Genomic DNA, 57497 nt, shown 5'->3' with positions numbered 1-57497 from the left:
CGGCGCGATCAGGTTGATCGAGCCCGCGCGGTTTTGCAGGCCCTGGCCGTGCACTGTCAATTGACCGTTCGCGTCGCGGGTGTTCAAGGCTTGCAGCTTGCCGTCATTGAGTTCGGGTCGGCCCACTACCAGGTTGGCGTTCGGGGTGTTGATGAAACTGCCGCCATTCACCGAAATACCGTTGGGGTTGGCCAACACATAATCGGCGGCCTTGCCGAAAATCTCTTGGGCGCCGTTTAAGGTCGAGGCGTTGCGGCTGATCACTTCGTTGAGGATCACGCTCGCCGCCTGGCCCTGGAACTGCGGGTTCGCCGCCAGTTGCCCGGCGAGTTGCGATTGGCCGGCCTGCAGGGCGTTGTTCAGCACCACGCCCTGGCGGTCGACGTTGTAGTCCAGGAACTGGTTATGGGACAGGCCGCCGGCATTCGGCGCGACGATATTGACGATGGGTACGCCTTGCTGGTTTTGCAATTGCGGCATACCACCAGGCCCTTCGACCACGGTGATACCGGCGGCCAGTACCAGCTGCGGCAGCAGGAACAGGCTGGCGATGGCCCAGCGCAGTTTGCCCTGGGGTGAAAGGTGAAACGTGTGGGTGTCAGTCGGCATAAGTAAGTTCGCTCTGTGTTGGCTGAGCCGCCTCGTGCGTTGTTCGTTGCAACGCTACTGGGGTGGTCAGGTACGGCGGTTGTTTCAGGCTAATCGGGTGTTGGTTTAAATCTGCAAGCTAAGACGTGTCAGCCAGACCTCCGGCTCCTGGCCAAAGCCTGTTGGTGTGTGCACATTGCGTTGGTAATCGACGTCGAGCTGCACGTTCTTCCAGCTCAGGTTGAGCCCGGCACTCGCGCCGCTCAGGCGTTGGCCTGGGGCGCCGTGTTCGCGCTTGACCCAGCCATTGTCCAGGCCCAGGCGCGGGGTGATTTTTACCGGCAGGTCGCTGTTGAGCGGCAGGCGCAAGGTGTTGCGCCACACCGCGCCGATGGCGCCCGAGGCACTGTTTTCGCGGTAACCACGCACAGCCGAATCGTCGGTGCCCAGCAGTTGTTCGATGGCGGGCAAGCGGTCCGGGCTGTATTGCGCAGACAGCTGGCTCTGCCACTGCCAGGGTTGCGTGCGCCATTGGCCGTTGCGCCATTGAGTGAGGTTGGCGCGGTACTTGTGGAACTGCGCCTGGGGCAGGTTTTTCTGCACTTGGTCAGCATCGCGATCAGCGCCAAACCAGGTCAGGCCCTGGGCGTAATTGACGTCCAGGTTCCACACCGCGCTGTTGAGCCAGAACAGATTCAAACCGGCCTCGGCCACGCTCAGCGTTGGGCTCTGGATGCCCAAGCGGACCTTTTGCAGGTAGCTGTCGACGTCCTTGTAGGCCAGTTGCAGGTTGGCGCTGAGTTGATGGCCCTGGTCGCGCCACAGCACGCGGTCGGTGCGCAGGCTGACCTGATCGGTACGGCCGCTGTTGTACAGCGTGGTGCTGCTGACCTTGAGCGGTGAGCGGTATTCGGCATGGCTGGCGAACAGGCTGTAGGTCCAATAGCCGTAGGGAATCGAATAAAACAGGCTGTTGCTGCGGCTGTAACGCGGGCCATGGTTGAGCGTGTCGCTGAAGCTCAGGTTGAGTGAATCGTTGAGTTGCAGCGGGCTGTCCAGGCTCAGGCTGATGGCGTTGCGATCACGGCCGGTGCCGGCGCTGCCAAGGTTATCCACACCCAGGCCCAGCCCCCAACGTGAGGCGGTACTGCGCGAACGCAGGATGATGCGCGAGGCGCCGGGTTCACTGCCGGGGGCGATATCGGCAGTAAGGTCCACCGATCGCAGGCGGTTGAGCTGGTCCAGGCCTTGCTCCAGGTCGCGCAGGTTCAGTGGCTTGCCGAGCAGCCCGGGGAAGGCGCCGGCCAGCGATACGGGCAGGCTTTGGTCGGCCAGTTCGATGGCTTCGAGGTAGCCTTCTTCGACGTGAATATCCAGCGGTTGCCCGGCCGCCGGGGTGCTGATCAGGTATGGGCGGCTGGCGATATAACCGGCCTCGACGTACAGGCGGGTGATCTCGGCCAGCAGGCGGTTGATCTGGGTGACGCCCATGCACGGGGCGACATAGGGCTCGATGTGTTTATTCAACTCGGCCCTGCTGAACAGCGTGACACCGGCCAGGCGTGTGCCGCTTAGCGGCCAGCAGCGTGCATCTTTGACGTTGTCTGCCGGCACAGAGGGGGCGGCCGTTGGTGTGCCGAAGCTGCCTTTCTGCAGTTGGCGCTGGCGTTGCTCCAACTGGATTTGCTGCAGGTCGCGCTGCTGTTGTTGCTGCAAGCGCAGGGCTTCCTGGCCTGGCTGTAAGCCGTCGGCGGCGGCTGCGGGCAGCGCGCACACGCAGAGCAGGGCGATGCCCAATTGGTGGAGATGGCACAAGCGTTTGAGTGAGGGCAGGTTCGGCACTCGACATCCTTAACGTAGAAATACACACGATTCATGCCCCTGAGCCAAACCGTGAGCTCGGGGACTTGCCGCTCTTGAGTCATGTTTAAACGGATTGTTACATCGTCTGTAGGATTTATTGCATAAACGTGATGAATTGCTCGTAATTCAGCAAATAAATGCACAAAATTAGTGCGTCAAAGGGTTTTTAGGCCTTGAAACCGTGTTTTATGGGGAAGTGGAGCGCTGATGTGGTTTTGATTGTTACAGCGCAAACGCTTAATCAACGCGTTTAGAGAGGGTGCGATCTTGGGTATGCCGTGCGGTTAAGGCATTTACGGTCAAAGGTGGGAGCGCACTGTGACGAATGAAACCGGGCAGTCACGATCAGGTTAAAAAGTCATAAAAGGACACGGCAAATCAGGCAAAGTCCTTGAAAATCCTGAGATTGTCCGACAATCCAATGCATGAAAAAACCTTCATAAACGCCCCGCTCGAACGTTGGTAGTTTCCCCAGCGCTGCCCAATAATTCGAGTCCTAATAATGAATAACAAAACTCTTAAAAGCGCCTTGGCGCTCTCCATTTCGCTCGCCTCCACACAGCTGTTTGCCGGTGGCTTCGCCCTCAACGAGCAAAGTGTCAGCTCAATGGGTACAGGCTACGCCGGGCGTTCTTCCTCGGCGGATGACGCCAGCACGGTGTTCGGTAACCCGGCCGGCATGTCGCGCATCAAGCACAATGAAGTCAGCATCGGCGCGACCTACCTGGATGCCAAAACCAACATCAAGGACGCCAGCTCCTCTCAAGGCGGTGTCGACAACCCTGGCACCAACAAAGGCGATATGGTCCCTGGCATTGCCGTGCCGATGGGTTACCTGGTGACGCCGATTGATGAGCACTGGGCCTTTGGCTTGGGGATCTACGCGCCGTTTGGCTTGGTGACCGACTATGAACACGGTTTCCAGGGCAATGGCTTTGGTAACAAGAGCAAGATTCAGGTCATCACCGCGCAGCCGACGGTCAGCTATGCGTTCAACGACAAGGTCTCGGTGGGTTTCGGCCCGACCTTCAACAAAATCAGCGGCGAGCTGGACTCCAAAGTCCCGGCGTTCGGCCTCGGCACCGAAGCGGTGAAGATCAAGGGCGACGACACCGCGATGGGCTTCAACGCCGGTATCCTGGTGCAGGCGCTGGACAGCACCCGCATCGGCGTCACCTACCATTCGCAAGTGGTGTATCACCTGAGCGGCCATACCCAAGCCTCGGGCGTGCTGTCCGATCTGTTGGACGGCGGGGCGCAGAAGTATGACGCCAAGCTGAACGTCACCACGCCTTCTTCCGTGGACTTCTCGGTCACTCACCAGTTGACCGATGCCTTGACCCTCTACGTGGGCAGCACCTACACGCGCTGGAGCCAGTTGAAGAAAATCACGGTGAACAACGCCGGCGTGTCGGATATTACGGCTGAGCTGGCAGGCCTGGGCTCCATCACCGAAGAGCAGCACTGGCACGACACGTGGTCCCATGCCATCGGCCTGTCGTACCAGCTCAACAAGCAGTTGGTGCTGCGTACTGGCTTCTCGGTGGACCAGACGCCGACCAACAACACCGACCGTTCTGTACGTATTCCTACGGGCGACCGTACCGTATTCAGCGTGGGTGCCGGCTGGACGCCTGTGGATAACCTGACCTTTGACGTGGCCTATTCCTACCTGAAGGAAGAACCGATCAAGGTTCGCGACAACAACCCTCAGTTAGCGCTGAACTACGACGCCAAGTATGAAAACAGCGCGAATGGGTTTGGTGGTTCGGTGACTTACCGCTTCTGATCGATGCAATCCGGCGAAGAGCCAGTTTTTTGGCATGGCTCTTTGCCAGTTTTGTTGACATCAATGCTGTCATTTACGGCGCGTGTTGGTTAGATTGAAAGCTACTCAGCTTTTAAGACATGGACTGTCATGACTACGTTAACGCCTGTTATCGCGACCAATCCCCTTATTGTTCGGGCTGCGACCACCGCGCCTCCCGCCACCCTGGCGAACACTGTCGACGTCTCACCGACGCGGCCTTCCGCAGTGGTCAGCCTTGGCAATCCGGCAGCCGATGTCGTCGATACCTATTCTCGAAACGGCTTGTTGCCCGGCCAGGAAAGCGTGCGGACCTGGGAAAACAACAGCGATGATTCGATCACCTGGGTCATCAACTCCAACTTCCACTCGGTCACTACGGCCAGCCGCTACAGTGGGCTGGGCGCTGCGTTGGTGGACCAATTCGCCAAAGGTGGCGGTGCCGCTATTTCCCAGTCGCTGCTCAACACCACCGCTGACCGCGCCGGCGACACCGATGCAATCAAGGCGGACCAGACGCTGCTGCACAGCAAGGCCGACAACCAAGTCAGCCTCAGCATCAAGACTGCCAGCGGCAAGACGGTGACGTTCAGCCTGTCCAGCCAGAAAGATGGCCTGGGCGTACAGGCCACTGTAGAAGGCGGGGAGTTGACCGCCGATGAACTCAAGGCCGTCGGCCAGTTGGGCAGCGCATTCCAGGCCTCGGTCGACGGGCTGACCGCCGTGCCGCCGAAACTCGACTTGAGCAAGCTGACTCAGTTCGACGCCAAGCTGCTGTCGTCGGTGGACCTCAATGCCAAGGTGAAGGCCTCGAACGGTGAGGACATTACTCTGGCCTTTCATGCCGACAGCGAGAGCCGTACCACGCGCATGAGTGGCCCGGCGGGTCAGATTGACCTCACGGTGGACCTGAGAAACGCGGCGATCCTCGGCAATGCCAAGCAGCAGGCCAAGGCGCTGCAAACCTACCTGGCCCAGTTCGACCGGGTGGAAAAACGCGGCAGTGCAAATGCGGACTTCATGGCCATGTTCAAGGACGCCTTCAGCGCCATGAACAGCAACTACCCACCCAGCGCCACCGCATCGAATGCCTTGACCCAGAACCCGACTGACAAAGGCTTGTTGACTGGCCTGGCGGACTTCAAGGCCTCGATCAAGCAGGCCGTCGACGCCTCCAACCCGATGCGCCCTTCAGAGGTCGACAGCTTTTCCTACAACGTGTCACAGAAAACCCAGGTCAATGGCCGCAGCACAGCGGACCGTAGCGTCACCCAGCATCAGCAGTCGCTGCTGTCGGCGAACTTTCACAAAGGCCTCGACGGCGGCAAACCGCCGATCTTCGACGGCAGCCGTGAATCGCAGAATTATCTGTATGTGCAAGTCCTGGACAAGGCCAGCAGCACCGCGAGCTTTGCCTATAAAGACGGCCAGTTGACCCATGCCTCGGTCACCCAGTCGGCGTCCCAGAACACCCACACGCAGAAATATGTGATGGCCAACCTGGTGGAAGACAGCGTGGTGCCCAAGGAAGGTTCATCCAAGCGCGATTACCTGGCGCTGCTTGAGCACGCGGCCAAGGAAAGCAGAAAGTCCAAGGATGCGCTGGAGCAGTCGACGTTGAAAAATGCCCTGACGAAGATGCAAGACGCGGTCATGTTGCAGGACGACCCGGATGTGTTGATGCGCTGACACTCGTCGTGATCAAAACGGGAAGACTCAGTGATGAGCCTTCCCGTTTTTTTTTGCCCGCTCGGCGTACCGCGCAATCCCAGATTAGGCTTTTGAATCGATACGATATTCTGTAGCCTTGCGCAGCTTTACCCGTGCTTGATGAACACAATCACTTCGTCCGGCGGCGCCCGAAGGGCTCCAAAGCCGGTGGTACACTCGACTTTCGCGCTTACTGCGCTTGCAGGTCTTGCGAACATGACGCAAATTTCCGAATGCCTACTGGTTCAAGCCCACCTCGACGCCAAGCAGCCCAAGGCGCTGAGTGCCGATGAAGAGGCGAGCCTGCGCAGCGCCATCGCCGCCGAGCTCAAGGCTCAGGACGCGGTGCTGGTTGCGCACTTCTATTGCGACCCGGTGATTCAGGCCCTGGCCGAAGAAACCGGTGGCTGCGTGTCCGACTCCCTGGAAATGGCCCGCTTCGGTGCGGCCCACCCGGCCAAGACGGTATTGGTCGCCGGTGTACGTTTCATGGGCGAGACCGCCAAAATCCTCACCCCCGAAAAACGCATCCTCATGCCCACCCTGGAAGCCACCTGCTCCCTGGATCTTGGCTGCCCGGTGGATGAGTTCTCGGCGTTCTGCGACCAGCACCCCGAGCGCACGGTGGTGGTGTACGCCAACACCTCGGCGGCGGTCAAAGCCCGGGCCGACTGGGTGGTGACCTCCAGCTGTGCGCTGGAAATCGTCGAAAGCCTGATGGACAACGGCGAGACGATTATCTGGGGCCCGGACAAGCACCTGGGTACTTACATTCAGCGCCAGACCGGCGCAGACATGTTGCTGTGGGACGGCGCGTGCATCGTCCATGAAGAGTTCAAGTCAAAGCAACTTGAAGACATGAAGGCGCTGTACCCGGACGCTGCGATCCTGGTGCACCCGGAATCGCCGACGGCGGTGATCGAGCTGGCGGACGCGGTGGGTTCCACCAGCCAACTGATTGCCGCAGCCCAGCGCTTGCCGAACAAGACCTTCATCGTGGCCACCGACCGCGGCATCTTCTACAAGATGCAGCAGTTGTGCCCGGATAAAGTCTTCGTTGAGGCACCGACCGCCGGCAACGGCGCGGCCTGTCGCAGTTGCGCGCATTGCCCGTGGATGGCGATGAATACGCTGGAGCGCACGCTGCAATGTTTGCGTGAGGGCAGTAATGAGATCTTCGTCGAGCCCTCGGTGATCCCCCACGCCGTGCGCCCGCTCAAGCGCATGCTGGACTTTACCCAGGCTGCGCGCTTGAAACTGGCGGGTAACGCCTGACCTGAAGTTGAACACATAACACAATGTGGGAGCTGGCTTGCCTGCGATAGCGGTCATTCAGTCACAGCAATATTGACTGATAGGCCGCCATCGCAGGCAAGCCAGCTCCCACACTTGATCTCTAGTGTTCTTGGGTTACTTTTTCTGCTTGGGGACTCGCACCAATTGCGTATCCGAGTAGATGTCATGCCAACTGCGCTTGCGCTTATCAAACACCGACCAGACAAACCCCAGCCCCACGCATAACCACGACGCAATCGCCACCACAAACCGCAGCAGCGCCTGCCACAGGCTGATGCGCGAGCCGTCGGCGTTCTGCACGCGTACGCCCCATACCTGCATGCCCAATGTCTGCCCGGAATGGGTCCAGAACTTGGCGAAGAAACCAAACAGCACAAAAAACAGAATCGTTGACAGCAGCGGGTCACCGTCCAGCGCGCCGGACTCGGTGAGCGTGCGCATCCTGGCTTCGCCGATAAACGCCATCCACACCAGCTTGTAGATAAACGCGGTGACGATCAGCAGGGCAGTGCACAACAGGAAGTCATAGAACATCGCTGCCAGACGACGGCCCAGGCCAACGGCGGGGAATTCGCCTTGGGGGCTCAACAAAGGTTTGGGCATGGCCGTCTCTCTTGAGAAAAAAGCCATTTTACGAGCAAACGCACATAAAAAAGCCCCTGATGTCACCATCAGGGGCTTTTTGTCGCAGTAAGGATCAGCCTTCTGCTTGTACTTCGTCAGCCTGCATGCCTTTCTGGCCTTGCACGGCAACGAAGGTGACTTTCTGGCCTTCTTTCAGGCTCTTGAAGCCGTTGCCTTGAATAGCGCGGAAATGCACGAACAGATCCGGACCGCTTTCTGGAGTGATAAAACCAAACCCTTTCTCGTCGTTAAACCACTTGACGGTACCGCTCTGACGATCAGCCATTTTCTTCTTTCCTTTGACGCTAAAAATTAATGACAGCCCCTTTCACATGAAAGAGTACTGGGCTGGGTTGCAGGAAAGTAAGAGACGTCGAACGGGTTGTAGCAAACTTATGGCTACTGCCCAGGTCCAGGTTCCAAGCGACCCATGCAAACACAGTGGCTAAACTCTACGTCAACTAATAAGGAAAAAACAAGCCCCGCAGAACCCCCAGGTTTTGCTCGGCCATATGACACTTCGTTGACTAAAAGTGGATCCCGCATATTCGATAGCGTAACTCACTTGTTATAGGTCGGTGTCTATAAAAATGACTATCGTCAATGCACTCTTTTATGGCGGTTGCGTTACAAATTAGTGCGCATTAACGCAACCGCGTTACTTATAGGAACAGTCAATCAGCCACGGTAGTAACGTTGCGGTACAAATGGCATTTTACTTACACGTAGTGGCACCTTTTTCCCACGTACCAACGCAGACACTTCGGTGTCCAGTGCGATAAATGCGCTGTCCAGGTAACCCATGGCCAGCGGCCCGCCCAAGGTTGGACCAAAGCCGCCGCTGCACACGCTGCCGATCACCGTGCCGTGTTCGTCGACGATTTCCGCACCTTCACGCACCGGGGTCCGTTCCTGTGGCAGCAGGCCCACGCGCTTGCGGCTTACACCGGCTTGCTGCTGGGTGAAGATGCGGTCGGCGCCGGGGAAGCCACCGGCACGTGCGCCATCGGCGCGACGGGCCTTGGAGATCGCCCACAGCAAGCTGGCTTCAATCGGCGTGGTCTCGGTGTTCATGTCATGCCCGTAGAGGCACAGGCCGGCTTCCAGGCGCAGGGAATCGCGGGCGCCCAGGCCGATGGCTTGAACTTCGGTTTCGGCCAGCAGGCTGCGCGCCAGGCTCTCGGCATTGGCCGCCGGTACGGAAATCTCAAAACCGTCTTCACCGGTGTAGCCTGAGCGGCTCACGTAGCAGTCCACGCCCAGCAGGCGCAGGGTGGCGAACTGCATGAAGGTCATCTTGGTCACTTCCGGCGCCAGGCGCGCCAGCACTTTCACTGCCGCCGGGCCTTGCAGGGCCAGCAGGGCGCGCTCTTCGAACAGCGGTTCGATGCTGCACTGCTCGCCAATGTGTTTGCGCAGGTGGGCCAGGTCCTGATCCTTGCAGGCCGCGTTGACCACCAGGAACAGTTCGTCGTTGCCCAGGTTGGCCACCATCAGGTCGTCAAGGATGCCGCCCTGGTCATTGGTGAACATGGCGTAGCGCTGCATGCCCACGGGCAGGTCGGTGATGTCGACCGGCACCAGGGTTTCCAGGGCCTTGGCGGCGTTGGCGCCGGTCAGGCGGATCTGGCCCATGTGGGACACGTCGAACAACCCGGCTTGATCACGGGTGTGCAGGTGTTCCTTCATCACGCCCAGCGGGTATTGCACCGGCATGTCGTAGCCGGCGAAGGGCACCATGCGCGCGCCCAACTCGATGTGCAGGGCGTGCAATGGGGTTTTCAACAGGGTTTCGGTGGACATGTTCAGCTCCTGAAAAACGTGCGGACGCGCGGGTGGGCGTCAGCACTCGATAATGTTGACGGCCAAACCGCCACGGGCGGTTTCCTTGTATTTGCTTTTCATATCGGCGCCGGTCTGGCGCATGGTGCGGATGACCTTGTCGAGCGAGACGAAGTGCTGCCCGTCGCCACGCAAAGCCATGCGCACCGCATTGATCGCCTTGACCGAGCCCATGGCATTGCGCTCGATGCACGGCACCTGCACCAGCCCGCCAATCGGGTCGCAGGTCAGGCCGAGGTTGTGTTCCATGCCGATCTCGGCGGCGTTTTCCACTTGGGACACGCTGCCGCCCAGCACTTCGCACAAAGCACCGGCAGCCATGGAACAGGCCACGCCGACTTCGCCCTGGCAGCCGACTTCGGCGCCGGAAATCGAGGCGTTTTCCTTGTACAAAATCCCGATGGCGGCGGCGGTGAGCAGAAAGCGCACCACGCCGTCCTCGTTCGCACCGGGGATAAAGCGCATGTAGTAATGCAACACCGCCGGCACAATCCCGGCCGCACCGTTGGTGGGCGCGGTGACGACGCGCCCGCCGTTGGCGTTTTCTTCGTTGACCGCCAGCGCATACAGGTTGACCCAGTCGAGCACCGACAACGGGTCGCGCAGCGCCGATTCCGGGTTCTTGCACAGCTGCCGATGCAGCGCCGCCGCACGGCGCTTGACCTTCAAGCCGCCGGGCAAGATACCTTCGTTGCGACACCCGGCATCTACGCAGTCCTGCATCACCTGCCAGATGTTCAGCAAACCGGCGCGGGTTTCCGCCTCCGGGCGCCAGGCGCTTTCATTGGTCAGCATCACCTGGCTGATGGGCAGCCCGTAGGTGGCGCAATGGCCGAGCAAGTCCTTGGCGTGCTTGAAAGGGAAGGTCAGCGGCGTGGTGTCTTCGACGATCCGGTCAGCGCCGGCGGCGTCTTCATCCACCACAAACCCGCCACCGACCGAGTAATACTCGCGGCTGCGGATCTGGATCCCGGCGGCGTCGAAGGCGCGAAAAATCATGCCATTGGGGTGGTAGGCGAGAGGCTTGCGAATCATCGCCAGGTGTTCTTTCTCGTTGAACGCAATGCTGTGTTCGCCGAGCAGGTTCAAGCGACCGTCACTGCGCATTTGCGCAAGGCGTGCGGCGACGGTTTCGGTATTCACGGTGTCCGGGTGTTCGCCTTCCAGGCCCAGCAACACGGCCTTGTCGCTGCCGTGGCCTTTGCCGGTGGCGCCCAGTGAGCCATAGAGTTCCACCTTGATGCCGCGGGTGGTGTTCAGCAGGTTGTCACGTTTGAGGCCTTCGACGAATCGAGCCGCCGCACGCATCGGGCCGACGGTATGGGAGCTGGAGGGGCCGATGCCAATCTTGAACAGGTCGAACACGCTAAGGGACATGGTTGTTCTCCGGTTTCTTATTATTTTTGAAGACTGGCTCGGTCAATGTAGCAACCGGGCTTGTGTGGGAGCTGGCTTGCCTGCGATAGCATCACCCTGGTCTACCTGATAGACCGAGGTGCCTGCATCGCAGGCAAGCCAGCTCCCACAAAAGCCAGCTCCCACATTGACCGTGTTCAGTCTGTCAGGTTACGCGTAGCTCTCGATCGACGGGCACGCACACACCAGGTTACGGTCGCCAAACACGTTGTCGACCCGGCCAACCGGCGGCCAGTATTTGCCTTCGATCAAGGACGCCACCGGGTACACCGCCTGTTCACGGCTGTACGGGTGGCTCCATTCACCGACGATTTCAGCCGCCGTGTGCGGGGCGTTTTTCAGTGGGTTGTCGTCCTTGTCCAAGGTGCCGTTTTCCACTGCGCGAATTTCCTCGCGAATGGCAATCATGGCGTCACAGAAGCGGTCCAGTTCTTCCTTGGATTCGCTCTCGGTCGGCTCGATCATCAAGGTGCCCGCCACCGGGAACGACATCGTTGGCGCATGGAAACCAAAGTCGATCAGGCGCTTGGCCACGTCATCTACGCTTATGCCGCTGCTGTCTTTCAATGGGCGCAGGTCGAGGATGCATTCGTGCGCCACCAGGCCGTTGCTGCCGGTGTAGAGCACGGGGTAATGCTCTTCGAGGCGACGGGAAATGTAGTTGGCGTTCAGGATCGCCAGTTGCGAGGCGCGCTTGAGGCCCGCGCCACCCATCATGCTGATGTACATCCAGGTGATCGGCAGGATGCTCGCGCTGCCAAATGGCGCCGCGCACACGGCGCCTTCCTTGCGCTCCATGGCCGCGTGGCCTGGCAGGAATGGCGTGAGGTGGGATTTAACCCCAATCGGGCCAACGCCCGGGCCGCCACCGCCGTGCGGGATGCAGAAGGTTTTGTGCAGGTTAAGGTGGGACACGTCGCCACCGAACTTGCCCGGTGCGCACAGGCCGACCATCGCGTTCATGTTGGCGCCGTCGATGTACACCTGGCCGCCGTTGTCATGAATGATCCCGCAGATTTCGCGGATGCCTTCTTCGAACACGCCGTGGGTGGACGGGTAGGTGATCATCAGCGCGGCGAGGTGTTCGCGGTGCTCGATGGCCTTGGCGCGCAAGTCTTCGATGTCGACGTTGCCGCGTGCATCGCAGGCGGTGACTACCACGCGCATACCGGCCATGTTGGCGGTCGCAGGGTTGGTGCCGTGGGCCGACGATGGGATCAGGCAGATGTCGCGGCGTTCTTCGCCACGGCTCTGGTGGTAAGCACGAATGGCCAGCAGGCCTGCGTATTCACCTTGGGAACCGGCGTTCGGTTGCAAGGAAATCGCGTCATAACCGGTGGCCGCGCAGAGCATGGCTTCCAGATCGGAAGTCAGCTCCAGGTAGCCGGCGCTCTGTGCGGCCGGGGCGAACGGGTGCAGGGCACCGAATTCAGCCCAGGTGACCGGGATCATTTCGCTGGCGGCGTTGAGTTTCATGGTGCACGAGCCCAGCGGGATCATGGTGCGGTCCAGCGCCAGGTCTTTGTCGGCCAGCTTGCGCAGGTAGCGCATCAGCTCGGTTTCGGAGTGGTAACGGTTGAACACCGGGTGGCTGAGGATCGGCGACTGGCGCAGCAGCGCGGCGGGCAAGGTGCTTTCAGTCGCAGCAAAGGCGGGCAGCGCCTTGCCGTCGGCGAAGATTGCCCACAAGGCTTCGATATCGGCCTGGGTGGTGGTTTCGTCAACCGACAGGCCAACGCGCTCGGCATCGACTACACGCAGGTTGATGCGCTGTGCACGAGCCTTGTCGTGCAGGGCGGCGGTGTTGGCGCCGGTGTTGAGGGTGATCGTGTCGAAGAAGTTTGCCTGCTCAACCTTAAGGCCCAGGGCGGTCAAGCCTTTGGCCAGGATCGCGGTCAGCTGGTGAATGCGCTGGGCGATCCGGGTCAGGCCTTTAGGGCCGTGGTACACGGCGTACATGCTGGCGATGTTGGCCAACAGTACCTGAGCGGTGCAGATGTTGCTGGTGGCTTTCTCGCGACGGATATGTTGCTCGCGGGTCTGCATGGCCAGGCGCAGGGCCGGTTTGCCGAAACGGTCGACCGACACACCGACCAGACGGCCCGGCATATCACGCTTGAACGCATCCTTGGTGGAGAAGTACGCCGCGTGCGGGCCACCAAAGCCCAGCGGCACGCCGAAGCGTTGCGCGCTGCCGATGGCCACGTCGGCGCCGAACTCACCCGGCGGGGTCAGCAGGGTCAGGGCCAGCAGGTCGGCGGCGACCGCGACCAAGGCATTGGCAGCGTGGAAACGCTCGGTCAGTTCGCGGTAATCAAATACATCACCGTTACTGGCCGGGTATTGCAGCAGGGCGCCGAAGAACGCGCTGACGTCGGTCAGCTCGCGTTCATCGCCCACCACCACGTCGATACCCAACGGCTCGGCACGGGTGCGCAGCACGTCGAGGGTCTGTGGGTGGCTATGCACGGAGGCGAAGAAAGCGTTGCTGCCCTTGTTCTTGCTCAGGCGCTTGCAGAAGGTCATGGCTTCGGCGGCGGCGGTGGCTTCGTCGAGCAAGGACGCGTTGGCAATCGGCAGGCCGGTGAGGTCGCTGATCAGAGTCTGGAAGTTCAGCAGCGCTTCCAGGCGGCCTTGGGAGATCTCGGGTTGATACGGGGTGTAGGCGGTGTACCAGGCCGGGTTTTCCAGCAGATTGCGCAGGATCGGTGACGGCGTGTGGCAGTTGTAGTAGCCCTGGCCGATGTAAGTCTTGAACAGCTGGTTCTTGCCGGCGATGGCCTTGATCTTGGCCAGGGCCTGGGCTTCGCTCAGGCCGTCTTCCAGGCCGAGCACGCTGGTGCCCTTGATGCTTTCCGGGATCACGCTGGCGCTGAGGGCTTCGAGGGAATCAAAGCCCAGGCTTGCGAGCATCTGCTGCTCATCTTCCTGGCGCGGGCCGATATGGCGGGCGATGAATTCGTTGGCGGTGCTGAGATTGATGGTCATGGCGCGCTCCTCAGGCTTCAGCGTTGGCTTTGATCAGGCGGTCGTACGCATCCTGATCCAACAGCTTAGCCACTGCATCAGCATCGGCGGGTTTAAAGCGGAAGAACCAGCCTTCGCCCATCGGGTCTTCGTTAACCAGTTCGGGGCTGTCGCTCAGTGCGTCGTTTACTTCCAGCACTTCACCGGTCAGCGGCATGTACACGCCGCTGGCGGCTTTCACCGATTCCACGGTGGAGGCTTCGGCGCCCTTGTCGTAAGCCTGCAACTCCGGCAGTTGCACGAAAACCACATCACCCAGCGCGTTCTGCGCGAAAGCGGTGATACCCACGGTGACGCTGCCATCGGCTTCGGCGCGCAGCCATTCGTGATCTTCAGTGAAACGCAACTCGCTCATGGAAACTCCTCAGGGCCAGATTCGTCTGGTGGACGGGATTGGAATAATGGGGAGTTACTTAGCAATATCGCGGCCAATGTTATTAAGTTGTTATAAATCAACGTCTTAACTATTTTGGTGATGACGATATGATTTTCAGCTGTAGCGATTTCGATACACTTGAGCACACCAAAAAAAGCCTATGTGGATCAAAGCCTTGCATGGCGCGTAAAAAAAAGGGTTGTAGCGATATCGTTACGCTGTAGCGCTTTCAGTACAGCGGATGTCGTTCTCAGACCAAAATCTGGAATGCCGTCCATGTGGGAGCGGGCTTGTGTGGGAGCTGGCTTGCCTGCGATGCAGGCACCTAGGTGTATCAGGCAGACCAAGGTGATGCTATCGCAGGCAAGCCAGCTCCCACACAAGCCAGTGCCCACACAAGCTACCGCCCACATATGGACCGCATTTATTCAGTCAGGGCTTATTGGGAATGCCGTACTTGCGCAGGCGATGGGCGATCGCCGTGTGGGACGTTTGCAAGCGGCTCGCCAGTTGGCGGGTCGAGGGGTAGCTGGCGTAGAGGGTTTCCAGCAGGTTGCGCTCGAAGTCTTCCACCGCTTGTTCCAGGCTGTCGACTTCGCCGTCGCTCTGGCGGGCGACCGAGGTACCGGCGATGTCGAGGTCGCCGATGTCCACCAGGCTGCTTTCGCAGATGGCGGCGGCGCGGAAGATCACGTTTTGCAACTGGCGCACATTGCCCGGCCAGCGGTTGCCCAGCAGGGCCGGGTAAGTGCCGGGCGCCAAGCGACACACCGGGCGCTGTATCTGCGCACAGGCCTGCTGCATGAAGTAGCGGGCCAGCAGCAGAATGTCCTGGCCGCGCTCGCGCAGTGGCGGCACTTCGACGTTGAGCACATTAAGACGGTAAAACAGGTCTTCGCGGAAGGTGCCCTCGCTGACCATCTTCTCCAGGTCGCGATGAGTAGCGCTGAGGATGCGCACATTGACCTTCACTTCACGGTCGCCGCCCACCCGGCGAAAGCTGCCGTCATTCAGAAACCGCAGCAGCTTGGCCTGCAAATACGGCGACATCTCGCCAATTTCATCAAGGAACACCGTGCCCTGGTTGGCCAACTCCATCAGCCCGGGCTTGCCACCACGCTGCGCGCCGGTAAAGGCGCCAGGCGCATAACCGAACAACTCACTTTCGGCCAGGTTCTCCGGCAACGCCGCACAGTTCAAGGCCAAAAACGGTGCACTGTGGCGTGCGCTGATGGCATGGCAGGCGCGCGCGACCAGCTCTTTGCCGGTGCCGGTTTCGCCCTGGATCAACAGCGGCGCATCCAGCGCCGCCACCCGTTGCGCCCGCGCCTTGAGGGTGCGGATCACCGGCGACTCGCCCAGCAATGCATCAAACCCTTCGGCATGGTCGTGATGCAGCGCCGACAGTTGCTCACCGATGCGATTGGGTTGGTACAGGGTCAGCAGGGCGCCGGCGTCGGTGATCGGCGTGGCGTCGAGCAAAAAGGTCTGGCCGTTGACGCTGATCTCGCGCAACGGCAAACGAAAGCCCTGTTCGAGCAAAGTCTCCAGCAGCGCCGGGTCGTTGAACAACGCGCTGATGCTTTCGCCCGCCGGTTCGCGGCCATACAGCGCGATCAGCGCCGGGTTGGCCAGCAGGATCTTGCCCGCGCTGTCCAGGGCCAGCACCGGGTCGGTCATGGCCGCCAGCAGCGCGTCAAGTTGCAGGTGGCGACGTTGGCCGGGAAGGATATCCACCACGGTGACCGCCTGTACGCCGTGCACGCTGAACAGTGCATCGCGCAGTTCTTCGAGCACCTCGGCGCTCAGGGTCGGCGCGTCGATATACACGTTGGGCGGCACCATCTCCACTGCATCCAGGTTGAGATTGCGCCCACCGAGCAAGGCCAGGACTTCCTGGGTAATGCCGACGCGGTCGATGAAGCTGACGTGGATACGCATGGGATGGCGACAAATCTGCAGAGCGAGAGGCCGCAAGTATGCCTTGGAGCGCAGGGAGATCAAAATGTGGGAGCTGGCTTGCCTGCGATAGCGGTTTGTCAGCCGATACTTTCGGTGACTGATCCACCGTCATCGCAGGCAAGCCAGCTCCCACATTGGACTTACGGTGTTCTTATTCCAAGTGTTCGGGCTTGACCGGATCGCCGGACTTCACATCCAGCTGATGCCTTATATCCTCAAACATCGAGTCGTACTGCTTGTGCATCGAGCCGTTAAGCGTCGCAACCTTCGGCATTCCATATTTTTGCGCGATGTTCATCGCATGCCGGGCAAAGTCGAAGGCCTGGTCCTTGGGTAAAAAGAATTCCTCCTTGAGGTCCTTGCCCTGCACCGAGCCGTGCAGCTTGAAGAGCATTCCCTTGCCTTCCTTTGGATCCTGGCTGACCTCGTAGTCGATGCACAGGTTGTAGCTGTAGTCATCCTTGTTGAGCGCGTGACGTTCGATGTGCAGGTGACCGGGTTCAAAGGTGGCCATAGGTGTTTCTCCTCTACTTCACAGGTAGGTGATGCCAGGTTTTGCCGTGCTGATACGTGTGCCGGCGCTGCCCTGGACGATGGCTTCGATGTCCGAGAGTGAACCGATGACGGCAGTTTTGCCAGTCTGACGGGCGAACTCGCAGGCCGCTTGTACCTTCGGCCCCATGGAGCCGGCGGCGAAGCCGAGCTTCTCCATGTCATCGGGATGGGCCTGGCCGATGGCCTTCTGGGTCGGCTTGCCGAAGTCGATAAAAGCCGCATTCACATCGGTGGCGATCACCAGCAAGTCGGCGTCCAGCTGCGAGGCCAGCAAGGATGAGCACAGGTCTTTGTCGATCACCGCTTCAATACCGCGCAGCGTGCCGTCTTCGCCATACATCGTCGGGATGCCGCCGCCACCGGCGCAAATCACAATGGCGCGTTTTTCCAGCAGCCACTTGATCGGGCGGATTTCAAAGATGCGTTTGGGGCGTGGGCTGGCCACTACGCGACGGTATTTATCGCCATCGGGGGCGATGGCCCAGCCTTTTTCAGCCGCAAGTTTTTCGGCTTCGGCCTTGGAGTACACCGGGCCAATCGGCTTGGTCGGGTTCTGGAAGGCCGGGTCCTTGGCGTCGACTTCCACTTGGGTGAGCAAGGTGGCGAACGGCACCTCGAAGTCCAGCAGGTTGCCCAGTTCCTGTTCGATGATGTAGCCGATCATGCCTTCGGTCTCGGCGCCGAGCACGTCCAGCGGGTAGGGCGAAACCTGGGTGTAGGCCGCCGCCTGCAACGACAGCAGGCCGACTTGCGGGCCATTGCCGTGGGCGATCACCAGCTCGTTGCCGGGGTGGATCTTGGCGATCTGTTCGGTGGCGATGCGGATATTGGCGCGTTGGTTGTCCGCCGTCATGGGTTCACCACGGCGGAGCAGGGCGTTGCCGCCCAGGGCTACGACGATGCGCATAAAAATGTCCTTCTAAAAGCGTGGCTGAAGGAACGCGGTTAATGTGGGAGCTGGCTTGCCTGCGATAGCGGTGGATCATATAGACCGCCATCGCGGGCAAGCCCGGCTCCCACATGGGAGCGCATTACCAGCTTGATGGGTTAGATATCCGCCAGCGCCGACACCAGAATCGCCTTGATGGTATGCATGCGGTTTTCCGCCTGCTCAAACGCGATGTTGGCCGGCGACTCGAACACGTCCTCGGTCACTTCCACGCCATTGGCCAGGTTCGGATAACGCGCGGCGATGTCCTTGCCTACCTTGGTCTCGCTGTTATGGAACGCCGGCAGGCAGTGCATGAACTTCACGCGCGGGTTGCCCGAGGCTTTCATCATCTTGGCGTTGACCTGGTACGGCAGCAGTTGCTCGATACGCTCGTCCCACGCTTCCACCGGCTCACCCATCGACACCCAGATATCGGTGTGGATGAAGTCCACACCTTTGACGGCTTCTTTCGGGTCTTCGGTGATGGTGATGCGCGCGCCGCTTTCTTCGGCAAAGGCCTGGCACTGCTTGATGAAATCTTCGTGTGGCCACAGCGCTTTCGGCGCGCCGATGCGCACGTCCATGCCCAGTTTGGCGCCGATCATCAGCAGCGAATTGCCCATGTTGTAACGCGCGTCGCCCAGGTAGGCGTAGCTGATGTCATGCAGCGGCTTGTCGCTGTGCTCGCGCATGGTCAGGGTGTCGGCGATCATTTGGGTCGGGTGAAATTCGGCGGTCAGGCCGTTGAACACCGGCACACCGGCGAACTTGGCCAGCTCTTCAACGATTTCCTGCTCAAAGCCACGGTACTCGATGGCATCGAACATGCGGCCCAAGACGCGGGCGGTGTCTTTCATGCTTTCCTTGTGGCCGATCTGCGACGACACCGGGTCGATATAGGTGACGTGGGCGCCTTGGTCATGGGCCGCCACTTCGAACGCGCAACGGGTGCGAGTCGAGGTTTTTTCGAAGATCAGCGCGATGTTTTTGCCTTGCAGGTGCGGACGCTCGGTGCCGGTGTACTTGGCGCGTTTGAGGTCGCGGGACAGGTCCAGCAGGTAGTTCAGCTCGCGGGTAGTGTGGTGCATCAGCGAGAGCAGGCTGCGGTTGCGCATATTAAAAGCCATGATGGATCTCCTTAGGTTTCGGTTATCCCCCTGGCCGCTGCTGGATAAGCAGCGGCCAAGGCCAAAAAATCAATAGTCGATTGGGTCGCGGATGATCGGGCAGGTCATGCAGTGGCCACCGCCACGGCCGCGGCCCAGTTCACCGGCTCTGATGGTGATGACTTCCACACCGGCCTTGCGCAGCAGGGTGTTGGTGTAGGTGTTGCGGTCGTAACCGATCACCACGCCAGGCTCCACGGCCACCACGTTGTTGCCGTCATCCCATTGCTCGCGCTCGGCGGCGAAGCTGTTGCCGCCGGTCTCGACCACACGCAGTGCCTTGAGGTTGAGCGCTGCGGCCACGGTTTCGAGGAAGTTGGTTTTCTCCCGCTGGATGTCGATGCCGTGCGGCTTGCTTTCATCCGGGCGCAGGGTGAAGGGCACGATCTGGTTGACCACTTCGGGGAAGATGGTCACCAGGTCGCGATCGCAGAAGCTGAACACGGTGTCCAGGTGCATCGCCGCGCGGGACTTCGGCAGGCCGGCAACGATCACGCGCTCCACGGCTTTGTTCTTGAACAGGTTGCGCGCCAGTTGGCCAATCGCCTGGTGCGAAGAACGCTCGCCCATGCCGATCAACACCACGCCATTGCCAATCGGCATCACGTCGCCGCCTTCCAGCGTGGCGGCACCGTGTTCCTGGTCGGGGTCGCCGTACCAGATCTGGAAGTCGGCGTTGGTGAACTCGGGGTGGAATTTATAGATGGCGCTGGCCAACAGGGTTTCCTGACGTCGCGCCGGCCAGTACATCGGGTTGAGCGTCACACCGCCGTAGATCCAGCAGGTGGTGTCGCGGGTGAACTGAGTGTTGGGCAGCGGCGGCAGGATGAAGCTTGAGTGGCCGAGGAAGTCGCGGAACATCTCGATGGTTCGGCCACCGAAGCTGCTCGGCAGGTCATCGGCCGACACGCCGCCAATCAGGAACTCGCTAATTTTGCGCGGCTCCAGGCTGCGCAGCCACGAGCCGACTTCATCGACCAGGCCCAGGCCAACGGTATTGGCGGTGATCTTGCGTTCCAGGATCCAGTCCAGCGCTTCCGGGATGGCGACGATATCGGTCAGCAGGTTGTGCATTTCCAGCACATCAATGTCCCGCTCGCGCATCTTGGTCACGAAGTCGAAGTGGTCGCGTTTGGCCTGGGCCACCCACAACACATCATCGAACAGCAGTTCGTCGCAGTTGTTGGGGGTCAGCCGCTGGTGGGCCAAACCTGGGGAGCACACCATGACTTTGCGCAGTTTGCCGGCTTCGGAATGTACGCCGTACTTCACTTTTTCCGTGGTCATTACAAATCCTCCAGTCAGAATTACAGAGTCAGGAAGCCGTCGTAGAGGCCATAGGCAGCCACGAGGGCGCCAATGACAACTGCGGCAAAAATCAGCTTCTCAACGTGGGTGAAAATCGGTTTGCCCAGTTCATGCTTGGCCTTGGCAAAAAGGATCGCGCCGGGGGCATAGAGCAGGGCGGACAGCAGCAGGTATTTGGTGCCGCCGGCGTAGAGCAGCCAGACCGCGTAGATCAGGGCGATGGCGCCGATGAACAGGTCTTTCTTGCGCTCGCGCAGGGCGTTTTCGTAGGTCTCGCCGCGCACCGCCAGCAGCAGCGCGTAGGCCGCCGACCACAGGTAAGGCACCAGGATCATCGAGGTGGCGAGGTAGATCAGTGACAGGTAAGTGCTGGCCGAAAACAGTGTGATTACCAGGAAAACCTGGACCATCGCATTGGTCAGCCACAGGGCGTTGACCGGCACATGGTTGGCGTTTTCCTTACGCAGGAACTCCGGCATGGTGTGGTCCTTGGCGGCGGCGAACATGATCTCCGCACACAGCAGCACCCACGACAGCAGCGCACCCAGCAGCGAGATGATCAAGCCGACGCTGATCAACACCGCGCCCCAGTGGCCCACCACATGCTCCAGCACGGCAGCCATCGATGGGTTCTGCAGTTTGGCCAGTTCCGGTTGGGTCATGATGCCCAGGGACAGCACGTTCACCAGCATCAGAAACAGCAGCACGGTGATAAAGCCGATCACGGTGGCCTTGCCGACGTCGCTGCGTTTTTCTGCACGGGACGAGAAGATGCTCGCGCCTTCGATGCCGATAAACACCCACACGGTGACCAGCATCATGTTGCGCACCTGGTTCATCACGCTGCCCAGGTCGGGGTTTTTCACGCCCCAGATGTCAGCGGTGAAAATGTCCAGCTTGAACGCGAACAGCGCGATCAATACAAACAGCACCAGCGGCACCACCTTGGCGACGGTGGTCACCAGGTTGATGAAGGCTGCTTCCTTGATGCCGCGCAGTACCAGGAAATGCACGGCCCACAGCAGCACCGAGGCGCCAATCACGGCAGCGGGTGTGTTGCCTTCGCCAAAGATCGGGAAGAAGTAACCGAGGGTGCTGAACAGCAACACGAAGTAACCGACGTTGCCCAGCCAGGCGCTGATCCAGTACCCCCAGGCCGATGAGAAACCCATGTAGTCGCCGAACCCGGCCTTGGCGTAGGCGTACACGCCGCCGTCGAGGTCAGGCTTGCGGTTGGCCAGGGTCTGGAACACGAAAGCGAGGGTGAGCATGCCGATGGCGGTAATGACCCAGCCGATCAACACCGCGCCGACATCGGCGCTGGCGGCCATGTTTTGCGGCAGTGAGAAGATCCCGCCGCCAATCATTGAGCCCACGACCAGCGCAACCAGGGCGCCGAGTCGAAGTTTTCCGGGAGTGTCAGACATTGCATGACTCCAATGCAGGAGAAGAGAGACCACAGAATAATTCCGTGCGCTGATCAAACAGCTGACTTAGATCACGTCATTGGCACATTCCATTGTGAATTAATGACTTAAGGGTAAAATCCCGAGGCAATAGTTTCCCCCGAAAAGGCGCTTTCCAGAGCGGCTCCTGCGTTTTTATTAATCATTTAGTTCGATGTGTGGACGTTTGACCCTAGCCCTTTTTGTCGAATATGCAAACTTTTCTCAATTAACTGGCTAAGCTCGCTCAAACTGGCAAAGTGCCTGCTCTCTTTAAATTCTAAATAAGCTTAAACTTTATAAACTGTCATGCCATTGCGTTATGAGCGTCACGGTTTTATCGCTGTCTTTAATAAACGCTACATTCGCTGAGTTAATTAGTTGAGTGCGCGCGTGTTCTCTCAAACTATTTTATTTAGGAGTTTTCATGTCCCAGCCGGCCGAGAAACTACGTCTCAGCGCCCTGATTGCCCTGGTGGTGGGGTCGATGATCGGCGGCGGGATTTTCTCTTTGCCGCAGAACATGGCCGCACGCGCCGAAGTGGGCGCCGTGCTGATCGGCTGGGCCATCACCGCCGTCGGCATGCTCACCCTGGCGTTTGTGTTCCAGACCCTGGCCAATCGCAAACCCGAACTCGACTCCGGCGTGTACGCCTACGCCAAGGCCGGGTTCGGTGACTACATGGGGTTTTCGTCGGCCTGGGGCTACTGGATCAGTGCGTGGATGGGCAACGTCGGTTACTTCGTGTTGCTGTTCAGCACCCTCGGCTACTTTTTCCCGGTGTTCGGCCAAGGCAATACGCCGGTCGCCATCGGCTGCGCCTCGCTGCTGCTGTGGGCTGTGCATTTTCTGGTGCTGCGTGGCATCAAGGAGGCCGCGTTCATCAACCAGATCACCACGGTGGCGAAGATCGTGCCGTTGCTGATGTTTATCGTGATTGCCGCCGTGGCGTTCAAGGCGGATATTTTTACCCGCGATATCTGGGGCCTGGGCAACCCGCAATTTGGCAGTGTGGTTGATCAGGTGCGCAACATGATGCTGGTCACTGTGTTCGTGTTTATCGGCATCGAGGGCGCCAGCGTGTATTCGGCGCGCGCCGAGAAGCGCTCGGACGTGGGCCGCGCCACGGTGATCGGCTTTCTGGGTGTGCTGGCACTGCTGGTGCTGGTGAATGTGCTGTCCCTGGGCATCATGAGCCAGCCGGAGCTGGCGCAATTGCAAAACCCTTCACTGGCCGGTGTGCTGGAACATATCGTCGGGCCGTGGGGCGCGATGGCGATCAGCATCGGGTTGGCCGTGTCACTGCTCGGCGCCTTGCTCTCATGGGCGCTGCTGTGTGCGGAAATCCTCTACGCCACCGCCCATGACAAAACCATGCCGGCCTTCTTGAAAAAGGAAAACCCCAACCGGGTGCCGGTCAATGCGCTGTGGCTGACCAACGTGATGATCCAGGTGTTCCTGGTGATCACGCTGTTTTCCCACAGCACCTACACCACCCTGATTTACCTGGCCTCGTCGATGATCCTGGTGCCGTACCTGTGGTCGGCGGCCTACGCGGTGCTGTTGAGCGGGCGCGGTGAAACCTATGCCGGTGCCCAGCGCCAGCGTTATAAGGATTTGCTGGTCGGCCTGATCGCCCTCGGCTATGCCATCTGGCTGTTGTACGCCGGTGGCTTGAAGTACCTGCTGCTCTCGGCGCTGCTGTATGCGCCCGGCGTGATCCTGTTTGCCCTGGCCAAGCGCGAACAGGGCCAGCCCTTGTTTACGCACATGGAAAAAGGCATTTTCAGTTGCGTGATCGCGGGTGCGGGGCTGGCGGCTTATGGGCTGTATAGCGGGGTGTTGTCGTTGTGAGATTGGCGTATGAGCCGCCCTATGACTGGGCGGCAATGCTGGGTTTTTTATCGGCACGGGCCATCATCGGGCTGGAGACCGTGGAGGCCGGCGTGTATCGGCGCAGCATCAGTATTGGCGGGCAACATGGCTGCATCAGCGTGGCGCCGGGCGCGGGCGATTGGCTGGAAGTGGGCGTTGAGTTTCCCGACACGACGGCGCTGCCCGAGATCGAGCGGCGCCTGCGGGCCATGTTCGATCTGGATGCCCAACCTGGGTTGATCAATGCGCAACTGACCACCGACCCGTTGATGGCGCAGTTGGTGGCTGCGCGCCCCGGCCTGCGCGTGCCGGGGACGTGGGATGGTTTGGAGCTGGCGATTCGTGCGGTGCTGGGCCAGCAGATCACGGTGGTCGCGGCCATTCGCCTGGCGGGTAAATTGGTGGCGCAGTATGGCCAGCCGCTGCAAACGCCCTATGCCGGAATCACCCATGTGTTTCCTGCTCCTGAAGTCTTGGCGGCGGCGGACCTGGCGACCTTGGGCATGCCCAAGGCGCGGGGCCGTACCTTGTCGGGTGTGGCCCAGGCGTTGCTGGATGATCCGCAATTATTTGCAGCCAAGGCCAGTCTCAAGGACGGCGTGGCGCGCCTGGTAGCCTTGCCGGGAATTGGCGACTGGACTGCGCAGTACATCGCCATGCGTCAGTTGCGTGAGCCGGATGCGTTTGCGTCGGGGGATATTGGCTTGATCAATGCGCTGGCGGCGCTGGAAGGCGGGCCGGTGTCGGCGCGGCAGTTGTTGGCCAGAGCTGAGGCGTGGCGGCCTTTAAGGGCGTATGCGGCGCAGCATTTGTGGACGTCGTTGAGCAGAATGGACTGATGACATCTGTCAGGGCCTCATCGCAGGCAAGCCAGCTCCCACATTTGATAGTGTTCACACTTTCAATGTGTAAGAGCCACTCCCACATTTGATAGTGTTCACTCTTTCAATGTGTAAGAGCCACCCCCACATTTGACTGTGTTCATACTTTCAATGTGTAAGAGCCAGCTCCCCTATTTGGCCCTGTTCACACATCCAATGTGGGAACTGGCTTGCCTGCGATAGCGATCTCAAGTCACCACTGAGCCCGATGTGAGCCCAACTCCCCGGCGGGCAAATCCCACTGCAACGGCGTGCCACTGATGGTCACCGGCGCCAGCAAACGATGCGCCTGGCCCCACGCCGTCTGCTCCACCACCAAGCCCTGATCACCCGGTTCTTCAGCCCGCAACGCCGGCTGCTCCGGCACTTGCCCGGCCTCCACCAGCAACTTCGCGGTGCGCGCCAAGGACAAGCGCGCCGAACCACCGCGGCCGGTTTTCAGGCGTTCGCTCAAGGCTTGAATGGCACTGGCCGCCATCAAATACCCGGTCGCATGATCCAGCGCCTGCAACGGCAGCGGCAGCGGTTTATCCGCCTGTTTCCAGGCCATACCGGCGTCGGCAATGCCGCTGCTCATCTGCACCAGGCTGTCGAAGCCGCGACGGTTGCGCCACGGGCCGCTCCAGCCGTAGGCGTTGAGGCTTACGTCGATCAGGCCGGGGGCGAGGTGTTGTAATTCTGTGGCGGTGTAGCCCAACTGTTCGAGCGCGTCGGCGCGGTAGCCGTGGAACAGGATGTCGGCGTCCTTGAGCAGGCTTTCGAACACCTGGCGGTCTTCGGCACTTTTAAGGTCCAGGCGCGCGCAGCGTTTGCCCAGGGTCATTTCCGGCACTACCCCCGGTTCGTTCCAGGTCGGCGAGTCGATGCGCAGTACATTGGCGCCCAGGCCTGCGAGAAAACGACTGGCCACGGGACCGGCCAACACACGGGTCAAGTCCAGCACCTTGATGCCGGCCAGCGGGCGTGCCACCGAGCCGAGCCACGGTTTGTCGCCAGTGGTGTCGAAGGTCTGGCGCTGCACCAATGCCTCGGCGTTTACCGCCAACCCTTGCGGATGGGTTTGCCAGGCCTGCCATGTACGCATCTGCGCCGCGCAACCGCCGGCATCGACGATCGCCTGCTCCAGTTCGGCGGCGTTCCAGGCGGCGACTTTACTGGCCATCTCGGCGCGGTCATTGACCTTGCCCAGTACGCGCTCGGCGGCAGCACGGTGGTGGGGCGCATTGGTGTGCAAACGGATCCAGCCGTCGGCGCTGGCGTAGTCGCCGGCCACCGGGTCCCACAGCGGCGGTACTTGCCAGCCCACTGGGCGAATCGAGGAGGAGAACCAGAAGGAAGCGAGGCGCCGGTCCACGCTCACGCTGGGCAAGCGCCCGGTTTGTTGCTGGATAAGTTGAGCTACCGCCTGGCCGGCAGCGCCGAGGCTGGCGCTGGCCAGTTCGGTCACGGCAAAGGTCGAGGGCAGGGCGCCGGCCTCGGTGAACGTCAGTGGGGTCTGCGGTAAATCGAGTGCGGCTTGGATGGGTGTCAGCAGGTCAGTCATCAAAGGCCCTCCGTTAGAGAAGGGCCACTATAGAAGATCCTCACACGGCTGTGACCACTCCCGGCACCAACGGCAAGTCGATGCTGGCGATAAAACCACCGTCCGGGTGATTGGCCAGGATCAGGCTGCCGCCATGGCGTTCGGCGGCGCGGCGGGCAATCGCCAGGCCCAGCCCGTGGCCTTGGGCCGCTTGGCCGGGCGCGCGATAAAACGGCTCGCCCAGCTGGCTCAAGTGTTCGGCTTCAACGCCGGGGCCGTGGTCGCGCACGCTGATCAGGATGCGCTCACCCTGGTGCTGGGCGCTTAGCTCGATGGGCTGGCCAACGGGGTTAAAGCGCTGGGCGTTACGCAGCAGGTTGTCCACGGCGCGCTCGATCATGGTCGGCCAGCCCTTGAGGTGCAGCTCGGGTTCGGCGCTCAGTTGCACCACCTGTTCCGGCGCACTGAGTTGGGCATCCTTTTGTAAGGTTCTGAGCAGTGGGGTGAGGTCGACCTCTTCGGCGCTGGCGTTGTCGGCGTCGACGCGGGCCAGCACCAGAATCTCGCTGATCAGCGCTTCCAGGCGGTCGCACTCACGGGTCAGGCGCGGCCACAGGCGTTCGCGTTCTTCGGGGCCGGCGCGTTCGGCCAGGGCCAGGGCGATGCGCAAGCGGGCCAGCGGCGAGCGCAGTTCGTGGGACACATCGCGCAGCAACTGGCGCTGGCTGCCGATCAGGCTTTGCAGACGCGCGCCCATGCGGTTGAAGTCAGTGGCCAGCACGCCGAATTCATCGCGGCGGTTGGCCAGTTGCGCCAGGCTGTTTTGCTGATAGGTGGTCTGGCCCAGGTCATGCACTGCGCCGCGCAGGCGGCTGAGTGGGCGGGTAATGGACAGGGTCACCAGCAGGCTGAACAGCGTCAGCACCACCAGGGCGATGGCCAGCGCGCTCAACGGCCACATCAGGCTGCTGCGGTGCCAGGCGTCCAGCTCCGGGTTGGGGATGCGGTAGATCAGCAGGTACGTGTCACCGGTTTTTTCACTGGTGTACTCGGCGGTCAGGCGGCGCCAGGGCAGATGGCTGTCCTGGTTGTCATTCTGGCGGGCTTCGAAGGCGGCGGCACGGCGCGGGAAGGTACCGCGTACCACTGGGTCGCCGCTTTCGTTGAGTACCTGCACGTCGATGTGGTACTGGCGTTTGCGTTGTTGCAGCAACTCCTGGGCGGCGTCCTCACCCTGGGCTTCGTAGAGTTGCGTCCACTCTTGCGCCAGGTTGTTGAGGCCGGGATGGCGGCTGAGAATCCAGGTGTCCTGGTTGAGCATGTGCCCAAGCAGGATCGACAGCCCGGCAACCAAGGCGATGGCCAGCCAGAAACTGGCCAGGATGCGCCAGAACAATGAACGCACAGGAAACCCTCAAACAGGAAAAGCCCAGCGGCGCGAGCCACTGGGCTGGGGAGGTAACGCTAGAGCATTATTGCGCTTTTTGCGGCTGTTGCGCTTTCCAGGCCTGGAATTCCTTCCACTCGGCGCGGCGCTCGGCTTGCTTCTTGACGATCTCGTCGAATTTCTTCTGTTGATCGGGTTTGAGCACGGCACGGATGTCAGCCTGGGTTTTCTGCTTGGCGGCGGCCAAGTCGTTTTTCATGGCTTGCTGGTCAGCGGCCGGCAGTTTGTCCAGGTACTTGCGCACGATCTCTTTGCGGCCGTGCCATTGCTCGCCCATCAGCTTGCCGATTTGCTCGCGCTGTTCGCGGCTCAGGTCGAGCTGGCTGAAGGGGCCGCCTTTGCCACGCGGACCGTGTTCACCGCCGTGGCCTGGGCCGCCCATCATATGGCCTTCAGGGCCGCCCATCGGGCCTGGGCCTTCTGGCGCTGCGGCCATGGCGATGGTCGGCAGGGCAGCGGCGAACATCAGGGCGATAAGGGTCTTGCGCATGGTGATTCTCCTGTCTCTATTCCGGTGAGTCCGGATGTGAGTAGGTTACCCAGTGCAAGGTCAGCGGCGGTCAGGGGAGGGTAAAGCTTGGGTAAAGAGGGTTTTGGTGTGAGCTGACAAAACTGTCGGATTGATGCGATCAAGTGTGGGAGCTGGCTTGCCTGCGAATGCGGTGGGTCAGCCAGCACGTGCATAGACTGACCCACCGCTTTCGCGAGCAAGCCCGCTCCCACACAAGCCAGCTCCCACAGGGGATAGCGTTGTGTTCAGAGGCTGTAGTAGTAGCCGCGGCTGCGCAGCGCCACGATCCGTGGTCGGCCATCCGGGTGTGGGCCGATCTTTTTGCGCAGGTTGCTCACGTGCATGTCCAGGCTGCGATCGTACAAAGTGAGCTTACGGCCCAGGGCGATCTGCGCCAGTTCCTGCTTGTCCAGCGGCTCGCCGGGCTGGCGCAGCAAGGCTTCGAGCAGGCGGCTTTCGGACACCGTGAGCGTGAATTCCTGCTCGTCGATGCTGACCACGCCACGCACCGGGCTGAAGCACAAATCGCCCAGCTCCATCTGCGTCGACACCGCCGCCGGGTGGCTGCGGCGCAGCACTGCGCGCAGGCGCGCAGTCAGTTCGCGAGGGTCGCAGGGCTTGGCCAGGTAATCGTCGGCACCCAGTTCCAGGCCGAGGATACGGTCCAGCGGTTCGCCACGGGCCGAGAGCATCACCACCGGCAACTCCGGGTGGTCATTGCGCAATTGCTTGAGCAACTCCAGGCCGCTGCCATCCGGCAGCATCACGTCAAGCACCACGGCGGCGGGTGAGGCTTCGGCCAGGGCTTTGCGGGCGCTCAAGCCGTCGTGGCAGGCGCGCACCTGGAAACCTTCCTGGCTCAGCCAACTGGTCAGCAGCTCACAGAGCTCCTGGTCATCATCTATCAGTAACAGCTCGCTCATGACTCACTCAATTTAGCCATTGTCGACGGCGACGGTGCCCACCGCTGGCGAAGATCCCGCACAGCAAGGCGATCAGTGCGACGGCCCCGCCGGTAACAAACCACTGTTGTTGTTCGGTCAGCCAGCGGTTCAGGGCGCCGCCTTGTGTCTCTTTGAGTTGCTGGACCAGGCGTTGGTTCTCCTGGCGCAAGCGATTCAGTTGAGCGCTTTCACGGGCATTCTCTGTGCTTTGCAGTTGTTTGCTCAATTCTTCACGCAGCCGTTCGCTTTCTTTCAAGCGTTGCTGCAACTCGGTGATCTGGCTGCCGACACTCAGGGACAAGGGCGTGGAGCTGCCGGTGTTTGAGGTTTCTTCCGCGTGGGCGGTCGCCCCGATCATTAACACTGCCAACAGACACAACGGACGTAAGCGCATCGGAACTCCTGATTCCACACGAATATTCAGAACGTTGTCGGCAGGTTACCGAGAATAATGAGCCATTAGGAGCGCGCCGAACCTATCAGGTTCAGCGCAGCCGGGCTTTAAGGCAGGACTTGCTTGAACGGCTTGACCACCACATCAGCGTAGACGCCCGCAGCAATGTAGGGATCGGCTTTGGCCCAGGCCTGGGCATCGGCCAGCGAGGCGAATTCGGCAATGATCAGGCTGCCGGTGAAGCCGGCGGCGCCTGGGTCATTGCTGTCGACGGCCGGGTGCGGGCCTGCGATCACCAGACGGCCTTCGGCTTGCAGGGTTTTCAGGCGCTCAACGTGCGCCGGGCGTACGCTCAGGCGTTTTTCCAGCGAATCGGCAACGTCGGTGGCAATGATAGCGTAGAGCATGTCAGTCCTCGGTTTTCGGCGTGGTAGGGGCGGTGTCATGCAGATGGCGCGACAGGTAGATACCTTGGCCGATCAGGAACAATACGGTCATGCCCAGGCTGCCGAAGACTTTGAAGTCCACCCAGTAATCCTGGAAGGTAAAGGCCACGAACAGGTTGGCGGCGCCGCAAAACAGGAAAAACACGATCCAGGCCACGTTCAACCGCACCCATACCGGCTCCGGCAGAGTCAACGCGTGGCCCATGATGCGCTTGATCAACAGGCGGTCACCGATGAAGTGGCTGCCGATAAACACCAGCGCGAACAGCCAGTTCACCACCGGGGCTTTCCATTTAAGGAAGGTTTCGCTGTGAAAGGCCAGGGTCAGGCCGCCGAACACCAGGCAGGCAACCAGGGTGAGCCATTGGCTTTTTTCCAGTTTGCGCTGGGAAATGAAAATGGCGCCGTAGACTACGATAGAACTGACGATCAGCACGGCAGTGGCGCTGTAGATGCCCCCGAACGAGAGCTGATGACCGGCGATATCGATGACCCTGGGGTCGAGTTTGGTAACGATGAAAAACAGCAACAGCGGGATGAAGTCGATGAATTGTTTCACAGTAAGAGCCAGAAGCTGGATGTGGCGGCATAATAACAAACATCCTTGGTAGCGAAAGCGCCAGCTGACTTGAGGTTACACACGCCCGTGAATGTTGATTTGCACTGCCACAGCACAGCCTCCGACGGCGCCCTGGCGCCCGCGGTACTGGTTGCGCGTGCGTTTGAAAAAGGCGTGCGAGTCCTGTCGTTGACCGACCACGACACCCTCGAAGGCCTCGATGAGGCCCGCTCGGCGGCCCATGCGCTGGGCATGCAACTGGTCAACGGCGTGGAATTGTCCTGCACCTGGGGCGGCGCCACCATTCATGTGCTCGGTTACGGTTTCGATCAAAACGCTGCGCCTTTAGTGGCGGCCATCGCCCAATTGCACGATGGCCGTTGGCTGCGGTCCGAAGAAATAAGCCGCAAGCTCAGCCTTAAAGGCATGCCCAACGCGCTCGACGGCGCCCGCGCCATCCAGCAGGAACTGGGCGACAGCGGCAACGCACCGGCCCGGCCGCACTTTGCCGACTGGATGGTGCGTGAAGGTTTTGTTAAGGACCGCGCCGAAGCGTTTCGCAAGTGGCTGGGCGCCGGCAAGTTGGGCGATGTCAAGCAGCACTGGCCGACCCTGGAAGATACGGTCGGCACATTGCGCGCTTGCGGAGCCTGGGTGAGCCTGGCGCATCCCTGGCATTACGATTTCACCCGCAGCAAACGCCGCAAGCTGATTGCCGACTATATTGGAGCGGGCGGCCACGCAATCGAGGTGGTCAACGGGCATCAACCCGCTGATCAGGTGGGCAGCCTGGCGATTCTTGCCCGCGAATTTGGTCTGCTGGTCAGCGCCGGCAGTGATTTTCATGGCCCAGGCGGCTGGTCCGAGATCGGCGAGTACCGCCAGGTCCCGGAAGACTTGCCGCTGCTGTGGGGGCGATTCAAGCATGACCCCATTATTGCCACCGTCTGAACAGGTAGAACACGTGAGTCAATTCTTCCAGATTCATCCGGAAAACCCTCAAGCGCGCCTGATAAAACAGGCCGTGGAGATCATTCGCGCCGGTGGCGTGGTGATCTACCCGACTGATTCGTCCTACGCCATTGGTTGCCAGATCGGCGATAAAAGCGCGGTTGAACGGGTTAGACGCCTGCGTGACCTGGACAAAAACCACAACTTTGCGCTGATCTGCAGCGATTTGTCGCAACTGGGGTTGTTCGCCAAGGTCGACACCGGCACCTTCCGCCTGCTCAAGGCCCACACGCCGGGGCCATACACCTTTATTCTCAACGCCACCCGTGAAGTGCCGCGCCTGTTGCTGCACCCCAAAAAGCGCACCATCGGCCTGCGTGTGCCCGAGCACCCGATTGCCCTGGCGTTGCTGGCCGAACTGGGTGAGCCGTTGATGAGCGTGTCGCTGATTTTGCCCGGTGAAGAAGAGCCGCTGTACGACCCTTACGAAATGCGCCGTCTGCTGGAAAAACACGTCGACCTGATCATCGACGGCGGCTATGGCGGCAACAAGGCGTCTACCGTGATCAACCTGGCCGACGGCGAGCCGGAAGTGGTGCGTGTGGGCTGCGGCGACCCGACGCCGTTTATGGTCGAGGCCTGAATGTCGGCCGTGGAAACCGCTGATCCCCAGGCGGGCGCCCAGCAGGAACTGCCCTTTGCCATGGTGTATGGCCAGGCGGTCATGGAAATGCCGCTGGACCTGTATATTCCGCCGGATGCGCTGGAAGTCTTCCTTGAAGCCTTCGAAGGCCCGCTGGACTTGCTGCTGTACCTGATTCGCAAACAGAACATCAATATCCTCGACATCCCGGTGGCGGAAATCACTCGCCAGTACATGGGGTATGTCGAGTTGATGCAGTCTGTGCGCCTGGAGTTGGCCGCCGAGTACTTGGTGATGGCCGCCATGCTCGCCGAGATCAAGTCGCGCATGCTGTTGCCGCGCTCCGAGACCATCGAGGCCGAAGAAGACGACCCGCGTGCCGAACTGATCCGCCGCCTGCAGGAATATGAACGCTTCAAGGCCGCCGCCGAAGGCATCGACGGTTTGAGCCGCGTGGGCCGTGATGTGGTGGTGCCCAAGCTCGACGCCCCGGAAGCTCGGGCGCGCAAGCTGTTGCCGGATGTGAGCCTGGAAGAATTGCTGATGTCCATGGCCGAGGTGCTGCGCCGGGGTGACATGTTCGAAAGCCACCAGGTCAGCCGCGAGGCACTGTCGACCCGCGAGCGCATGAGCGATGTGCTGGAGCGCCTCAAGGGCGGCGGGTTTGTACCGTTTGTCGAGCTGTTTACCAAAGAGGAAGGGCGCCTGGGGGTGGTGGTGACCTTTATGGCCATCCTCGAACTGGTCAAGGAATCCTTGGTCGAGCTGGTCCAGAATGAGCCTTTTGCGGCTATCCACGTGCGGGCGCGAGCCGAATAAAGAGCTGAATCGATGAATCTGACTGAACCCCGCGAACTGGCACCCTTGCTGGAAGCTTTTCTCCTGGCCTCGGGAAAACCGCAATCGCTGGAACGCCTGTTCGAGTTGTTCGAAGAGGCCGAGCGCCCTGAACCGCCAGTGTTCAAGAAGGCGCTGGAGATTCTGCGCAAGTCCTGCGACGGTCGCGCCTTTGAACTGCGCGAAGTGGCGTCAGGTTATCGCTTGCAGATCCGTGAGAAATTTTCCCCGTGGGTCGGCCGGTTGTGGGAAGAACGCCCGCAGCGTTATTCCCGCGCGATGCTGGAGACCATGGCGCTGATTGCCTATCGCCAGCCGATCACCCGGGGCGAAATTGAGGATGTGCGGGGCGTTGCAGTCAACAGCCATATCGTCAAGACGCTGCTGGAGCGCGAGTGGATCCGCATCGTCGGCTACCGCGACGTGCCCGGCAAACCGGCGATGTTCGCCACCACCAAGGTGTTCCTCGATCACTTCAACCTGAAAAACCTCGACGACCTGCCACCGCTTGCCGAATTGCGCGAGATGGAAGCCGAGCCGGTGCTCGACTTCGACGACGCGCCGGTGCCGGCCAGCCTGCAGGAATTGGCCGACGCCACCGCCGAGCCGGAAGAGCCGAAGGACGAAACCAGTTTCCATACCTTGCTGCTTGAGCTGGATGATATGGAGCAGGGCATCAAAACTGACTTTGATGACTTGCTGCGTGATGGCGCGGCTGAGCCGCAAACCCAGGTGAACGTTGAGGGTGAGGCGCAAGTCGAACCGGAACCGGAACCGGAACCGGAACCGGAACCGGAAGACATCCTCGGCGTGGCCGAAGCTCGTGAAAAGCTCCTGGCCGCTGTTGCCGCCCTTGAACAGCCGCCGCTGAGCGACGAGGAAGACGAAGCCCGGGCGCTGGCGCAAGCCATTGAGGCCGAACGCCGACAGTTCGAGGACTGACCTGCTCTCCCAGACACTGGAAACCCTGTGGGAGCTGGCTCCCAGGGAGGATTCAAATGAGTTCCACCAAAGACCCTTGCATCAGCATCTGCAAATTCACCGACGACATCTGTGTCGGTTGTGGCCGCAGCAAGCGCGAAATCCGCGCCTGGAAGAAGCTCGACAAAGCTGACAAACGTACCGTTTTGGCCGAAGCCGAGCTGCGCCTGCTGGCCCTGGGCGCCACCGGTCGGCGGAAAAGCAAATGACTTGGGCCTTATCGACTAGTCTGTGATGCGAAACACGCGCCATGCGCGTATGATTCGCGACCCTTTGCCGAGCTATTCGGCCAAAGCCCCGCTTTCAATACTCTTCAGGCCTCGCCTGAATCGACCCACCGGGAGGTGCTTAAGATGAACGACCAAGACCAGAACGACAGCCAGGAAATCGGCCCAGCAGGCGAAAAACTGCAAAAGGTGCTGGCGCGTATCGGCGTGGGCTCACGCCGCGACGTCGAAGCCTGGATCACCCAGAAGCGCATCAAGGTCAATGGCGTCGAGGCTACCCTCGGCCAGCGCGTCGACCTGCACGATGCAATCACCATTGATGGCAAGGTCATCAAGCGTGAAGAGGCTGCCGAATCGGTGCGCCGCGTGATCATGTACAACAAGCCCGACGGCGAGATCTGCACCCGTGACGACCCGGAAGGCCGTCCGACCGTGTTCGACAAGATGCCCAAGCCCAAAGAAGGCCGCTGGATCAACATCGGCCGCCTGGACATCAACACCACCGGCTTGCTGATGTTCACCACCGACGGTGAGCTGGCCAACCGCTTGATGCACCCGTCCTACGAGATGGACCGTGAGTACGCTGTGCGTGTACGCGGCGAAGTCGATGACGAGATGATTGAACGCCTCAAGGCTGGCGTGGTGCTGGAAGACGGCCCGGCCAAGTTCACCGACATCAAGCAGGCACCCGGTGGTGAAGGTTTCAACCACTGGTATCACTGCGTGGTGATGGAAGGCCGTAACCGTGAAGTCCGTCGCCTGTGGGAGTCCCAGGGCCTGGTGGTCAGCCGCCTGAAACGCGTGCGTTTCGGCCCGGTATTCCTGAACTCCGACCTGCCGATGGGCCGCTGGCGCGAAATGAGCCAGTACGAAGTCGACATCCTCAGCGCCGAAGTTGGCCTGACGCCCGTGGCCATGCCGCAGATGAACGCCAAGAGCAAAGACAAGCTTGAGCGCATGCAGCGTAAATCCTCGCGTCCTGTGGCGCGGACCGAGCGTGTTGCCCGCACCTTGCGCCCGGCGCTGAATGCGCCGGCAACCGGTGGGCGTATCTCCCGCGAGCCGCACATCGAAGGCGAGCGTCGCCCAACCGCGCCATCGCGTCAGGAAGGCGAGCGTGCACCGCGCACTCCGCGTCCTGCCCGTGGTGAAGCACCGAGCGGTGGCCGTAGCAACCGTGGTGAAGCGGACCGCCCAGCGGACAACGCCAGCACCAAGCGCCCGGCCAAGCCAGCGGCGAACAAACGCCCTGGTCCGAAACTGGTCGCCGACGAGCCGTCGGGCAAGCGCCGTGGCGCGCCGGCAGGTTCGGGTCAGCGTCCGGGTTTTGGTCGCAAGAAGCCGCAGTGATTTAACCGCAGCATAAAAAACGCCAACCTTAGGGTTGGCGTTTTTTTTGGCTCTGAAATTTGGTAACCCAATCAAGTGTGGGAGCTGGCTTGCCTGCTATGCGGGCACCTCGGTTTCCCAGGCAAACCGCAGTGATGTTATCGCAGGCAAGCCAGCTCCCACAGGTATCCGCCTTGTTTCAGAGTGGTGTGTTTAGAACGCAAATCTGCCATCAAACACTGGCTTGTCATCCAGCGCCAACACGCCACTGGCGAATATCAGATCCAGGTGATGACTACCCTTTTGCCCGCCACCCAAGCCCAGGTGCAGGCCGCAGTGGCGCTCCTCGAAGCCGGCATTGCGCGCATACAAGTCTTTCACGCCTTCATTGGTGCCAATCCCCAATTCCTCCACGCGCCGGTTGGACGGGTTGGCATTCAGATATTTATTGAAATCATCCGCCAGCCCCGGCACGTCGCTGGCCACGCTGCAAACCGTCGAGTTCTCGATCCACAGTTCCAACGGTGATTGCAGCACGCCGTATTTGCGTGCAAACGGAATGGTGCTGAGGAAGGTGCCAACAAACCGCACCTGGCCGTTGATGGCCTCGCTGTGGGTGGCGATTTCGCCCGGTGCCAGGTCGTGGTTGCCGACCCCGTTGATATTGGTCCACTTCTTGATGCTGCTCAGCGGCGCCTCAAGGCGGGAGCCGTGTTTGTCGGTAAAGCTCAGCACGTTGGCCTGGGACATGCGCCGGATCAGCGTAGCGTTGAGGTCGGCGATGCGCTGCGGCTCGACGCTGAAGGTGTCGTAGAAATAGTCGCCATAATCCTTGAACAGCAGGGATTTCTTCCAGTGTTCGGCCATCACGCCTTGCAGGGCGCGAATAAAATCCGGGCCTTCGGCACGTGGGTTGGGCAGGGTCGAAGAGTCATACAGAAACAGGTACAGGTCACAGGTTTCGATGGCGTGGGCCAGGGTGTCGCTGGGCGTCAAGTCCAGCCGTTGGCATTGGAAATTGAAGCGTGCGGCGCTGCTATGGGTGATTGCTTCGGCGATGGCGTCGTAGCGCTCGGTATGGCCCAGCAACACCGTAGGGCGGCTCAGGCCGTTGAGTGCCGGATGGTGCGCAAGGTAGTAAAGAAAGTGTTCGACGGCGCGGGCCTTGTCCATGACGGGTGTCCTTCTGTGCCTTGGGTAAGGGGGCAGGTGCCGTGCACAGCACCTGCCGGATGCCTGCCGGGTGTTAGAAAGGCCACATCGCGGTGCCAAAGGGCACAACGGCATCGGCTTGCATCATTTCAACGGCGGCCTCATGGGTCGGCGCTTCAAACCAATCGTCGAGTTGCAGTTCGGTTTCCAGGTCGTTTTCCAGTGCTTGCATGGTGTTTCTCCTAGAGGACGTTGTTTGAGAACGGCTTGCCAACGGGCTTCGCTGGCAAGTGAAAGAACCTAGGAGAGAGTGTTTGAAAATGCAAAATATTTATTGACACGGTTTCATTTGGATTTTTTCTTCTGTTTTTTCGGTGTGTTTCTTTATCGAGAAAAAACAGCCAATTGGCTGAACCGATTCTTCAGACGCTTGCCACTGACGGTTTTCCGTTAACCGACGAAAAAGTCTGGCTGTAACGCTGGGTTTCCGGGGTGTAACGATAGTTTTACGGGTTTGCCCAGGCATTGCGCAGTGCCGTCCCGCTGTAAGGATTAGCTGACAGTTTGTCGCGTGCACCCTGTTGGGGCGTGCTGAAGCTGTTGAGCGGTGTACAATGCGCCGCGTTTTACTGTGACCCCCTTGCGTATCTACGCATAAGGCCAAGACCTCAGGGTTTACCCACCCTGATCACTCCGTTCGGCCACGAGTCGGACGGGTTCGATTTCGTCACAGATAAAAACAAACAGGTGACGCATGACCGTTAGAAAGACGCTGTACTCCTGGTGCCTGCGCTGGGGTTTGAGCGGCGCTGCTTGAGTCGGTAATTCAAGGCAGCAACCTGCATTCGACATTCTCAAACCTTGCGTGAGACCCTTTTCATGAGTGGACCCCAATCTTCTTCAGGCGAGCTGAAACGCGGCCTGAAAAATCGGCATATCCAGTTGATCGCCCTCGGTGGCGCCATCGGCACCGGCCTGTTCCTGGGCTCGGCCGGCGTGCTCAAATCCGCCGGCCCGTCGATGATCCTGGGTTATGCCATCTGCGGCTTCATCGCCTTCATGATCATGCGCCAGCTCGGCGAAATGATCGTCGAAGAGCCGGTCGCCGGTTCCTTCAGCCACTTTGCCCACAAGTACTGGGGCGGTTTCGCCGGCTTCCTGTCGGGCTGGAACTGCTGGATTCTGTACATTCTGGTGGGCATGTCGGAGCTGACTGCGGTCGGCAAGTACGTGCACTACTGGTGGCCGGAGATCCCGACTTGGGTTTCGGCGGCGGCGTTCTTCGTGTTGATCAACCTGATCAACCTGGCCAACGTCAAAGTCTTCGGTGAGGCCGAATTCTGGTTCGCGATCATCAAGGTCGTGGCCATCGTCGGCATGATCGCCCTGGGCAGCTATTTGCTGGTCAGCGGCAGCGGCGGCCCGCAAGCGTCGGTGAGCAACCTGTGGGACCACGGCGGGTTCTTCCCCCATGGCGTCGGCGGTTTGGTGATGGCCATGGCGATCATCATGTTCTCGTTCGGCGGCCTGGAAATGCTTGGCTTTACCGCCGCCGAGGCCGACCAGCCCCGTACGGTGATCCCCAAGGCGATCAATCAGGTGATCTACCGCATCCTGATTTTCTACATCGGCGCCCTGGTGGTGCTGTTGTCGCTGACGCCGTGGGACAGCCTGCTGGCGACTCTTAACGCGTCCGGCGATGCCTACAGCGGCAGCCCGTTCGTGCAGGTGTTCTCGATGCTGGGCAGCAACACCGCCGCGCATATCCTCAACTTTGTGGTGCTGACGGCGGCATTGTCGGTGTACAACAGCGGCACCTACTGCAACAGCCGCATGCTGCTGGGCATGGCTGAGCAGGGCGACGCGCCCAAGGCACTCGCCAAAATCGACAAACGCGGCGTGCCGGTGCGCTCGATCCTCGCATCGGCGGCGGTCACCCTGGTGGCGGTGTTGATGAACTACTTCATCCCACAACACGCACTCGAGTTGTTGATGTCGCTGGTGGTTGCCACTCTGGTGATCAACTGGGCGATGATCAGCTTCTCGCACTTCAAGTTCCGCCAGCACATGAACCGCACCGGCCAGGTGCCGTTGTTCAAGGCGCTGTGGTATCCGTATGGCAATTACATCTGCCTGGCGTTCGTGGTGTTTATCCTGGTGATCATGCTGATGATTCCGGGGATTCAGGTGTCGGTGTTCGCAATCCCGGTGTGGGTAGCGTTTATGGCGGTGTGTTACTGGATCAAGAACAAGCGCAGTGCTGAAGCCACATTGGCCACGGCGGGTGCAGCGCTGAAGTAAGCGACGCTCCATCCGTGATTAATACCCCTCTATTGAGGGGTATTTTTTTGCGATGAGATTTATCGGCTGTTTGCAATAACGCCACTCATGTAGTCGTTCAAGTCGCGAAAATCCTTGACGCTCCAGGCATGCGGCGCAACCTTCACACCATTGTCTTGCAGGGTTTTGGGGATCAGGTTGCCATTGGGGCGAAGGATCACCGAAGACACAATAACGCCCGGATAATCCGCCAGCCGTTTTTTGAAAGCAGGTGTGGTGAGGTCCGGCGTGGGCGGGCTGCTTTTCCTGGCCAATGGCCCGCTGGCCTTGAGGTCTGGGCCGTGGCACATGGCGCATCGCTGTGAATACAGGTTTTTGCCGTTGGCAGTGTCTGCAAAGGACAGTGACGTTTGAATGAGTGATAAAGTGCCGAGCACAGTGATGAATAGCCTTTTCATGGTCCTGCGTCCTTGTTGTTTATGTGGTTGTCGCCCGTTGCCTAAGGTTTTTGATTGATGCTGGTAATTTCCAACAACGTGCACTTGCCCGATGCCGAGATCGAGTTGACCGCCATTCGCGCCCAGGGCGCCGGTGGGCAGAACGTCAACAAGGTGTCGAGCGCGGTGCACCTGCGGTTTGATATCCCGGCTTCATCGCTGCCGGAGTTTTACAAGGAGCGTTTGCTGGCACTGCGTGACAGTCGTATCACCAGTGAAGGCGTGCTGGTGCTCAAGGCCCAGCAGTACCGCACTCAGGAACAGAACCGCGCCGATGCGCTGGAGCGCCTGGTGGAGTTGATCCTCAGCGCCACCAAGGTCGAAAAAAAGCGCCGCCCGACCAAACCCACCCTGGGGTCGAAAAAGCGTCGACTGGAATCCAAGACCAAGCGCGGCAGCATCAAGGCCGGGCGTGGCAAGGTCGACTTCTAGGCGCCTCTCGCCTCGCGGGCCTTCGGTGCTTGCCGGTACAAATACACACTCAACAGTAGGCCACCGACGGCAGCCAGGGCAGCAAACAGGAAGATCGACGCAAAGCCGAAGCCTGCCGCCACCGCCCCGGCCAGTGGGCCGGTGATACCCAATGACAAGTCGATAAACAGCGAATAAGCCCCCACCGCCGCGCCACGGCTGGAGGCCGGCACCAGGTTGACGGCTTCTACGCCCAGTGCTGGAAACACCAGCGAAAAGCCAAACCCGCTCAACGCCGCACCGGCGAGCGCCCATTGCGCGTCGGGTGCCAGCCACAGCAACAGCAGGCCGAGAGCCTCTACCGACAGGCAGGCAATCGCCACACGGAAGCCGCCGATCCGGTTGATCAAATTGCCGAACAACAGGCGCGCGCCGATAAAACTGGCGCCGAACAGGCTCAATGCCCACACCGCGTTGTCCCAACTCTGGGTGGTGTAATACAGCGTGATAAACGTCGCGATAGTGCCAAAGCCGATCGAACCCAATGCCAGGGCGCAGCCGTGTGGCAGCACGCGGCCCAGCACATTCATGAAGGGCAGGCGCACGCCGGCCACAATTGGCGCGGCTTCCTTGTTCCAGGCCAGCAGCACGCCGAGCACCGCCAGCAGGATGATGCTGACGCCCATGCTCCACAGCCCCAAGTGGCTGACCAGCAGCACACCCAGCGGTGCACCGATGGCCAGCGCGCCATAGCTGGCGATGCCATTCCACGAGATAACCTTGGCCGTGTTGGCGGCGCCGACCCGGCCGATGCCCCAGCCGATGGCGCCAGAGCCCACCAGGCTTTCCGCGCTGCCCAGCACCAGCCGGCCAATCAGCAGGCTGATCAGGCTGACGCCCGGAAGGCTGGAAAACCACGCAGCCAGCAACATGAACACGCCGCTCAGGCCGCAACCGACCAAGCCGATCAGCACCGCGCGCTTGCTGCCCAGGTTATCGATGATTTTGCCGGCATACGGACGGCTCAGCAGGGTGGCCAGGTATTGCACGCTGATCACCAAGCCCGCGATGACCGCGCCATAGCCCAGTTGGCTGTGCACATAGCCCGGCAATACGGCCAGGGGAATGCCGATGTTGAGGTAGCCGATAAAGGTAAACAGCACGATAGAAACGACTTGCAGCGTGACCGCCATGGGGCGCTGGGTATCTGGCATGGGGGAAGTCCACCGTCGCAGCAGGTAAAGATAGGCTGCTAATGATACCGATGCTTTGGCTTGTGCAGGGCGGTAAAAAGCAAAACGTCAGCGCAAAAAAACCTCAGGCTTGAGGCGGGGCCAGCATTTGCGTGGTCACCAGGGCGGCCAGGGCGTTTTCCTGGGTACCGAAACGCTTGAGCAACAGGGCTTGTTTGTCGGCGCTGAGGCGGTTCCAGACTTCGATCATCTGCAAGGCAGCGTCCAGTACTGCGGCGTCCGGGGTGTCGGGGAGGGTGTCGGTCATGGCGGGGGTCTCGATGATTCAGGCAGTGTGGAAAGCGCTTGAAGTGCGCTTTCCACACGGTCTGGTACGGCGTCAGTCCTGGCGTTTGCTGTCGACTGGTTTTGCTTCTTTGGCCTCAGACTGTTTATCACTGGCCTGCTGCGGTGTTGGCTGCTCAGTTGGGTGCAGGCTTGGGAAGGGGAGATTAGGTATCTCGTGCATCGTCGTCGCTCCTCGCAAGATCTGTTTTATCAATCGCAGGTGATTCCGCGCTCTCAAAAAGCCTTGGCAGGATACAGCACTGAAAATGACAAAAAGAATTTTATGTGGGTGGATGTACGAATTTTAATTATCTTACGCAAGTGGCATGGGGTCGCAGGCTCGGTGGCTGGGGGTGTGTTGGGTTTGGGGGCATATCCGTTATTTGGGTGATGGCTGAGTAGGGTTCCGCTCTTACAGCGGGTCACTTTTGGAAAGACCCAAAAGTAACCAAAAGGTCTTCGCCCCAACACTCGGTGCCTCGCTGTGGCTCGGCATGCCCGCAATCCGACAGTGATTTGGGGGGCCGCCGCCACGCGCCATCCATGGCGCGGGGCGGCTAAACCGGCATCCCTGCCGGTTTACCCCCCAAATCCCTGTCGAATTCCGGCCATCGTGTTTAACGGGGCGATTTCAGATCAAGATCAAAAGCGCAGATCAAAAGACCGCTGACTTCGTCAGCGAAAAGGATGTAAGAGCCAGAGCAACAGCAACAGCAGAGCCATACTCGGTCTAATGTGGGAGCTGGCTTGTCGAATCGTCGCACCGCTGCTATGGCATCAACTCGTTGTACCTGATGTACCGAGGTGTCTGCATCGCAGGCAAGCCAGCTCCCACAGAGAAGCAGCTCTTCAGTGCATGCAAATCCGCAGCCGACCTCATATTTAAAACTACATGCGGTCAACTGTGGGAGCGGGCTTGCTCGCGAATGCGGTGGGTCATTGACAGATGAATCAACTGACACACCGCTTTCGCAAGCAAGCCCGCTCCCACATTTAGACTGTGTTGCATCAGGTAGATAGGTTTTTGCCTTGCACTTGATCTGGCTTTTGATTCAACCACTCAGGTCGGCTACTAGGCCGCCGTGCTCTGCTTTTGATCTTGATCTGCTTTTGATCTGAGGCGCCCCGTCAACCACGATGGCCGAACGCAGGCTTGAATCCGTGGGTAACCCGGCAGGACGCCGGGTTAGCCGCGCTGGGCCAAGGATGGCCCATCGCGGCGGCCCACGGATTCAAGCCGGAGTGCGGGCACACCGAGCCACAGCGAGGTGCCGAGTGGTGGGGCGAAGACTTTTTGGTTACTTTTGGGGCGTTTGCCAAAAGTGACCCGCTGTAAGAGCGGAACCATAGGCCGCCGTTACCGCAGCAACGGATATGTACTCAGCAGCCCCCCCCGAAATTCAAAAAAACCCACAAACACCTCAAAAAGGTACCTTCCCCAAAATCATGTCGCGATACATCACAAAATCCCCCAACAAACTGTAGAACGGATGTTGAAACGTCGCCGGACGGTTCTTTTCGAAGAAGAAGTGCCCAATCCAGGCAAAGGTGTAGCCGGCGACCGGCAGGGCCAGCAGCAACCCCACTGAGCCACGGCCAATGGCATAGGCCAGAATCCCAATCACCAAGGTGGTGCCGATAAAGTGCAGGCGCCGGCAGGTGCTGTTGGCATGCTCACTCAAGTAGTAAGGGTAAAACTCAGCGAAGCTGTTAAATTTCTTGACGTTTTCCACAGTGATCGGCCCTGGGCTGGAGATGCCGCCCAACAGGTGTTCGGCGGGGAGCTTATTTGAGTCTAGAGTGATCAGTGGTAACAGCCAGTGACAATAGATGCCACTTTAGTATCCTTGGCTTCCTGGCTGCCGTTTAAGCCTGCTTTTTTCAAGAAGACGCCATGAGCGAACGAACAACTTCTGCAAGCTGGGCAATGGGCATCGTCAAAGCGTTGGAAATGGACGGCCTGGATTGCCGTGTCCTGTTCAAGCAGTTGGGCCTGGACTACGCCGCCCTCAGTGACCCTGATGCACGTTTTGCGCAAGACTCCATGACCCGGCTGTGGCAGCGCGCTGTCGAGTTGTCAGGCAACCCCGCGATCGGCTTGAACATGGGCAAGGTGGTGCGCCCGGCGTCGTTTCATGTGGCCGGTTACGCCTTGATGTCCAGCAACACCCTGGCCGAAGGTTTTATGCGCCTGGTGCGTTACCAGCGCATCATCGCCGAAAGCGCCGACCTGAGTTTTCGACTGCTGCCTGAAGGTTATGCGCTGATTCTGACGGTGCATGGCGATCACCTGCCGCCTACCCGACAAAGCGCCGAAGCCTCGTTGGCCAGTGCCCTGGCCCTGTGCGGCTGGCTGACCGGCCGCACCCTGCAGCCGCGCAAGGTGGTGCTGCAAGGCGATCAACCGGCCGACCTGGCGCCCTATAAGCAGGCCTTCCACGCGCCGATGGAGTTCAATGCGCCTTACGATGCACTGATTTTCGAGCAGGCCGACATGGATGCGCCGCTGCCCACCGCCAATGAGGCCATGGCGTTGCTGCATGATCGATTTGCTGGCGAATACCTGGCACGTTTTTCCGAGAGCCGCGTGACCCACAAGGCGCGCCAGGTGCTGTGCCGCTTGCTGCCCCAGGGTGAGCCCAAGCGTGAAGTGGTGGCACAAACCCTGCACCTGTCCCAGCGCACGTTGCAGCGGCGTTTGCAGGAGGAGGGCACCAGTTTCCAGACGCTGCTTGACGACACGCGCCGCGAGCTTGCCGAGCAGTACCTGGCGCAGCCGAGCATGACCTTGCTGGAAATCGCCTACCTGTTGGGTTTTGCCGACCCGAGCAATTTCTTCCGCGCATTCCGCCGCTGGTTCGACGTCACGCCCGGCGAATACCGGGCGCGGTTGCTGCAGGCATCGACGGTCAGTGGCGCCAAAACGCCGGAATGCACAGAACAAACACGGTAATAATCTCCAACCTTCCCAGCAGCATGCCCAATGACAAGATCCACTTGGCCGCATCCGGCAGGCTGGCGAAATTACCGGCGGGGCCGATGGTTTCGCCAAGGCCCGGGCCGACGCCGGACACGGTGCTGGCGGCGCCGGTCAGCGCGGTCATCCAGTCCAGCCCCAGCAGCGACAGGGCCAGGGCGATGGCGCAGATGGTGATAGCGAAGAAAAACGAAAAGGTCAGGATCGAGCGCACGATCTCTTCGTCGAGACGGTGGCCGTTGTACTTCTGCTTGATCACCGCCCGTGGATGGATCAACTGATTCAAGTTGGCCTTGAGCAGGATATAGGCGACCTGGAAGCGGAAGATCTTGATCCCGCCCGCCGTCGAGCCCGAACAGCCGCCAATAAAGCCCAGGTAGAAGAACAGCATCAGCGAGAAGTTGCCCCACAGGCTGTAGTCCCCCAGCGCAAAGCCGGTTGTGGTCACCACCGACGTCACGTTCAGGGCGACATGGCGCAGGGCATCCAGCCAGTGCAGGTTGGTCGTCCACCAGTACCAGGTGCCGAGTACCAGCCATGTCACGATCAGCAAACCGAGCAAGCCTTGTACCTGCTGATCCTTGATCAGCGCCCGGCGGTTGCCGCGCAATGTGGCTACATACAGGGTGAACGGCAAGCTGCCGAGGATCATCACCACCACCGCCACCCAGTGCACCGCAGGTTGTTTCCAGTGGGCCAGGGATTCATCGGAGGTGGAAAACCCGCCGGTGGAAATCGCTGACATCGCGTGGTTGATCGCATCAAACAAGCCCATCCCGGCCCACCAGAACGCCAGGCTGCCCAGGATGGTGATGCCGACATACGCCGCCACGATCAGGCGCGCCACCATGTGCGAGCGCGGCATGACCTTTTCCGAGCGGTCCGAGGATTCGGTCTGGAACAGGCGCATGCCACCAATGCGCAGCAGCGGCAGGATCGCTACCGCCATGCCGATAAAGCCGATCCCGCCCAGCCAGTGCAACAGCGAGCGCCACATCAGGATGCCAGGGGACATGCTGTCCAGCCCGCTCAGTACGGTGGAGCCGGTGGCGGTGATGCCCGACATGCTTTCAAAGAACGAGTCGGTATAGCTGATGTGCTGGGTCAGCAAAAACGGCAGCGCGGCGAAGATGCACACCACCAGCCAGCTGGTGACGGTCAGCAGGTACATGTCCCGGGGGCGCAGGTGCACGTGTTCTGGGCGGCCAGGGATGACCAGCGCCAGGCCGGCCAGGAAGGTGATCATGCTGGCCCACAGGAACGAGGGCAGGTCGCTGGTGCGTTCGAAGATCACCAGGGTGGCCATCGGGACGACCATGGCGATCGCGAGGGTGATCAGGAAGATGCCGATGATGAAACCGATGATGCGTAGGGTCGGCAACGCCATGAAGAAAGCTCGGGTTTGAGAGAGTGGCGCCATTCTACCTGCGGTGCGGGTCTTGTAAACCGGGGTGTACGAGGCGAAGCAGTTCGACTGTGGGAGCTGGCTTGCCTGCGATGGCGACCTGTCAGCCACCCATCTGTAGCAGACCTGGCGCTATCGCAGGCAAGCCAGCTCCCACAGTGGGTATGGGAAGGGGGAGCGCGCACAAAAAAGGCGACCCGAAGGTCGCCTTATTCAGCGCAGGATCAATCAGAACTCGTGATCAGCGTTATCCGGGTTCAAATCACTGATGCCCAGCTTGCCCGCGGCGGTTTCGATCGCGGCGGTTTGCTTGACCAGTGCGGCAATCGCGTCACGCACGATCTGGTTGCCTTTGTCGTTACCGGCAGCGATCAGTTGGTCGTAGTGCTCACCGGCGTTGGCCTGGTCAACCATGACCTGGATCTTCGCCTCGGTCGACGCCAAGTCGGCCTTGAGCGCCGAGTCGGCGGCTGGATCGGCCTTGGCCACCAGCGACGACAGGCTTGCGCCGGTCATCTTGGTGCCGTCGGTGCGGGTGTACTCACCCAGGTAGACGTTGCGGATGCCCTTGGCGTCGTAGAAGTGCGAGTTGTGGGTGTTGTCGCTGAAGCAATCCTGTTCGTCTTCCGGCGAGTTGGCTTCCAGGGAAACCTTCATGCGCTCACCGGCCAGCTCGCCCAGGGACAGGCTGCCCATGCCGAACAACATTTTGCGCAGGCCGTCGGTGGCAGGTTCTGCCTCCAGGGTGGCGCGGTAGTTGTCGTCGACCTTGGGTTTCCAGTTGCCGACCATTTCTTCCAGGTCGCTGACCAGCAGTTGAGTCACGGCGCGCAGGTAAGTGCGACGGCGCTCGTTGTTGCCACCGGTGGCACCGTCGCCGGTCATGTAGTCGGAGGCCGGGCGGTTGCCCGCGCCTGGGCCGGTGCCGTTGAGGTCCTGGCCCCAGAGCAGGAATTCGATGGCGTGGTAGCCGGTGGCGACGTTGGCTTCGGAGCCGCCCAGCTCATTGAGGCTGGCAAGTTTTTCCGGGGTGATTTCCTTGACGTCGACCTTGTCTTCACCCACCTGGATCTCGGTGTTGGCGATGATGTTGGCATTGGCGCCCGGGTTACCCAGCGCGTGCTCGTAGGATTTGTCTACGTAGTCGATCAGGCCTTCGTCCAGGGGCCAGGCGTTCACCTGGCCTTCCCAGTCGTCGATGATGGTGTTGCCGAAGCGGAACACTTCACTTTGCAGGTAGGGCACACGGGCGGCGACCCACGCGGTGCGGGCGGCTTTGAGGGTGTCGTCGTTCGGGTTGGCGAGGAAGGTGTCGATCGCGGTTTGCAGGGTCTTCGCGGTGGATTCGGCGTCGCTGTACACCGCGAACACCATGTCGGCGTAATGCGCGACAACGGCCTTGGCAGCTGCTTCGTCGACCTGGCCGGCAGGCGTGGCAGCCGCTGGAGCGGTAGTGCTGGCGGCCGGGGTCGGCGCTTGAGGCGCGGCGGCCTTGTCTTTACCTTCGCCGCAACCGGCGAGAGAAATGGCAATGGCCAGCAGACTGGCGGTGGCCAGGGGCATACGAATCATGGCGAACATCCTGCTTCGGTTGTTGATAGGGCGCGCGGGGAAGCGCAAAAACTGCGACATAATGCGAAAGATTTGCATTTTGTGTAAAGGTTTATGCGAGGGAAATATTTGGAATCGATTTGCCGGTTCAGAGAATCGCCGCGTTGTTGCGCTCGGACTGTTTCAAAAATGCCGCCAGCTCACGGGCCTGCAGCGGTTTGCTGTAGTGGTAGCCCTGGCCCTCATGGCAACCTTCGGAAATGATATAGGCCTCCTGCTCGGCGGTTTCCACGCCTTCGGCAATCACCTGCATGCCGAGGCTTTTGCCCAGTTGGATGATGGCGCGCACGATGGTTGCGTCGTCGTCATCATCCAGCAGGTCCTGGACGAAGCTCTTGTCGATCTTGATCTTGTCCAGCGGCAGGCTTTTCAGGTAGCTGAGGGATGAATAGCCGGTGCCGAAGTCATCAATCGCGATCAAGGCCCCGGAGCGGCGCAGGCTCAGCAGGTGCTGGGCGGCGGTGCTGATGTCTTCCATCAGGCCGGTCTCGGTCACTTCCAGCTCCAGGCTGCGTGGCGGCAGGCGGTAGATTTGCATCAGGTTGTTGACCACGCGTGGCAACTCGGTGTGGTGCAACTGCACGGTGGACAGGTTGACCGCCATGCGCAGCTCGGTGAAGCCCAGGTCATGCCATTCACGCAACTGCCGGCAAGCCTGGTCCAGCACCCATTCGCCAATCGGAATAATAGTGCCGTTCTGCTCCGCCAGCGGGATGAACAAGTCCGGCGGCACCAGGCCGTGTTCCGGGTGCTGCCAGCGAAGCAATGCCTCTACGCCCACCACGCGATGGTCGAGGTAGCTGATCTGCGGTTGGTAGACCAAGTGGAACTGCTCGCGACTCAGGGCATCGCGCAGGTCTTTTTCCAATTCCCGACGCCGGCGCATCTCGCTGTCGACACTGGCGATATAGAACTGATAGCGGTTGCGCGAGCGGCTCTTGGCCAGGGTCATGGTCTGTTCGGCTTTTTGCAGCAGCTTTTCGGTGCTGTCGCCGTCTTCCGGGAACAGGGTGATGCCGATGGTGGCGCGCAGGCGAATCTGGTCCTGGTCGAGGGCGAACTCGGCTTCCAGGTCATCAAGGATACTTTGCGCCAGCTCGGCGGCTTCGTAAGGCTGGTCGATATCGGCCTGCACCAGCGCAAACTGGTCGCCGCCCAAGCGGGCGAGGGCGCCGAGGCGGCCGCTGTGGGCGCGCAGGCGGTCGGCCAGGGCCAGCAGCAATTTGTCGCCGGCCTGGTAGGTGAACTGTTCGTTGACGCTTTTGAAGTCATCCAGCCCTACGCACAGCACCGCCACCCGGCGCTGGCGACGGCCGGCGTCGGTGAGGATCTTGTCCAGTTGCTCCTGCAGCTTCTGACGGTTCGGCAGGCCGGTAAGAAAGTCGTACTGGGCCATGCGCAACAGGCTCGATTCGGCCTCATGCCGCAAGTGCGTATTGCGTTCGATGGACTCGAGCAACTGGTTGGCGGTGTTGATCCACAGCCCCAGTTCGTTGCGTTCATGGCCCTTGAGCTGGGGGATCTTGTGTTCGCTGGGGCGGTCGGGGTTGATCGAGGTTAAATGCTCGATAATCCTCGACAACGGCTTGGTCAGCAGCCAGTGATACACCAGGTACAGCACCAGGCCCATGGCCAGGGCACGCAGCACGCCGGAAATAAAGATGATTACCGAGCTGACAATAAAACCTTTGCCGTAGGTGGCAGTGTCGAGGGTGATACTCAGGTCGCCGTAATACTCGCTATAGGGGCCTTTGCCGACCAGCGCAGTCGTAAAGGTGCGTTCCTGGCCAAGAATCAGATCGGTCAACCAGCGTGTGGGGGACTGCTGCAAGGCGCGGCTTTTTTCCGCCAGCATGGTTTCATTGGGGTGGCCGATGGAGGCCATGCGCACGGCGTCGTCCTGAAACAGGCCTTCGATCACTTGCATGCCCATCTCGCGGTCCAGGCTGTAGACTGCCTGGGTCGAGGGGTCGCGAAACATGTCGAGGATCCGCTGCGCGTCACCGGCCACGGCCTGCCGCGTCTTATAGGCATCAAACACGATCTGCGCCACGCTCAGCGCCACGCCCACGATCAATGCCGAGAGCAGCACAACCCGTAGCAACTTCACCGACAAGCTGTTTTTGAGTTCCAGCTTCAAAGGGTCATTCCTTGTTCCATGCGGGCGGCCTCAATATGCCATGAGTATTGGCAATCTCGTGATGGCAGTCAAAGGGACATTGCGGCTAAGGCGCCTGGAGGCTGTGGAGGGAATGCCTGGAAGGAAGAGGGCGATGATATCCATCGCCCTCGGGGACCGCGCAGGAAAGGAAGGGAACGCCTTCGATATCCCGACATCGAGTGTTGCGGGCTTACTTTGATTGAGCGTTCGTTTACTTATTTGAACGTGATCTGATGCTCGTGCTTCTGGTGGGTATCCCCGCCGATTTTACCTTGGGCCCCATTGGCGGCCTGACTGGCGGAATTAACCAGTTTACCCAGCAGGTCCATACCTTTACCCAGCAGGTCCATGCCTTTGCCTGCGAGTGGCAACACTGAAGAAACGGCTGACATACCCATCGATAACGGATCCATTGCGGACTCTCCTACAGGATGAAATGAGAGAGTTATTTCTCTCGATTGCTGGGTGGCCAATTCCGTTTAGTGAGTTCCACACTTCCTGTATTAATTTCATTTTTCATCGGCCACAAAAAAGCCCGGCAATGGCCGGGCTCTTTCTACTGCAAGCGTTGCTTAAGCAGTAAAGGCCTTGCCTTCAAACTGCTCAGCCACGAACTTCCAGTTGACCAGGTTCCAGAACGCTTCCACATACTTTGGACGCACGTTGCGGTAGTCGATGTAGTAGGCGTGTTCCCACACGTCGCAGGTCAGCAGCGGGGTGTCGCCGCTGGTCAGCGGGTTGCCGGCGCCGATGGTGCTGGCCAGGGCCAGGGAACCGTCAGCTTTTTTCACCAGCCAGCCCCAACCGGAACCGAAGGTGCCGACGGACGTCTTGGTGAACTCTTCCTTGAACTTGTCGAACGAACCGAAGGCAGCGTTGATGGCTTCAGCCAGCGCGCCGGTCGGTTGGCCGCCGGCGTTTGGCGCCAGGCAGTTCCAGTAGAAAGTGTGGTTCCAGACCTGAGCGGCGTTGTTGAAGATGCCGCCCGAAGAAGACTTGACGATTTCTTCCAGGGTCTTGCCTTCGAACTCGGTGCCAGGCACCAGGTTGTTCAGGTTCACGACATAGGTGTTGTGGTGCTTGTCGTGGTGGTACTCCAAGGTTTCCTTGGAAATGTGCGGCTGCAGGGCATCGTGTGCATAAGGCAGCGGCGGCAATTCGAAAGCCATGATGATTCTCCTAATCAGGTCAGTTGCGGTGAGCGCAAGGCCGATCACGGGCGGCCAAACAAGCGCCGGGGAGTTTGTACTCTTTGCGGCGCAGGGTCCGGATCATAGCACCGGGGGTGCGGCAAAACCACGCAACAACTGTGTGGGATAGAGGTTCCAGAGCGTTTTGGAATATTCACCCGGCACTGATCAATTGGTAGGCGACGCTGAACATCATCACCGCAACCAGAAGGTCGAGCAGACGCCAGGTCGCCGGGCGCGCCAACCAAGGCGCCAACCATGCCGCGCCGAGTGCCAGGGTGGCGAACCACAGGAACGAAGCGCTGGCAGCACCGGCGACATAGGCGCCGGGCTCGGTTTGTTGTGCGCCCAGTGAGCCGATCAGCAGCACGGTGTCCAAATACACATGGGGGTTGAGCAGCGTTACCGCCAAGGCACTGAGCAGCACGGCGCGCAATGAGCGCACCTTGAGGTTGGCGCCTTGTTCCAGGCTTTGCCGGGAAAATGCCCGACGCAACGCCAAGGTGCCGTACCACAACAGGAACGCCGCGCCGCCCCAGCGAGCAATGCCCAGCAGCAGCGGGTTTTGCGCCAGCACGGTAGCCAGGCCAAATACCCCGAGCGCCACCAGAACTGCATCACACACGATGCACAGCGCCGCCACCGGCAAGTGATGTTCACGGCGCAGGCTTTGCGCCAATACAAACGCGTTCTGGGTGCCGATCGCCATGATCAGCCCGAGAGCCACCAGCAGCCCGTTTACGTAGCTTTGCCACATGGTCATTACTCCGCGTTTGCTGCCAGTTGGCGCAATACATCCATGGCCCGCTCGGCATCGGCGCGGCCGACGAACAGGTGGTCGTGATAAAACCCGGCAATCACGTTGCAACTGATACCGGCGCTGCCCAGCGCACTGGCGAACGCGGCCGTGAGGCCCACGGCTTCAAGGGCCGAATGCACGTTCAGGGTGATCCAGGCGGCCACATAGTCGAAGGCCAGCCCGGCGTGTTCCGCTTGCTGACGCTCCACAATCAGGGTCAAACCTTCCTGCTCGCGAAAGCTGCCGATGATCTCGCAACCTGCCGGGATACGTGAGTCGGGCAGGGTGCAGAACACGTAGTCGCCTTCGTTTAGATGAGGGCTCATGCTGCGCAGCAGGGTTGTCAGCGCGGTTTCGCCAGCCATGTGTGGTTTCCTTTAATAAAGAGAAGCAATGCTGGTCATTCTCCCGGCCCAGGCTGTATAAGAAAAACCAATATTGCTGATCGCTCATTAGAGAAACTGATGTTCGACTATAAATTGCTTTCCGCCTTGGCGGCCGTGGTGGAGCAGGCCGGCTTCGAGCGTGGCGCCCAGGTGCTGGGGCTTTCGCAGTCGGCGATTTCCCAGCGCATCAAGTTACTGGAGGCGCGTATAGGCCAACCGGTGCTGGTGCGGGCCACGCCACCTACACCCACCGACATCGGGCGGCGTTTGCTCAACCATGTGCAACAGGTGCGCTTGCTCGAGCGCGACCTGCAAAGCCAGGTGCCGGCGCTGGACGAGGAGGGCATGCCCGAGCGCCTGCGCATCGCCTTGAACGCCGACAGCCTCGCCACCTGGTGGGCCGAGGCCGTCAGCGACTTTTGCGCCGAGCAGCATTTGTTGCTGGACCTGGTGGTAGAAGACCAGACCGTGGGCCTTAAGCGCATGCGCGCCGGTGAAGTGGCTGCCTGTATCTGCGCCAGCGAACGCCCGGTGGCCGGGGCGCGCAGCATGTTGCTCGGTGCCATGCGCTACCGTGCGTTGGCGAGCCCTGCATTCATAACGCGGCATTTTCCTGAAGGCGTGCGTGCCGATCAGTTGGCACGCACGCCGGCGCTGGTGTTCGGCCCGGATGATTTCCTGCAGCACCGCTACCTGGCCTCTCTGGGCGTGGACGGCGGTTTCGAGCACCATTTGTGCCCGTCCTCCGAAGGTTTTATTCGCCTGACCGAAGCCGGGCTGGGTTGGGGCCTGGTCCCGGAACTCCAGGTACGCGACCAGCTGGAAACCGGCGAATTAGTCGAGTTGTTGCCAGATAAGCCCATCGACGTGCCGTTGTACTGGCATCATTGGCGCAGTGGCGGGCAATTGTTGGGGCTGCTGACCGATCATCTGGCCCAGGCCTGTGGCCAATGGTTGGTGCCGTTGGACTGATGGCGTGCGTCAAGGCAACAGCGATGAAAAACGAAAGAACATGGGGTAACAAATGAAAATTCTGGTCACCGGCGCAAGCGGCTTCATTGGCGGGCGTTTTGCGCGTTTCGCCCTGGAGCAGGGCCTGGACGTGCGGGTCAACGGGCGGCGCGCCGAAGGTGTGGAGCACCTGGTAAGGCGTGGCGCCGAGTTTATCCAGGGTGATCTCAATGATGCCGACCTGGTGCGCGAGCTGTGCCGCGGTGTCGAAGCCGTGGTGCATTGCGCCGGGGCCGTCGGGTTGTGGGGCAAGTACCAGGACTTCCACCAGGGCAATGTGCTGGTCACCGAAAACGTCGTCGAGGCCTGCCTCAAGGAGCGTGTCGGGCGTCTGGTGCACTTGTCGTCGCCGTCGATCTACTTTGATGGCCGCGACCATCTGGGGCTGACCGAGGAGCAAGTGCCCAAGCGCTTCAAACATCCGTATGCCGCCACCAAGTACCTGGCGGAACAGAAGGTGTTCGGCGCCCAGGAGTTCGGCCTCGAAGTACTCGCGCTGCGCCCGCGTTTTGTCACCGGGGCGGGCGACATGAGCATCTTCCCGCGCTTGCTTAAAATGCAGCGCAAGAACCGCCTGGCCATTGTCGGTGACGGTTTGAACAAGGTCGATTTCACCAGCGTGCATAACCTCAATGAGGCGCTGCTCAGCAGCCTGCTCGCCACCGGCTCGGCCTTGGGCAAGGCCTACAACATCAGCAATGGCGCGCCGGTGCCGGTGTGGGATGTGGTCAATTACGTGATGCGCCAGATGGACATGCCCCAGGTCACCCGGTATCGGTCTTACGGTTTGTCCTACAGCGTGGCGGCGCTGAACGAGGCATTCTGTGCGATGTGGCCGGGGCGCCCGGAGCCGTCGTTGTCGCGTCTGGGCATGCAGGTCATGAACAAAGATTTCACCCTGGACATCAGCCGCGCCAGGCATTATCTCGACTACGAGCCCAAGGTCAGCCTGTGGACGGCGCTCGATGAGTTCTGCAGTTGGTGGAAAGCTCAGGATCCGGGGCTGAAATAAGCTCACAACCAGCAACACATCGGGAACCGAATTCAGGCTTCCGGGTCGACCAATGCGGCGCGAACGGGGTTTATACTCCGCTCGCTCGGCTATTGCGGTCGCCATCTCACCGATTCAGGGTTGATTCATGCGTAACGATGCCAAAGACGATTTCGACAACGTTCCCAGCCTGCGGGCCGACATCGGGGACGATGATGATTTCGAGCCGACTCCCGCCACCTCCGTGCGCTCGCGCACAACCAAGGTGGTCAAGGTCAAGAGCGCCAGCACCGGCCCACTGTGGGCCCTGGTCGGCGCGCTGCTGATCGCCTTCGCCGGCCTGGCCTGGTGGAGCTTCCAGCAGATTTCCCTGATGGGCCAGCAGTTGGTCGCCACCCAGGAAAGCTTTGCGCGCATCAGCGAAGAAGCGGCGGGGCGCCTGCAGGACATTTCCGGCAAGGTGGTGGCCAGCGAGGCCAACGTCAACAACGGCAGCGAAGCCCTCAAGGTGCAGATCAAGCAGTTGGAAACCCAATTGCTGGAGCAAGGCAAGCAGCAAGTCGGCGTGGCCGGGCAGGCGACTGAACTCGACCAACGCCTGGCACAGATGAGCGCCAGCACCACCGAGTTGTCGAGCGCGAATGCCAGGCTCCAGGGCCAGGTGCAGGCGCTGACCGAGGCCGTGGCCACGCTCAAGGCGGCGCAGGGTGACATCAAGGACCTGTCCGCTGACGTCGCTGCCCTGAAGAAGCAAGGCAACCCGAGCGCAGCCATCGCCCGTCTGGAACAAGACCTGCTAGTGCTTAAAAGCGCGCAGGAAAACCAGCTCGCCAACAGCGATGCGCCGACCAATAAAGAGTTCGACGTGTTCCGCATCCAGACCACGCGTAACATCACCACCTTGCAGAGCCAGGTTCAGAACCTTAACCAAAAGCTCAACGCGCCCGCGCGGGTCACCCCACTGGGCCAATGATCGTTGCCGCCATGGACGCTCCGCGCCCCGCTATCGGGCTGTGCATGGGTGCGCAGAGCACCACGGGATGCATGACCACGCGGAGCGTAGGAACGATCGAAACGATCGAATGTCACCAGATGGTGACATTTCACCTCCCCTTCGTTACTTGCCCGTCCCTCGCCCTTGTTTAGACTCCGGTCATCCCACAAAAACTAAAAAGGGCTACCCATGACCATGCAACCACTGCCTGCCAGCAGTTGGCTGAACGCACCTGCCCATCACGCCTGGCTCGCCAGTGAAGGCCAACGCCTGCTGGCGTTCGCCAAAGCTTCACGCCTGCCGGACGGCTTCGGCAACCTTGACGACAAAGGCCAGCTGCCGGCCGACGCCCACGCCGAAACCATGAACACTGCGCGCATGACCCACAGCTTTGCCATGGCCCACGCCATGGGTTTGCCGGGTTATGCCGACCTGGTTGCCCATGGTGTTGCCGCCCTCAGTGGCCCCTTGCGCGACAGTGGGCACGGCGGCTGGTTCGCCGCGCCCAACGCCCTGGATGGCAACCGTGGCAAAGCCGCTTACCTGCATGCTTTTGTTGCCCTGGCTGCCAGCTCTGCCGTGGTGGTCGGTGCGCCCGGTGCACAAAACCTGCTCAACGACGCCGTGCATATCATCGACCAGTTTTTCTGGAGCGAGGAGGAGGGCGTGATGCTCGAGTCCTTCGCCCAGGACTGGAGCGGCGTCGAAGCGTATCGCGGCGCCAACAGCAACATGCACGCCACCGAAGCCTTCCTGGCACTGGCCGATGTCACCGGTGAAACACGCTGGCTGGACCGCGCGCTGCGCATTGTCGAGCGCGTTATCCATACTCATGCCGCCGGCAACCAGTTCATGGTGATCGAGCATTTCGACACGCACTGGCAACCCTTGCTCGGCTACAACGAAGACAACCCTGCCGATGGCTTCCGCCCGTATGGCATCACCCCCGGCCATGGTTTCGAATGGGCACGGTTGGTGCTGCATCTGGAAGCCGCACGCCTGCAAGCCGGGCTGGCCATACCGGACTGGCTGGTGACCGACGCCCGTGGCCTGTTCGCCAGCGCCTGCGAATACGCGTGGGCCGTGGACGGCGCTCCCGGCATTGTCTACACCCTGGACTGGAACCATCAACCGGTGGTGGGCGAGCGCTTGCACTGGACCCACGCCGAAGCCAGCGCGGCGGCCCAGGCCTTGCTCAAGCGCACCGGCGAGCTGCATTACGAAACCTGGTATCGGCGCTTCTGGGAGTTCTGCGAAACCCGGTTTATCGACCGTATCAACGGCAGCTGGCACCACGAACTCAGCCCGCACAACCAGCCCAGCAGCAAGATCTGGGGTGGCAAGCCGGACCTGTACCATGCCTGGCAAGCGGTCGTACTGCCGGTACTGCCTTTGGCACCGAGTATGACCAGTGCGTTGGGCCAAGGGTGTTATGTCACCAAGTGGTGACATTTGTGCGTCCCTTTGTTACCTGCGCGCCAAAAATCCATGTTTAAACTCCGTGCAGCGCAAGCTCCAGACTTGCATGCATAACAACAAGAAAAGGTATTCAGATGAACGCGATTAATCGCCTCGCCGTTGCTATTTCCATTGCCTCGTTGTTTCCCCTCAGTGCATTTGCCGCCGACTCGAAAGGGACGGTTGAAGTTGTGCATTGGTGGACCTCCGGCGGTGAAAAAGCAGCAGTGGACGTACTGAAGGCTCAAGTTGAGAAAGATGGCTTCGTCTGGAAAGACGGTGCCGTAGCCGGTGGCGGTGGCGCCACTGCAATGACTGTGCTGAAAAGCCGCGCAGTCGCGGGTAACCCGCCCGGCGTTGCCCAGATCAAAGGCCCGGACATCCAGGAATGGGCGTCCACTGGCTTGCTCGACACCGACGTGCTCAAAGACGTCGCCAAAGAAGAAAAGTGGGACTCGCTGCTCGACAAAAAAGTCTCCGATACCGTGAAGTACGAAGGTAACTACGTTGCCGTACCGGTCAACATTCACCGCGTTAACTGGCTGTGGATCAACCCGGAAGTCTTCAAGAAAGCCGGTATCACCAAAAACCCGACCACCCTCGAAGAATTCTACGCAGCCGGCGACAAGCTCAAAGCTGCAGGCTTCATCCCGCTCGCCCACGGTGGCCAGCCTTGGCAGGACAGCACCGTATTCGAAGCGGTCGTTCTGTCGGTGATGGGTGCTGATGGTTACAAAAAAGCCTTGGTTGACCTGGATAACGACGCGCTGACCGGCCCGCAAATGGTCAAGGCCCTGACTGAGCTGAAAAAAGTCGCGACCTATATGGACGTCGACGGCAAAGGCCAGGACTGGAACCTGGAAGCCGGCAAAGTCATCAACGGCAAGGCCGGCATGCAGATCATGGGTGACTGGGCCAAGTCCGAGTGGACTGCCGCCAAGAAAGTCGCCGGCAAAGACTACGAGTGCGTAGCCTTCCCGGGCACCGACAAAGCCTTTACCTACAACATCGACTCCCTGGCAGTGTTCAAGGTTAAAGACAAAGGCACCCAGGAAGGTCAGAAGGACATCGCCAAAGTCGTGTTGGGCGAAAACTTCCAGAAAGTCTTCAGCATCAACAAAGGCTCGATCCCGGTTCGTACCGACATGCTCAATGAAATGGACAAGCTCGGTTTCGACTCCTGCGCCCAG

The 57497-nt window shown here is 60.4% G+C and carries 53 protein-coding genes (2 of these 53 only partly in view); 19 read left to right on the top strand and 34 right to left on the bottom strand.

Annotated elements, in window-relative coordinates:
- On the bottom strand, window positions 1-609 hold the 5' portion of the coding sequence (locus PSH96_RS22860) for a hemagglutinin repeat-containing protein (RefSeq protein WP_305455271.1). It extends 4311 nt beyond the left edge of the window; only the first 609 of its 4920 coding nucleotides appear in the window; its start codon is at window positions 607-609; its stop codon lies beyond the left edge, outside the window.
- Window positions 610-714: 105 nt separating this feature from the next.
- Window positions 715-2430 carry a ShlB/FhaC/HecB family hemolysin secretion/activation protein gene (locus PSH96_RS22855; protein WP_370694310.1) on the bottom strand — a complete coding sequence of 572 codons (1716 nt, stop codon included), beginning with the start codon at window positions 2428-2430 and terminating at the stop codon, window positions 715-717.
- A 523-nt stretch (window positions 2431-2953) separates the two neighbouring features.
- On the opposite strand from PSH96_RS22855, the gene PSH96_RS22850 reads away from it, so the two are divergent.
- From PSH96_RS22850 to nadA, 3 genes are all read left to right on the top strand, one after another.
- Window positions 2954-4240, top strand: coding sequence for an OmpP1/FadL family transporter (locus tag PSH96_RS22850; protein WP_305455268.1), 1287 nt, complete (start codon window positions 2954-2956; stop codon window positions 4238-4240).
- A 129-nt stretch (window positions 4241-4369) separates the two neighbouring features.
- A complete protein-coding gene (locus PSH96_RS22845; protein WP_305455266.1) occupies window positions 4370-5947 on the top strand; it encodes a lactate dehydrogenase in 1578 nt (525 codons plus the stop codon).
- 237 nt (window positions 5948-6184) lie between these two features.
- Window positions 6185-7243, top strand: coding sequence for a quinolinate synthase NadA (gene nadA, locus PSH96_RS22840; RefSeq protein WP_305455264.1), 1059 nt, complete (start codon window positions 6185-6187; stop codon window positions 7241-7243).
- 135 nt (window positions 7244-7378) lie between these two features.
- Here nadA and PSH96_RS22835 read toward each other — a convergent pair whose 3' ends face one another.
- From PSH96_RS22835 to arcD (PSH96_RS22780), 12 genes are all read right to left on the bottom strand, one after another.
- Entirely contained in the window at window positions 7379-7867 is a 489-nt protein-coding gene (locus PSH96_RS22835) for an RDD family protein (RefSeq protein ID WP_017139142.1), read from the bottom strand.
- A gap of 94 nt (window positions 7868-7961) precedes the next feature.
- On the bottom strand, window positions 7962-8174 hold the full coding sequence (locus PSH96_RS22830) for a cold-shock protein (RefSeq protein WP_014339904.1): 213 nt from the start codon (window positions 8172-8174) through the stop codon (window positions 7962-7964).
- Between the two features lie 392 nt (window positions 8175-8566).
- Entirely contained in the window at window positions 8567-9691 is a 1125-nt protein-coding gene (gene gcvT / locus PSH96_RS22825; protein WP_305455260.1) for a glycine cleavage system aminomethyltransferase GcvT, read from the bottom strand.
- A 39-nt stretch (window positions 9692-9730) separates the two neighbouring features.
- Window positions 9731-11107, bottom strand: coding sequence for an L-serine ammonia-lyase (locus PSH96_RS22820; protein WP_305455258.1), 1377 nt, complete (start codon window positions 11105-11107; stop codon window positions 9731-9733).
- A 189-nt stretch (window positions 11108-11296) separates the two neighbouring features.
- Complete coding sequence (gene gcvP / locus PSH96_RS22815; RefSeq protein WP_305455256.1) at window positions 11297-14134, bottom strand: aminomethyl-transferring glycine dehydrogenase; 2838 nt, start codon at window positions 14132-14134, stop codon at window positions 11297-11299.
- A gap of 10 nt (window positions 14135-14144) precedes the next feature.
- A complete protein-coding gene (gcvH, locus tag PSH96_RS22810; protein WP_200433835.1) occupies window positions 14145-14528 on the bottom strand; it encodes a glycine cleavage system protein GcvH in 384 nt (127 codons plus the stop codon).
- A gap of 453 nt (window positions 14529-14981) precedes the next feature.
- Window positions 14982-16490, bottom strand: a complete 1509-nt coding sequence (locus PSH96_RS22805; RefSeq protein WP_305455253.1) for a sigma-54-dependent transcriptional regulator — start codon at window positions 16488-16490, stop codon at window positions 14982-14984.
- A gap of 172 nt (window positions 16491-16662) precedes the next feature.
- Window positions 16663-17025, bottom strand: a complete 363-nt coding sequence (locus tag PSH96_RS22800; RefSeq protein WP_305455251.1) for a DUF5064 family protein — start codon at window positions 17023-17025, stop codon at window positions 16663-16665.
- 18 nt (window positions 17026-17043) lie between these two features.
- On the bottom strand, window positions 17044-17973 hold the full coding sequence (gene arcC, locus PSH96_RS22795) for a carbamate kinase (RefSeq protein WP_058422252.1): 930 nt from the start codon (window positions 17971-17973) through the stop codon (window positions 17044-17046).
- Window positions 17974-18113: 140 nt separating this feature from the next.
- Complete coding sequence (locus PSH96_RS22790) at window positions 18114-19124, bottom strand: ornithine carbamoyltransferase (RefSeq protein ID WP_064453904.1); 1011 nt, start codon at window positions 19122-19124, stop codon at window positions 18114-18116.
- A gap of 69 nt (window positions 19125-19193) precedes the next feature.
- The gene (arcA, locus tag PSH96_RS22785; RefSeq protein ID WP_305455246.1) at window positions 19194-20450 is read right to left on the bottom strand and encodes an arginine deiminase; all 1257 of its coding nucleotides are present in this window, start codon (window positions 20448-20450) and stop codon (window positions 19194-19196) included.
- Between the two features lie 20 nt (window positions 20451-20470).
- Window positions 20471-21898, bottom strand: coding sequence for an arginine-ornithine antiporter (gene arcD / locus PSH96_RS22780; protein ID WP_305455244.1), 1428 nt, complete (start codon window positions 21896-21898; stop codon window positions 20471-20473).
- A gap of 445 nt (window positions 21899-22343) precedes the next feature.
- Here arcD (PSH96_RS22780) and arcD (PSH96_RS22775) point away from each other — a divergent pair, with 445 nt between their 5' ends.
- Together arcD (PSH96_RS22775) and PSH96_RS22770 are read left to right on the top strand one after the other, a co-directional pair.
- Window positions 22344-23771 carry an arginine-ornithine antiporter gene (arcD, locus tag PSH96_RS22775; protein WP_305455242.1) on the top strand — a complete coding sequence of 476 codons (1428 nt, stop codon included), beginning with the start codon at window positions 22344-22346 and terminating at the stop codon, window positions 23769-23771.
- Window positions 23768-24631, top strand: coding sequence for a DNA-3-methyladenine glycosylase (locus tag PSH96_RS22770; protein WP_305455236.1), 864 nt, complete (start codon window positions 23768-23770; stop codon window positions 24629-24631). The genes arcD (PSH96_RS22775) and PSH96_RS22770 overlap by 4 nt, the downstream gene beginning before the upstream one ends.
- A gap of 235 nt (window positions 24632-24866) precedes the next feature.
- Here the strand turns inward: PSH96_RS22770 and PSH96_RS22765 are convergent, their stop codons facing one another.
- From PSH96_RS22765 to PSH96_RS22735, 7 genes are all read right to left on the bottom strand, one after another.
- Window positions 24867-26216, bottom strand: a complete 1350-nt coding sequence (locus PSH96_RS22765) for a CoA transferase (RefSeq protein ID WP_305455233.1) — start codon at window positions 26214-26216, stop codon at window positions 24867-24869.
- Between the two features lie 40 nt (window positions 26217-26256).
- Window positions 26257-27600 carry a HAMP domain-containing sensor histidine kinase gene (locus PSH96_RS22760; protein WP_056858599.1) on the bottom strand — a complete coding sequence of 448 codons (1344 nt, stop codon included), beginning with the start codon at window positions 27598-27600 and terminating at the stop codon, window positions 26257-26259.
- Window positions 27601-27667: 67 nt separating this feature from the next.
- Window positions 27668-28132, bottom strand: coding sequence for an LTXXQ domain protein (locus tag PSH96_RS22755; RefSeq protein ID WP_305455230.1), 465 nt, complete (start codon window positions 28130-28132; stop codon window positions 27668-27670).
- Window positions 28133-28398: 266 nt separating this feature from the next.
- On the bottom strand, window positions 28399-29076 hold the full coding sequence (locus tag PSH96_RS22750; protein ID WP_099486465.1) for a response regulator transcription factor: 678 nt from the start codon (window positions 29074-29076) through the stop codon (window positions 28399-28401).
- 7 nt (window positions 29077-29083) lie between these two features.
- Window positions 29084-29491 carry a translation initiation factor 2 gene (locus PSH96_RS22745; RefSeq protein WP_065930459.1) on the bottom strand — a complete coding sequence of 136 codons (408 nt, stop codon included), beginning with the start codon at window positions 29489-29491 and terminating at the stop codon, window positions 29084-29086.
- A 107-nt stretch (window positions 29492-29598) separates the two neighbouring features.
- On the bottom strand, window positions 29599-29898 hold the full coding sequence (locus PSH96_RS22740; protein WP_099486469.1) for a YciI family protein: 300 nt from the start codon (window positions 29896-29898) through the stop codon (window positions 29599-29601).
- Window position 29899: 1 nt separating this feature from the next.
- Window positions 29900-30496, bottom strand: a complete 597-nt coding sequence (locus tag PSH96_RS22735) for a septation protein A (RefSeq protein WP_099486471.1) — start codon at window positions 30494-30496, stop codon at window positions 29900-29902.
- A gap of 87 nt (window positions 30497-30583) precedes the next feature.
- Between PSH96_RS22735 and PSH96_RS22730 the strand changes: the two genes are divergently transcribed.
- The 6 genes from PSH96_RS22730 (at window position 30584) to rluB (ending at window position 35485) form a co-directional block, all read left to right on the top strand.
- Window positions 30584-31447: a PHP domain-containing protein gene (locus PSH96_RS22730; RefSeq protein WP_305455225.1), complete on the top strand. Its 864-nt coding sequence runs from the start codon at window positions 30584-30586 to the stop codon at window positions 31445-31447.
- Window positions 31448-31460: 13 nt separating this feature from the next.
- The gene (locus tag PSH96_RS22725; protein WP_017139161.1) at window positions 31461-32090 is read left to right on the top strand and encodes an L-threonylcarbamoyladenylate synthase; all 630 of its coding nucleotides are present in this window, start codon (window positions 31461-31463) and stop codon (window positions 32088-32090) included.
- 120 nt (window positions 32091-32210) lie between these two features.
- On the top strand, window positions 32211-32909 hold the full coding sequence (locus tag PSH96_RS22720; protein ID WP_169875663.1) for a ScpA family protein: 699 nt from the start codon (window positions 32211-32213) through the stop codon (window positions 32907-32909).
- Between the two features lie 12 nt (window positions 32910-32921).
- Window positions 32922-33869, top strand: a complete 948-nt coding sequence (gene scpB, locus PSH96_RS22715) for an SMC-Scp complex subunit ScpB (RefSeq protein WP_305455222.1) — start codon at window positions 32922-32924, stop codon at window positions 33867-33869.
- Between the two features lie 56 nt (window positions 33870-33925).
- Window positions 33926-34117 (top strand): DUF1289 domain-containing protein, encoded by a 192-nt coding sequence (locus tag PSH96_RS22710; protein WP_016973229.1) that lies wholly within the window; start codon window positions 33926-33928, stop codon window positions 34115-34117.
- 144 nt (window positions 34118-34261) lie between these two features.
- A complete protein-coding gene (rluB, locus tag PSH96_RS22705; RefSeq protein ID WP_017139164.1) occupies window positions 34262-35485 on the top strand; it encodes a 23S rRNA pseudouridine(2605) synthase RluB in 1224 nt (407 codons plus the stop codon).
- Between the two features lie 192 nt (window positions 35486-35677).
- Here rluB and PSH96_RS22700 read toward each other — a convergent pair whose 3' ends face one another.
- Entirely contained in the window at window positions 35678-36637 is a 960-nt protein-coding gene (locus PSH96_RS22700; protein ID WP_305455218.1) for a leucyl aminopeptidase, read from the bottom strand.
- 73 nt (window positions 36638-36710) lie between these two features.
- Window positions 36711-36848, bottom strand: coding sequence for a hypothetical protein (locus tag PSH96_RS22695; RefSeq protein WP_003175756.1), 138 nt, complete (start codon window positions 36846-36848; stop codon window positions 36711-36713).
- Window positions 36849-37495: 647 nt separating this feature from the next.
- Here PSH96_RS22695 and PSH96_RS22690 point away from each other — a divergent pair.
- A complete protein-coding gene (locus tag PSH96_RS22690) occupies window positions 37496-38917 on the top strand; it encodes an amino acid permease (protein ID WP_305455216.1) in 1422 nt (473 codons plus the stop codon).
- Window positions 38918-38976: 59 nt separating this feature from the next.
- Here PSH96_RS22690 and PSH96_RS22685 read toward each other — a convergent pair whose 3' ends face one another.
- The gene (locus tag PSH96_RS22685) at window positions 38977-39354 is read right to left on the bottom strand and encodes a cytochrome c (protein ID WP_058422262.1); all 378 of its coding nucleotides are present in this window, start codon (window positions 39352-39354) and stop codon (window positions 38977-38979) included.
- Window positions 39355-39411: 57 nt separating this feature from the next.
- On the opposite strand from PSH96_RS22685, the gene arfB reads away from it, so the two are divergent.
- Window positions 39412-39825: an alternative ribosome rescue aminoacyl-tRNA hydrolase ArfB gene (arfB, locus tag PSH96_RS22680; RefSeq protein WP_016975416.1), complete on the top strand. Its 414-nt coding sequence runs from the start codon at window positions 39412-39414 to the stop codon at window positions 39823-39825.
- On the opposite strand, the gene PSH96_RS22675 is transcribed toward arfB, so the two are convergent.
- The 3 genes from PSH96_RS22675 to PSH96_RS22665 all read right to left on the bottom strand — a co-directional run bounded on the left by PSH96_RS22675 (window position 39822) and on the right by PSH96_RS22665 (window position 43057).
- On the bottom strand, window positions 39822-41018 hold the full coding sequence (locus tag PSH96_RS22675) for an MFS transporter (protein WP_056858612.1): 1197 nt from the start codon (window positions 41016-41018) through the stop codon (window positions 39822-39824). The two genes, arfB and PSH96_RS22675, sit on opposite strands and share 4 nt — an antisense overlap.
- A 103-nt stretch (window positions 41019-41121) precedes the next feature.
- Window positions 41122-41304 (bottom strand): hypothetical protein, encoded by a 183-nt coding sequence (locus PSH96_RS22670; protein ID WP_017139170.1) that lies wholly within the window; start codon window positions 41302-41304, stop codon window positions 41122-41124.
- A gap of 1441 nt (window positions 41305-42745) precedes the next feature.
- The gene (locus PSH96_RS22665) at window positions 42746-43057 is read right to left on the bottom strand and encodes a DUF962 domain-containing protein (protein WP_305460146.1); all 312 of its coding nucleotides are present in this window, start codon (window positions 43055-43057) and stop codon (window positions 42746-42748) included.
- Window positions 43058-43218: 161 nt separating this feature from the next.
- Between PSH96_RS22665 and PSH96_RS22660 the strand changes: the two genes are divergently transcribed.
- Complete coding sequence (locus PSH96_RS22660; RefSeq protein WP_065930470.1) at window positions 43219-44277, top strand: AraC family transcriptional regulator; 1059 nt, start codon at window positions 43219-43221, stop codon at window positions 44275-44277.
- Here the strand turns inward: PSH96_RS22660 and PSH96_RS22655 are convergent.
- The 7 genes from PSH96_RS22655 to PSH96_RS22625 all read right to left on the bottom strand — a co-directional run bounded on the left by PSH96_RS22655 (window position 44234) and on the right by PSH96_RS22625 (window position 51832).
- Window positions 44234-45688: a TrkH family potassium uptake protein gene (locus PSH96_RS22655; protein ID WP_065930471.1), complete on the bottom strand. Its 1455-nt coding sequence runs from the start codon at window positions 45686-45688 to the stop codon at window positions 44234-44236. The two genes, PSH96_RS22660 and PSH96_RS22655, sit on opposite strands and share 44 nt — an antisense overlap.
- A 246-nt stretch (window positions 45689-45934) precedes the next feature.
- Window positions 45935-47278 (bottom strand): imelysin family protein, encoded by a 1344-nt coding sequence (locus PSH96_RS22650; RefSeq protein ID WP_056858617.1) that lies wholly within the window; start codon window positions 47276-47278, stop codon window positions 45935-45937.
- A gap of 127 nt (window positions 47279-47405) precedes the next feature.
- Window positions 47406-49457, bottom strand: coding sequence for a bifunctional diguanylate cyclase/phosphodiesterase (locus PSH96_RS22645; protein WP_305455205.1), 2052 nt, complete (start codon window positions 49455-49457; stop codon window positions 47406-47408).
- 236 nt (window positions 49458-49693) lie between these two features.
- Window positions 49694-49891 (bottom strand): hypothetical protein, encoded by a 198-nt coding sequence (locus PSH96_RS22640; protein ID WP_305455203.1) that lies wholly within the window; start codon window positions 49889-49891, stop codon window positions 49694-49696.
- Between the two features lie 159 nt (window positions 49892-50050).
- On the bottom strand, window positions 50051-50647 hold the full coding sequence (locus PSH96_RS22635) for a superoxide dismutase (RefSeq protein ID WP_043049045.1): 597 nt from the start codon (window positions 50645-50647) through the stop codon (window positions 50051-50053).
- 175 nt (window positions 50648-50822) lie between these two features.
- Window positions 50823-51425 (bottom strand): LysE/ArgO family amino acid transporter, encoded by a 603-nt coding sequence (locus tag PSH96_RS22630; RefSeq protein ID WP_305455200.1) that lies wholly within the window; start codon window positions 51423-51425, stop codon window positions 50823-50825.
- 5 nt (window positions 51426-51430) lie between these two features.
- Window positions 51431-51832, bottom strand: coding sequence for an ACT domain-containing protein (locus PSH96_RS22625; protein ID WP_056858621.1), 402 nt, complete (start codon window positions 51830-51832; stop codon window positions 51431-51433).
- Between the two features lie 99 nt (window positions 51833-51931).
- On the opposite strand from PSH96_RS22625, the gene PSH96_RS22620 reads away from it, so the two are divergent.
- The 5 genes from PSH96_RS22620 to PSH96_RS22600 all read left to right on the top strand — a co-directional run.
- A complete protein-coding gene (locus PSH96_RS22620) occupies window positions 51932-52825 on the top strand; it encodes a LysR family transcriptional regulator ArgP (protein WP_305455196.1) in 894 nt (297 codons plus the stop codon).
- A gap of 52 nt (window positions 52826-52877) precedes the next feature.
- The gene (locus PSH96_RS22615) at window positions 52878-53876 is read left to right on the top strand and encodes an NAD(P)-dependent oxidoreductase (RefSeq protein ID WP_305455195.1); all 999 of its coding nucleotides are present in this window, start codon (window positions 52878-52880) and stop codon (window positions 53874-53876) included.
- A gap of 127 nt (window positions 53877-54003) precedes the next feature.
- A complete protein-coding gene (locus PSH96_RS22610) occupies window positions 54004-54828 on the top strand; it encodes an ATPase (RefSeq protein WP_305455193.1) in 825 nt (274 codons plus the stop codon).
- A 210-nt stretch (window positions 54829-55038) separates the two neighbouring features.
- The gene (locus PSH96_RS22605) at window positions 55039-56298 is read left to right on the top strand and encodes an AGE family epimerase/isomerase (RefSeq protein ID WP_305455191.1); all 1260 of its coding nucleotides are present in this window, start codon (window positions 55039-55041) and stop codon (window positions 56296-56298) included.
- Between the two features lie 104 nt (window positions 56299-56402).
- Window positions 56403-57497, top strand: the 5' portion of a protein-coding gene (locus PSH96_RS22600) for an ABC transporter substrate-binding protein (protein WP_056858626.1). Its footprint extends 192 nt past the window's final position; the window shows 1095 of its 1287 coding nt (coding positions 1-1095); its start codon is at window positions 56403-56405; its stop codon lies off the right edge, out of view.

The sequence above is a fragment of the Pseudomonas sp. FP2338 genome, from assembly GCF_030687515.1.
GTDB classification, from domain to species: domain Bacteria; phylum Pseudomonadota; class Gammaproteobacteria; order Pseudomonadales; family Pseudomonadaceae; genus Aquipseudomonas; species Aquipseudomonas salomonii.
Note: the sequence above shows the minus strand (reverse complement) of the source record. Positions and strands in the feature narration are given on the sequence as shown.

Bases quoted from the DNA above. Each gene is read 5' to 3' on its own strand.
- PSH96_RS22820 (WP_305455258.1), bottom strand. From the start codon at position 11,107: ATGTCCCTTAGCGTGTTCGACCTGTTCAAGATTGGCATCGGCCCCTCC.
- PSH96_RS22830 (WP_014339904.1), bottom strand. From the start codon at position 8,174: ATGGCTGATCGTCAGAGCGGTACCGTCAAGTGGTTTAACGACGAGAAA.
- PSH96_RS22710 (WP_016973229.1), top strand. From the start codon at position 33,926: ATGAGTTCCACCAAAGACCCTTGCATCAGCATCTGCAAATTCACCGAC.
- PSH96_RS22740 (WP_099486469.1), bottom strand. From the start codon at position 29,898: ATGCTCTACGCTATCATTGCCACCGACGTTGCCGATTCGCTGGAAAAA.
- nadA (WP_305455264.1), top strand. From the start codon at position 6,185: ATGACGCAAATTTCCGAATGCCTACTGGTTCAAGCCCACCTCGACGCC.
- PSH96_RS22675 (WP_056858612.1), bottom strand. From the start codon at position 41,018: ATGCCAGATACCCAGCGCCCCATGGCGGTCACGCTGCAAGTCGTTTCT.
- PSH96_RS22610 (WP_305455193.1), top strand. From the start codon at position 54,004: ATGCGTAACGATGCCAAAGACGATTTCGACAACGTTCCCAGCCTGCGG.
- rluB (WP_017139164.1), top strand. From the start codon at position 34,262: ATGAACGACCAAGACCAGAACGACAGCCAGGAAATCGGCCCAGCAGGC.
- PSH96_RS22845 (WP_305455266.1), top strand. From the start codon at position 4,370: ATGACTACGTTAACGCCTGTTATCGCGACCAATCCCCTTATTGTTCGG.
- PSH96_RS22635 (WP_043049045.1), bottom strand. From the start codon at position 50,647: ATGGCTTTCGAATTGCCGCCGCTGCCTTATGCACACGATGCCCTGCAG.
- PSH96_RS22690 (WP_305455216.1), top strand. From the start codon at position 37,496: ATGAGTGGACCCCAATCTTCTTCAGGCGAGCTGAAACGCGGCCTGAAA.
- PSH96_RS22655 (WP_065930471.1), bottom strand. From the start codon at position 45,688: ATGGCGTTGCCGACCCTACGCATCATCGGTTTCATCATCGGCATCTTC.
- PSH96_RS22850 (WP_305455268.1), top strand. From the start codon at position 2,954: ATGAATAACAAAACTCTTAAAAGCGCCTTGGCGCTCTCCATTTCGCTC.
- PSH96_RS22620 (WP_305455196.1), top strand. From the start codon at position 51,932: ATGTTCGACTATAAATTGCTTTCCGCCTTGGCGGCCGTGGTGGAGCAG.
- arcD (WP_305455242.1), top strand. From the start codon at position 22,344: ATGTCCCAGCCGGCCGAGAAACTACGTCTCAGCGCCCTGATTGCCCTG.
- PSH96_RS22640 (WP_305455203.1), bottom strand. From the start codon at position 49,891: ATGGATCCGTTATCGATGGGTATGTCAGCCGTTTCTTCAGTGTTGCCA.
- PSH96_RS22695 (WP_003175756.1), bottom strand. From the start codon at position 36,848: ATGCAAGCACTGGAAAACGACCTGGAAACCGAACTGCAACTCGACGAT.
- arcC (WP_058422252.1), bottom strand. From the start codon at position 17,973: ATGCGCATCGTCGTAGCCCTGGGCGGCAACGCCCTGCTCCGCCGTGGT.
- PSH96_RS22605 (WP_305455191.1), top strand. From the start codon at position 55,039: ATGACCATGCAACCACTGCCTGCCAGCAGTTGGCTGAACGCACCTGCC.
- PSH96_RS22615 (WP_305455195.1), top strand. From the start codon at position 52,878: ATGAAAATTCTGGTCACCGGCGCAAGCGGCTTCATTGGCGGGCGTTTT.
- PSH96_RS22800 (WP_305455251.1), bottom strand. From the start codon at position 17,025: ATGGCCACCTTTGAACCCGGTCACCTGCACATCGAACGTCACGCGCTC.
- PSH96_RS22660 (WP_065930470.1), top strand. From the start codon at position 43,219: ATGAGCGAACGAACAACTTCTGCAAGCTGGGCAATGGGCATCGTCAAA.
- PSH96_RS22755 (WP_305455230.1), bottom strand. From the start codon at position 28,132: ATGCGCAAGACCCTTATCGCCCTGATGTTCGCCGCTGCCCTGCCGACC.
- PSH96_RS22625 (WP_056858621.1), bottom strand. From the start codon at position 51,832: ATGGCTGGCGAAACCGCGCTGACAACCCTGCTGCGCAGCATGAGCCCT.
- PSH96_RS22750 (WP_099486465.1), bottom strand. From the start codon at position 29,076: ATGAGCGAGCTGTTACTGATAGATGATGACCAGGAGCTCTGTGAGCTG.
- scpB (WP_305455222.1), top strand. From the start codon at position 32,922: ATGAATCTGACTGAACCCCGCGAACTGGCACCCTTGCTGGAAGCTTTT.
- arcA (WP_305455246.1), bottom strand. From the start codon at position 20,450: ATGACCACGGAAAAAGTGAAGTACGGCGTACATTCCGAAGCCGGCAAA.
- PSH96_RS22805 (WP_305455253.1), bottom strand. From the start codon at position 16,490: ATGCGTATCCACGTCAGCTTCATCGACCGCGTCGGCATTACCCAGGAA.
- PSH96_RS22765 (WP_305455233.1), bottom strand. From the start codon at position 26,216: ATGACTGACCTGCTGACACCCATCCAAGCCGCACTCGATTTACCGCAG.
- PSH96_RS22650 (WP_056858617.1), bottom strand. From the start codon at position 47,278: ATGATTCGTATGCCCCTGGCCACCGCCAGTCTGCTGGCCATTGCCATT.
- PSH96_RS22630 (WP_305455200.1), bottom strand. From the start codon at position 51,425: ATGTGGCAAAGCTACGTAAACGGGCTGCTGGTGGCTCTCGGGCTGATC.
- arfB (WP_016975416.1), top strand. From the start codon at position 39,412: ATGCTGGTAATTTCCAACAACGTGCACTTGCCCGATGCCGAGATCGAG.
- gcvP (WP_305455256.1), bottom strand. From the start codon at position 14,134: ATGACCATCAATCTCAGCACCGCCAACGAATTCATCGCCCGCCATATC.
- arcD (WP_305455244.1), bottom strand. From the start codon at position 21,898: ATGTCTGACACTCCCGGAAAACTTCGACTCGGCGCCCTGGTTGCGCTG.
- PSH96_RS22670 (WP_017139170.1), bottom strand. From the start codon at position 41,304: ATGACCGACACCCTCCCCGACACCCCGGACGCCGCAGTACTGGACGCT.
- PSH96_RS22700 (WP_305455218.1), bottom strand. From the start codon at position 36,637: ATGGACAAGGCCCGCGCCGTCGAACACTTTCTTTACTACCTTGCGCAC.
- PSH96_RS22790 (WP_064453904.1), bottom strand. From the start codon at position 19,124: ATGGCTTTTAATATGCGCAACCGCAGCCTGCTCTCGCTGATGCACCAC.
- gcvT (WP_305455260.1), bottom strand. From the start codon at position 9,691: ATGTCCACCGAAACCCTGTTGAAAACCCCATTGCACGCCCTGCACATC.
- PSH96_RS22745 (WP_065930459.1), bottom strand. From the start codon at position 29,491: ATGCGCTTACGTCCGTTGTGTCTGTTGGCAGTGTTAATGATCGGGGCG.
- gcvH (WP_200433835.1), bottom strand. From the start codon at position 14,528: ATGAGCGAGTTGCGTTTCACTGAAGATCACGAATGGCTGCGCGCCGAA.
- PSH96_RS22685 (WP_058422262.1), bottom strand. From the start codon at position 39,354: ATGAAAAGGCTATTCATCACTGTGCTCGGCACTTTATCACTCATTCAA.
- PSH96_RS22835 (WP_017139142.1), bottom strand. From the start codon at position 7,867: ATGCCCAAACCTTTGTTGAGCCCCCAAGGCGAATTCCCCGCCGTTGGC.